Below are 57,671 nucleotides of genomic sequence, written 5' to 3' on the forward strand. Positions count from 1 at the left end.
GATATCCCTACGGATTTCCGGCGGGTCTTACGTCCTGTGAGCGGGCTGTGCAGACTCCTGCGCGTCGAGCCCCCGCGCCCGGCCGGCCGCCACCACCCCGGCGCCGGACGGCGCCGACCCTCGGCCGTCGTATCGGTCCGTCCCCCCACCCCGAGAGGATCCGATGAGCCGATGAGAAACCGACTCCTTTCCCTGCTCGCCGCAGCGGGCGTCGTCGTCGCGGGAGGCGCGGTCGCCGCGGCGCCCGCCTCGGCCGCGCCCGCCACCCCATCGGCACCCGCCTCTCACGCCGCACCCGCCGCGTGCGCCCCCACCCAGGTCGTCGCCAACGGCGGCTTCGAGTCGGGGACTTCGCCCTGGACGGGCACCACCGGCGCGATCACCAGCGGCGGCGGGCAGAGCGCCCACACCGGCACCCGTTTCGCCTGGCTCGACGGCTACGGCTCGACCCACACCGAGAGCCTCGCCCAGACCGTGACCATCCCGTCCGGCTGCTCCTCGGCGAGCCTGACCTTCTGGCTGCACATCGACACCGCCGAGACGACGCGGACGACCGCCTACGACAAGCTGACCGCGAAGATCGGGAGCACGACCGTCGCGACATACTCCAACCTCGACGCGGCGAGCGGCTATGTGCAGCGGACGGTCGACGTGTCCGCGTACATCGGGCAGAGCGTGAGCCTCGGCTTCACCGGCACCGAGGACTCCGGCCTCCAGACCAGCTTCGTCCTCGACGACGTGGCGCTGACCACCTCCGGTGACAGCACGACGCCGCCGCCCGCCGACGACCCGACGCGTACGCCGGCCGCGCCCGCGTACACCGTCAGCCTGACCAGCGACGCGACGGGCGGCACCTGGAACGGCCACGAGAGCGTGAACTTCACCAACGCCTCGGCCACCCCGCTCACCGAGGTGTACCTGCGGCTGTGGGACAACTACCACGGCAGCTGCCCGAGCACCCCGATCACCGTCACCAATGTCACCGGCGGCACCGCGTCCGCGCTGACCGTGAACTGCACCGCGCTGAAGGTGACGCTGCCGGCCGCGCTCGCGCAGGGGCAGAGCGGCACCGTCGGCTTCGACCTGAAGATCGTGGTGCCGTCCGGCGCCGACCGCTTCGGCAAGGACGGTTCCTTCAGCTTCATCGGCAACGCGCTGCCGGTGCTGGCGATCCGGGACGCGGCCGGCTGGCACCTGGACCCGTACACCAACAACGGTGAGGCGTTCTACTCACTGGCCGCCGACTTCTCGGTGACACTCGACCACCCGACCTCCATCTCCGTTCCCGCGACCGGGACTTCGGTGGACACCCCCGGGACCTCGGGCCGTACGGTCACCAAGGCGACCGCGACCAAGGTCCGTGACTTCGCCTGGGCCGCGGGCCCGTTCAGCAAGGTGTCGGGGACGTCCCCGGCCGGGGTGAAGATCAACGTCTACGCGGTGAGCGGGATCTCCACCGCCAACTCCAACTCCATGCTCACGGTGTCGGAGAACGCGGTGGACGCGCACGCGGGCCGCTTCGGGGCGTACCCGTACGGCGAGTTGGACGCGGTGCTGGACAACAACTTCTGGTTCGGCGGGATGGAGTACCCGGGCTTCGTGCTCGACCTGGTGGACACCACCGCGCTGACCCATGAGATCGGGCACCAGTGGTGGTACGGGATCGTCGGCGACGACGAGTACAACAGCCCGTGGCTGGACGAGTCCTTCGCCGACTACTCCACCGACCTGGCGCTGGGCAAGACCGGCGCCAGTTGCTGGAACAGCGTGTCGTGGGCGTCCTCCGCCGAGAAGATCACCAACTCGATGGCGTACTGGGACGCGCACTCCTCGCGCTACGGCACGGTCGTCTACAACTACGGCAAGTGCGCACTGCACGACCTGCGGCGGCTGATCGGCGACTCCGCGATGACGACGCTGCTGCACGACTACGCGCAGGCGCACTGGTACGGCGTCTCCACGACCGCGGAGTTCAAGGCCGCGGCGCAGGCGGCGACGACGGTGGATCTGACGTCCTTCTGGACGCAGCACAGGATCGACGGCTAGCCGTCCTTCCCGGGACCTTCGCGGGTCCTCCTGATCGCCCCCGCCCGGGGCCGCGGCGGTGCCGGGCGGGGTGCCACCAGCGTGTCGATTCCGGTACGCACCGCTGTCACGCCTTCTTGACAGGTGCACGATCGGACCTGATGATCGGGGCCCACGCCGTGTCGGGAGGGTCCCGGGCATGACAGAGACGACGCGCTCCGCCGGCCGGGCCGCGGCCCGCCCCACCCCCACGGGGCGGGCCGCGGTCCACGGCCGCGCCGCGCTGCTCGCCGCCGCCCGCTCGGCGCTCGCCGCGGGCACCGGCGTCCACCTCACCGGCCCGGCCGGCATCGGCCGCAGCACCCTGCTGGCCGCGCTCGCCGACGAACAGGCCGCCGCCGGCCGCCGCGTCCTGCGCTGCGCCCCCTCCCCCGACGAGCACCACCTCCCCCACCTCGGCCTCATCGACCTCCTGTCCGCCGTCCCCTCCTCCGCCCCGGCCTTCGCCGGTCTGCCGCCGCCAGAACGGTCCGCGCTGCTCGCTGCGCTGCACCGCCCGGAACCGGACGCCGGGGCTGCCAACCCCCTTGCCACGGAGGGCGATCCGCTCGCGCTGCCCCTCGCCGTGCTCCATCTGCTCACCGCGCTGTGCGACGACGGGCCGGTCGTGCTGGTGGTGGACGACGTGGACCAGCTCGACACCGGGACGGCGGCGCTGCTCGCGTTCGCGCTGCGGCGGGCGGGCGGACGGCCGTTGCTGACGGCGACGGCGGCGCGGACGGGTGCGGGTGCCGGAGCGGGGCGGGGCGCGTGGGCCACCGGGGGCGCGGTGGCCCTGGACGTGCCCGTGATGGGCGAGCGGGAACTGGCCGGGCTGGTGGGCCCCTTGCTCGGCGGCGAGCGGTCCGCCGTGGCCCGCGTCCATGCCGAGAGCGGCGGAAACCCTTATGTGGCCCTGGAGTTGGCGCGCGCCGCCGGCGAGCCGGGAGTGCCGGCCGGCCTGCGGGACGTACTGCTCGGGCGGGCGGCCGCGCTGCCGGCGGGCCCGTGGATGACGCTGCTCGCCGCGAGCGCCGCCGAGCGGCCGACACCACGGCTGCTGCGCCGGGCCGGCCGAGACGAGGCCGCGGCCGATCTCGCCGAAGCGGCCCGGCTCGGCCTCGTGGAACCGGTGCCGGACGACGGCGGCCCGGTCCGCTTCGTACCGCCGCTGCTGGCCCGGGTGGTGTACGACGACGCCGATCCGGCGACCCGCCGCCGGGTGCACACCGCGCTCGCCGCCGCGGCCGGCGACCCCGTCGAACGCGCCCACCACCTGGCCTCGTTGACCCCCGGCTGGGACGCCGACGTGGCCGCGGAACTGTCCGCGGCGGCCGGCGCCGCCCGCCGCGGGGGCGCGCCCGCCGTCGCGGCCCGGCTCGGCCGGCTGGCCGCCGACCGCACCCCGCCGGACGACCCGGCGGCCGAGACCGACCGGCGGCTGACGGCGGCGGAGGACGCGGTCGCCGCGGGCGACTACCCGCTGGCCCGCCGGATCGCGCACGAGGTGCTGCACGAGTCGCTGACCGGTTCGGGCCGCCCGGCCGACCGGGTCCGCGCCTGGATCGTCATCGTGGATTCGTGCGGCCAGGCGATGGCCGAGGTCGCCGATGTCTTCCCGCAGGCCCTGGAGGACGCGCGCGACGACCCGCGGCTGCTGGCCCAGTTGCACCACCGGATGAGCTGGCGGGCCTGGATGGTGGAGGGCACCGCCGTCAAGGCCCGTACGCACGCGGCGCGTTCGGCCGTGCTGGCGGCGAGCGCGGGCGACCGCCGTACCGAACTGGCCGCGCTCAGCCAGCAGGCGGCCGTCGAGTTCTACCTCGGCCTGCCCGAGGCCGAGCGGACGCTGGCCGCCGCGCTGGCCGCGCCGCAGGACCCGCGGGTGCTCTTCGACCACAACGGCCCGGTCTTCCTCAAGCACCGCCGCCACCTGCTGCACGACCGGCTGGACGACGCGCGCACCGAACTGCGCGCGCTGATCTACACCGTGCGCCAGCGCGGTTCCGCCGAGAGCCTGTGCCAGTGCCTGTCGGGCCTGGCGCAGGTGGAGATCCTGCGCGGGCGCTGCGAACGCGCCCTCGACCTGGCGCACCAGAGCCTGCGCGTGGCCGAACAGGCCGGGCTCAGCCAGGGACCGGCCTGGTACGCGGTCGCGCTCGCCGAGGCCGCGGGCGGCCGGACCGATGTGGCGCTGGCCGCCGCCGACCGGGCCAGGCGGCACAGCGAGGACGACGACGACCAGCTCTTCCTGCCCAGGGCGCTGCACGCCGAGGGCCATGTCCGGCTGCTGCGCGGCGAGACGACCGCGGCGGTGCACGCGTTGCAGCGCGCGCGGCTGCTGGAGACCGGGCAGGGCCAGGGCGATCCGGCGATGCGCCGCTGGCAGGCCGACCTCGCGGAGGCGCTGGTGCGGGCGGGCGCGACGGACGAGGCCGCGGATCTGGTGGCGGCGACCCGGGCGCAGGCGGCCAGGCTCGGCCGCCGCGGGATGCTGGCCGTACTGGACCGGGCCGCCGCCCTGGTCACCGAGGCGCGCGGCGACCTCGACACCGCGGTGGGCCAACTCGACGCGGCCGTCGGCCGGTTGGCGGAGCTGCCGTATCCGCTGGAGGAGGGCAGGGGGCGGCTGGCGCTCGGCCGGCTGCACGCGCGGCGCGGCGACCCGCGGGCCGCCCGTACCGCGCTGGGCGCCGCGGCCAGGATCTTCCGCACCGCCCGCGCCCACCCCTGGCTGGCGCTGGCCGACGCCGAGGCGGACCGGGTGGAGCGGCCGGACGGGCCGTATGCCGCGGGCCGTCCGCGGGACCCGGCGGCGCCCCGGCTGACGGCGCTCAGCGACACCGAGCGGCGGATCGCGGCGCTGGCCGCGCGCGGCGCCAGCAACCGGGAGATCGCCGCGGCCCTGGTGATCAGCGTCAAGACGGTGGAGGCCGCGCTCACCCGCGCCTATCGCAAGCTGAGCGTGCGGTCGCGGGTGGACCTGGCCCGGGTGACGCTGGACCAGCCGGCGGCCGGGCGGCCGGAGGGGTGAACCAGCGGGGGGCGCCCCGCCGTTCGGCGGAACGCCCCCCGCGGCTCGGCCGCCCCCGTGAGCGGCTGCATCAGTGACGGTGTGTCAGTTCGACGACTGACGATCCGTCAGTTCGTGTGCTGACGGTACGTCAGTGCATCCAGAGCAGGTACAGATTGTTGGTGCCCAGCTCACAGATGTAGACGGGGCCGTGGATCGGGGCGTTGGCCTGGGCCTGGGCGACGCACGAGGCGTACGTCGGGAAGTAGCCCATGAACATGAAGCCGCTGCCGGGCGGCGGCGACGCCTGGGCGGCGGTGGCACCGAAGAGGCCGAGTCCGCCGAGCAGGGCGGTGGCCGCCACGGTGCCGACGCGGGCGATCAGTCGCTTGGTCATGTGCACAACTCCTTTCCGGGCAGGCGGAAGCGCCTGCGGGGGGAGGGAAGGGGCCTTGCGTGTGTACAGATGCGTACAGATCGGAGCAGGTGTGGCCGCGCGCGCCGTGATCGAACGTTAGCCGCTGACTACAGCCCGCAGCAATAGGTCTAGGCCAATGTGTGACAGCAGTCGGCATAAAGGCCCTGCTGGGGCGGCTGGGACGCGGGCCGTCGCAGGCTCAGCGCAGATTCAGCGCCGCCTCGCGCACCGCGAGGGTGTCCTCGCGGACCTCCGCGAGCCCGGGCAGCGGCAGCGCCCCGGCGTCCCCGCGCACGCTGCGCGCCCACGCCGCCAGCTGCCGGCGGAAGCCGGTGCGCCCCGGCTCCGCGGTGTACGTACGCCGGGTCGCGAGCCCGGACCCCGCGTCCCAGGTGTCGATGTGCAGCGTCGCCGCCTCGTCCCGGGCGTACGGCGAGGGCAGCGCGAGGGTGGCCACCGAGTCCTCGGCCACGAATTCCAGCGTCTCCCGGTAACGGCGGTGTCCCGGCAGCCGCAAATGGGTCAGGTCGACCAGCAGGTCGTCGTCCGGGCGCCAACGGGCACCGACCGCGCTCGTACCGCTCCAGCCGGTCGCGTCCAGCAGGCGCCCGTACAGCCGCCGGCCGCCGCCCGCGGGGTCCGGCCGCAGGATCGCGTGCACCAGATTGACCTGGTGGACCAGCGAGCCGCCGAGGCCGCGCGCGTACGCCTCCGTCTGCTCCGGCGTCGCGGCCGGGCCGAGCGCGCGGGCCAGCGCGGCCCGGGCGGGCGGCGACTGCGGGCCGAAGGGCGGCGGCGGATACGGCAGCAGGTGCTCGACCTGGTGCGGCGCGTTCGGGTCGTGGATGTCGGCGGTGATCCGGCGCGCGCCGGCGAGCCGCTCCCTGCCGTGGTCGAGGAAGCGGGCCACGACCGGGTCGTGCCGTTTCATGTAGCCGGCCGCCACCGGCACCCCCGTACGCCGCTCGGCCGCCGCCAGCTCGTCCAGCTCCGCGAGGTCCAGGGCGACGGGCTTCTCGCAGAGCACCGGCAGCCCGAGCTCCAGGCACTCCAGCACCACGTCGCGGTGCGTCCACCACGGTGTGCACACCAGCGCGGCCCGCGCCCCGGCCCGTACCGCCTCGGCCGGCGTCGTGCAGACGGCCGTCCCGGCCGGGAAGCCGGACCGTACGGCGTCGGTGTGTACGGGGTCCGGGTCGATCACGGCCGCCGGGCGCAGCAGCTCCGGCAGGTCCCGCATCTCCCGCAGGTGCGCGGCGTGCGCCACCTTCCCGGCGCCGATCACCACGACGGGCACCGGCACCGGCCGCCCCGCACCCGCCGCCGTACCCCGTCCCGCGCCCGGCTCCATCCGTTCCCGCCTCCCTGCCGCCACGGCCACGGCTCCCGGAGCGGTCGATTCCGGCCGACTTCGGCCCTCCCGGGGTGCCCTTCCGGCCGTCCCGCGGCCGTCACCCACTGCATCACACCCCGCTGGGCATCCGGTCACTGGCGTCACGCCCGGAGGTGTCCGACGATGTATCCGTGTATCCGTGGAGGTGCGACGATGCGGTGTCCGTCGGCAAAAACAGGTATTGACAGCGTGACGCGGGCCCAAGAGGATGTTTCCCACGTTGGCATACTCTGCCTCCGCACTCATTCGACAGGCTCGACAACACGGTCGGCAAAATGGCGATGTGCAACCGGAACAGCCGCACTTGCGAGCTTCCGGCCGCCGGGCCGCGCCGGAATTACCCCTCACTCCTGGCAGTACGCAGGGAAGCGGCGGCGGAGACTCGCCCGTCGGCATAGGACAGGACCATTGCTAGAGTCGTTTCCGGTGCTGTCGGAACACTGCGGTCCGGTCTGCGTGCCGGGCGCGCCGTGACGAGAGGGGGCAAGCCGTGGCGGGAGTCGTTCGGGGTGGCGGGGCGGATGCGGAAGACATCGGACTCGCCCTCTACCAGACGCTGCGCACCAACGGTTCCATAGCCCCGGAGAAGGCCGCCGCGGGCATCGGGCTGACCGAGGCCGAGGCGCGGGCCGGCTGGGCGGAGCTGGACGAACTGGGCCTCATACGCCCCGGCCGGGTGCCGGAGGAAGTCGATTCGGTCGAGCCCGACACCGCTCTCATCGGTCTGCTGGCACGACAGCGCGAGGCGCTCAGGGCGCAGCGCGACGAGCTCTCGGCGATCGTCAGGGCGGCCGAGTCGCTCATGGAGCGCTATCGCCCCGCGGTGCTGCGCGACGCGGCCGAGATCGAGGTCGAACTGCTCATAGGGGACAACAGGAAAAGGCAGTCCATCGGTGATTTCAACGCGAGGATCACCGAATCGACCGGCTCGATGCATCCGGGCCCGCTGCCACCGGCCGAAGTTCTCGTACATTCCCTGGCGGCGGACAGCGCACTTATCGAACGCGGTATCAAGGTCCGTGCGGTGTACGGACAGAGCATTAATTCGGCACCGCGTCAGCGTAAATACCTGACGGAATTGTCGGCCACCGGCGTCGAAGTGCGACTGGCTCCGCAGGTTCCTTTCGACCTGCTGATCGCGGATTCCCACAGCGCTCTTGTGTCGGCCAATCCCGACAACCCTTCCGGCCCGGCGGTGATTGTCCGCGGCGCGGCCCTCGTACGGTCGTATCTGGCGCTCTACGAGGACTGCTGGCTGCGCGCCGTGCCGTACTCGGCGAAATCCGCGGGCACCTTCGAAGCGGACGGCGAACTGACCGAGCAGCACCGCACGACGATGCGGCTTCTCGCCAACGGGCTGACAGACGAGCGGATAGCCCGCAAACTAGGGGTATCCCTGCGCACTGTGAGTCGCCTGGTGTCGGAGATCATGAGGTATCTCCAGGCGGACAGCCGCTTCCAGGCGGGAGTGCTTGCCGCGGCACACGGGTTGATTTGACCTGCGCGTTCGCGCCATGGCGCACATACGCAGAACCGGAATCTCGCCCACCGCTGTCCGATTTTGACATCATCGGCAGGGCTACGCGTATCTCATTACGCATCTGCGTTTCTGCGTTCGCCCTCCAACGAAGGATCACGATGTCGCGTATCCGGCACACGACCAAGGTTTCTGCCGTCGCCACACTGGTGCTCGCACTGTCGTCGGGTACCGGAACAGCCGTCGCGTTCGCGGACGCGGGCTCGGATTCACAGCCGACGCCCATTGCGACCGTGGACACGCCCGTCACGCCGGACAACTGGTTCCCCGGTGCTCAGCCCGCCAACTGGTTCCCCTCCGTCGCCGCGGACAATTGGTTCCCGGGCACGGAGGCGGTGAACTGGTTCCCCACCAGCACGCCGGACAACTGGTTCCCCGGTGCTCAGCCCGCCAACTGGTTCCCGAGTGTCGCCGCCACCGCCGCAGCACCGTCCGAGGTGTCGGTCTAGTATTCCCGCCCTCCGCGCAGCGCTGTACGGCCCGTGAGCGATATTCACGGGCCGTACAGCGTTTCCTGCATTGTGGGGGGAATCTGTGGGGCTCAGGGGGACGTGGAGTCCCTCTCAAGCCGGCCGCGGCTCTCCAGCCGGTCGCGGCCGAGGGTGTCCAGGACGTCCTCCTGGGCGTAGTAGACCTGGCGGCCGTCGCGGCTGCGCCGCCACTGGTGCTCGTCGGCGAGCCAGTGGACGGTGCCGGCCGGGATGCGCCAGGCGGTGGAGATCTCCCGGGCGCTCAGGCCGGTGGGCCGGGCCGGGAGGTTGCGGTAGAGCGCCCGCCAGCGCTCGGGGGGCCAGGTGTGGGTGGGGTCGGCGTCGCATTCGACGGCCGACGGGAGTGCCGAGCCCGGGTCGCGGGCGACCGCCGTGAGGCGGCCTCGGCAGCCGTTGGCGATGCAGGGGCCGACGGGGATCCGCCGGTCGTGGCGCGGGCGCGCGATCCGCAGGGACCGCTGCACCAGCGCGTCGATCTCCGTCGCCGCGTCCTCGGCTGCCGGATGTACGGCCAGCCAGCCGAGATGGCGGCGGAGGAAGGCTGCGAGGGCCGGCACCGTCCGTAGGGGGAGACGGACGGTGCGGCCCTCGACTATCAGATCGGCCCAGGAGGCGAGTGTGCCTCGTATGGCGGCGCGCGCCTCGACAGCCGGCCCGTTCAGGGGGATGCCGGGCCGGGCAGTGCCGGTCAGTCGGTCGCCGGAGTCCGGCGCCGGTACGAGTGCCACCTCCAACTCGCCGTATACCCGGGGAAGCAAGGCGAGTTGCCGATCCAACCGCTCCTGGCAGGGAACGCACAGCGCAGGATCCGTGTCGACACAAAGGTGTCCGCTACGGAAATCGATCTCCTGCTGCACTGCCGCTGTCCCTTCCTCGCCGGGGCGGTAAGAAGAGCGTTCCAGGAACAGGGTGATCCGGACAATGTCCACCGACCGGCCGGATTCTGCCATGGCGCAATCGCGCATCTACGGCGGTGTCAAGGTCACGAAGGAAGCTGCGCCTCAATCGCCCCAATGACCTCGGCAGCCTCCGGCTCGGTGGCAGGACGGAATCGCCCGACGATCTCTCCCGAGGCGCTGACCAGGAACTTCTCGAAATTCCAGGTGATGTCACCGGCCTCGCCCGCCGCGTCGGGCACCTCGGTGAGCCTGGCGTAGAGCGGATGCCGGTTCACGCCATTGACGTCCGTCTTCTCCAGCAGCGGGAAGCTGACGCCGTAGGTGGTGGAGCAGAAGGTCTGGATCTCCTCGGCGCTGCCGGGCTCCTGGCCGCCGAACTGGTTGCACGGCACGCCCAGCACCGTGAAGCCGCGGTCGGCGTAGCGCTTCTGCAGCCGCTCCAGGCCCTCGTACTGCGGGGTCAGCCCGCACTTGGAGGCCACATTGACCAGCAGCAGGGCCTTGCCGCGGTGCTCGCCGAGGGTGGTGGGCGTGCCGTCGATGGTGTGCAGCGGAATGTCGTAGAGGGTGCTCATGGGTAAGGGGTCTCCTTCATCGAGTGCCTGAGTAATCGAGTGCCTGAGTCGAACGATCGGGACAGGGCGCGCTCAGCGGTCCTTGACCGTGATGCCCAGGGTCCGGGCGAGCGCGGGGGCCAGGTCGAGCAGCTGCGCGGAGTCGATGACGGCGCCGCGCAGCGATTCGTACCCGTCGGCGAGGTCGATGGCGAGCGCGCCGCGCAGGTCGGCGTTCTTCAGCGTGGCACGGCCGAGGCGGGCGCGCTCCAGCCGGCTGCCGGCGAAGGTCACCCCGTTCAGCCTGGCCTCGCCGAAGTCGACGTCGCGCAGCACGCAGTCCTCGAAGGCCACGTCGTGCAGCGCGGTGCCGCGCAGATTCACCGAGTCCAGCTTGCAGCGGCGGAAGACCACCCGGCGCAGCACGGCGCCGTACGCCTCCACGCCGGCCAGTGAGCAGGCGGTGAGCGCGGAGTCCAGCCAGTCGCTCTCGGCGAGCGAGACGCCGGTGAGGCGGCTGCCGGCCGCCCACAGGTCGTTGATCCTGGCGCGGCGCAGGGTGGTGCCGGTGAAGGTGCAGTCGGTGACCGCGCACTCCAGGAAGCGGGCGCCGTTCGCCGCGTCCTCCCCGACCGTGAGCCGGTCGAAGTGGACGGTGTCGTAGTCCCCCTCGACGGCCAGCGGGCCGGTGTGGGGGCGCAGCAGATCGGCGTACGGGAGGTCGGCGAGTTCGTCCGGGGGCGTCACCCGGCCAGCGTACGCGCGGGGTGCGACAGGCCGGGGCGGGGCTCGGGGCTGGGCTCGGGTCGGGGCCTGGGAGCGTCCGCCGGGCCGCCCGCGCCCCACCGGCGGCCCGACTTAACGGACATACACCCCACCCCTTGCTAGGTTGCAGCCCATGAGCGCAACCAGCGCCGCGTCGGCGGACGCTCCCCCGGCCGCCGCCCGCCCGGCCAGGCGCCGCGGTGTGGAACTGTCGCTGATCGTCGCCGCGGTGCTGATCTCGGTGTACGGCTACGCGGAGGTCGGGCTCGCCAAGGACGGCGCGGTGCCGCCGGGCGCGGCCGGTTACGGCGCCGGGCTCGGGGTGCTGGCGCTGCTGGCGCACGGCGCGGTACGGGCCCGCGCGCCGTACGCCGATCCGCTGCTGCTGCCGATCGCGGTGCTGCTCAACGGCTTCGGGCTGGTGCTGATCTACCGCCTGGACCTGGAGCCGTCGCTCGGCGGCCGGGCCGCGCCGGCCCAGCTCATCTGGTCCACGCTCGGCGTCGCGCTGTTCATCGCGGTGGTGCTGGTGCTGCGCGACCACCGGGGTCCGGCGCGTTACGCGTACATCAGCGTGACCGGCGCGCTGCTGCTGATGGTGCTGCCGATCTTCTTCCCGGCCATCAACGGCGCCAAGATCTGGGTGCGGGTCGCCGGATTCTCCTTCCAGCCGGGCGAGTTCGCGAAGGTGCTGCTCGCGGTCTTCTTCGCCGCCTATCTGTCGGCCAACCGCGCGGCGCTGGCGTACGCGGGCCGCCGGGTGTGGCGGCTGCAGCTGCCGACCGGACGGGTGCTCGGCCCGGTGGTGGCGATCTGGCTGATCAGCGTCGGTGTGCTGGTGGTGGAGCGGGACCTGGGCACCTCGCTGCTGTTCTTCGGCCTGTTCGTGATCATGCTGTACGTGGCGACCGGGCGGACCGGCTGGATCGCGGTGGGGCTGCTGCTGGCCGGGGTCGGCGCGGTCGCGGTCGGTCTGCTGGAGCCCCACGTGCACAGCCGGGTGCAGGACTGGCTGCACCCCTTCGCGACGATCGACGCGGGCCTCGGCCCCAATCAGATCGCCCAGTCGCTGTTCGCCTTCGCCGACGGCGGGGTGCTGGGCACCGGGCTCGGCCAGGGGCAGTCGGCGCTGATCGGCTTCGCCGCCAAGTCGGACTTCATCCTGGCGACGGCGGGCGAGGAGCTGGGCCTGGTCGGGCTGACCGCGCTGTTCCTGCTGTACGCGCTGCTGGTGGCGCGCGGCTTCCGGTCCGGGCTGGCGCTGCGCGACCCGTTCGGGCGGCTGCTCGCGGTGGGTCTTGCCTCGATCCTGGCGCTCCAGGTGTTCGTGATCGCCGGCGGGGTGATGGACCTGATCCCGATGACGGGCATGGCGATGCCGTTCCTGGCGCAGGGCGGCTCCTCGGTGGTCACCAACTGGATCATCGTGGCGCTGCTGATCCGGGTCAGCGACAGCGCCCGCCGGCCGGCGCCCGAGGTGTCCGCCGGGCCGCAGGAGCCGCTGACGCCGCTGGAGCGGACCCGGTGATCCGCTGTGTGCGGCACGCCGCCGCCTTCTGCTTCCTGCTGCTGGTCGCGCTGCTGGTCAACGCGGGCCGGGTGCAGGTGGTCCAGGCGGGTTCGTACAACGGCAATCCGGCGAACCGGCGGATCGCGATCGCCCGCTACGACCAGCCGCGCGGCGACATCCTCGTCGGCGGCGCGCGGGTCACCGGGTCGCGGGACGGCGGCGGCCGGCTGCGGTATCTGCGCACCTACGCCAACGGTCCGCTGTACGCGCCGGTGACCGGCTTCGCCTCGCAGCTGTACGGCACGACGCTGCTGGAGGGCACCGAGGACGACGTGCTGTCCGGCCAGGCCGAGGAGTTGGCGTCGGTGCCGCTGTGGAACGAGATCACCCGGGCCCGGCAGCGCGGCGGCGATGTGCACACCACGATCAGCGCGGCGGCGCAGCAGGCCGCCTACCGGGGTCTCGCGGGCCGCAGGGGCGCGGTGGCCGCGGTGGACCCGGCGACCGGGCGCATCCTGGCGCTGGTGTCGTCGCCGTCGTACGACCCGGCACTGCTGTCGGGCACCGGCACGGACACCACCGGCGCCTGGCGGGAGCTGAACGCGGACACCGCGCAGCCGATGCTGGACCGGGCTATCCGGCAGACGTATCCGCCGGGTTCGACCTTCAAGGTCGTCACGGCCGCCGCCGCGCTCCAGTCCGGCGAGGTCACCGACCTGCGGGCGCCGACACGGTCGCCGGACCCGTACCGGCTGCCGGGGACGACGGTCTCGATCGGCAATGAGGCGGGCGGCTGCGCGAACGCCAGTGTCTACGACGCCTTCCGGGTCTCGTGCAACACCGTCTTCGCCAAGTTGGGCGCCGACGTGGGGCTCGCCGGGATGACGGCGCAGGCGCAGGCGTTCGGCTTCAACGACACGCGGCTGCGGATCCCGCCGGCGGTGGCGAAGAGCAATTTCGACACGGCCATGAGCCCGGACCAGGTGGCGCTGTCCTCGATCGGGCAGTTCGACACCACCGCGACCCCGCTCCAGATGGCGATGGTGGCGGCGGCGGTCGGCAACGGCGGGACGCTGATGACGCCGTATCTGGTGGACTCGGTGACCAATCACAGCGGCGCGACCGTCGCCGGCACCCAGCCGCGCACCCTGCACCGGGCGGTCAGCGGCGAGACGGCGCAGAAGCTCCAGCAGTTGATGGAGGCGGTGGTGAGCGAGGGCACCGGGACCAACGCGGCGATCCCCGGTGTCGTCGTCGGCGGCAAGACCGGCACCGCGCAGCACGGGGTGGACAACACCGGGACGCCGTACGCCTGGTTCATCTCCTACGCGAAGCCGCCCGGCGGCTCGTCCGCGTCCGTGGCCGTCGCGGTGGTCGTGGAGGACGCGGAGGCGGACCGGGCGGACATCTCCGGCGGCGGGAACGCGGCGCCGATCGCACGGTCGGTCATGCAGGCGGTGCTGGCGGGCGGCTAGCGGCCGGCGGCGCCGGGAGGGCTCGGGGTCGCTCCGGGAGGGTTCGGGGTCACCTTCGGAGGGGTCACTTCACCTTGGGGAAGCTGAAGGCGTAGCCCTGCTGCTTCAGCCACGGCAGCGCTTCCTTGAGCGCCTCGACGGTCTGCGAGCGGTCGCCACCGCCGTCGTGGAAGAGGATCGTCGGGCCGTTGTGGATCTCGTACTTGATGGTCTGCATGATCGTGGCGACGCCGGGCCGGGAGAAGTCCTTGGTGTCGATGTTCCAGCCGAGCGGGCGCATGCCGTGCTGGGCGGCGAGGGCGCGGCTGGCCGGGGTGAAGGCGCCGCCCGGGGCGCGGTAGTACTGCACGGGCGCGCCGCCCGCCGCGTCCTGGATCATGCCGAGCGCGTCCATGATCTCCTTTTGCTGGTACGCGAACGGCTTGTGGTCCATCGACTCGTCGTGGCTGACGGTGTGGTCGCACAGCCGGTGCCCGGCGGCGACGACCGCGCGGACGAGGTCGGGGTGGGCCTTGGCCTGCGGGCCGATCATGCAGAAGGTGGCGTGCACCCCGTTGTCCTTGAGGACCTGGAGCACCTTGGGCGTCCAGACCGGGTCGGGGCCGTCGTCGATGGTGATGTTGACGGCCTGGCCCGGCGCCTCCGGCTGGTGCTGGATGGAGTCCGGGACCGGCGCCACGGTCGGCTTGTGGGTCGCCGGGTCGGCGCCCTCGCCGGAACTGCCGCCCTTGCCGCCGGTGCCGCCGTCGACGCCCCCGTTGACGCCGGTGGTGGTGCCGCCGTGCGCCGCCGCCCGGCCCGGGTGACGGGCCAGGGTGGCGCTGGCCACCGCCGCGACCACCACGACGAGCACCGCCATGGTGATGGCCAACGCCTGCGGCATCGCCTTGAGTCGTGCCAGCGAGAATCGCCGTCCGGTCATCGTGTGTACCCGCCCGCCCTCGTCGTATCACTCGGCTGTCCGCGCGCCGTCCCGCGCGCGTCCCCCGGGTGCCGGCCGCCCGTACCGGGTTCGCACACCCGTCCGTTCTCCGTGCACCGCGACCGAATAGATGCGGGTCGGGTGGGGCCGGTTCCGCCCGTACCGTCCGGCGGTGCCGCCGTTACAGAATCCGGACGATGTACACGATCGGGGTACGGGACGGGCAGGCGGTCAGCGCGCGGGCGGCGCCGTGAGTCCGGTGCACCGGCGCAGTTGCGCGTACCGGTCGGTGATCCGCCGCCCGGCCGCGCCCTGCTGCGGCTGCGGTACGCCGGCGCCGTCCACCAGGCCCGGTGTGAAGGCGGCGCCGGTGACCTTGCCGCGGCTGACGGTCAGGGTGGTGACGCCGGTCTCGTCGGAGTTCGGGTACGGGGAGGTGCCGTACCAGAGGAAGTTGCCGAAGCCGTACGCCACATAGGTCGGGCCGAGCATGCCGGAGCCGAGCATCACATGGGCGTGGGTGCCGACCACCGCGGTGGCGCCGGCCGCGGACAGGTCGGCGGCGATCGACTTCTGGTCGGCCACCGGGCACTTCTGGCCCTCGACGCCCCAGTGCAGGTAGACCACCACGACGTCGGCGTGCGCCTTGGCGTCCCTGACCGCCTTCAGCAGCCGCGGCCGGTCCAGCGCGGAGGCGATACCGGGGGCGGTGGCGGTGGCCCGGAAGTTCTGGTTGGTGATGTCGTAGACCTGGCTGGCGGCGAGCACGGCGAGGCGGACACCGTTGACCGTGGTGGTGTACGGGCGGTACGCCTCGGCCGCGTCGGCGCCGATGCCGACGACCGGGACGGGCGCGTCGTGCTGGGCCGCGAGGCTGTCGGCCAGGCCCTGGGAGCCGTAGTCGACGGCATGGTTGTTGGCCATGGTGACGGCGTCGACGCCGGAGCGCTGGAGTGCGCTCAGCGCGTCCGGGGTGGTCCTGAAGTGGTACTTCTTGGCCTGCGCGGTGCCGCGGGTGGTGATCGCGGACTCCAGGTTGACCATCGAGAAGTCGGCGGCGGCCAGCGTCCGCGACATCGGGCCGAGCGCCGGGGTGACGCCGAGCCGGCCGGCGGTGCGCTCGGTGAAGTGGACGTCACCGGCGAAGGCGAGGGTCACCGTGCCGGTGGGCTCGGCGGGGCGGGAGGCGGCGTCCACGGTGGGCTTCAGCGAAGGCATCGCGGTCGTGGTCGCGGTCGAATCCGTAGCGGGCCGGGCGCCGCTCTCCGTACGCGGGGCGGAGCCGCTGTCGCGGCCGTAGGCCGCGTACGCCGAGCCGGCGGCGGCGAGCAGCAGGACGGCGCCGCCGACCGCGGTGTTTCTTCGGCGGCGCCGCGCCCTGGCCCGGCGTATTTCGCGCCGCGACCGCGGCCGGTGTCCCTCGCTCATCGGACAAGCGTACGATCCGCTTTTCGCGGGGCGGCTGTCGACCGGGTCACAGCCGGTCGGTCACGGCCACCTGCCGGAACACGTCCGGTCGGATCGCGTCCGGCCAGGTCGCCGCCGGCCGGGGCGTGCCCCCGTTCAGTCCTGGGCGCCCTGCGCGATCATGTCGGTCACCTCCGCCACCCGCTCCCGCTCCTCCGCCGCGAAGCGTTCCGCGTCGAGCTTCTCGGCGATCTCCTCGTCCTGGTCCATCAGCAGGTCGAGATTGGAGTCGCCGAGGTCGAAGACGCCCATGTCGAGGTACGCCTTCTGAAGGCGCGGCCCCCACAGGCCGATGTCCTTCACGCAGGGCACGATCCGGCTGAAGAGCAGCTTGCGGAACAGGTGCAGGAATTCCGAGCGCTCGGTCATCTCCGCGGCCTCGTCGGTCGGGATACCGAAGTTCTCCAGCACCTCCAGGCCGCGCAGCCGGTCCCGCATCAGGTAGCAGCCCTCGATGACGAAGTCCTCGCGCTCGCGCAGTTCGGTGTCGGACAGCTGCTTGTAGTAGTCGCGCAGCGCCATCCGCCCGAAGGCGACGTGCCGGGCCTCGTCCTGCATGACGTACGCCAGGATCTGCTTGGGCAGCGGCTTGGTGGTGGTGTCGCGGATCATGCCGAAGGCGGCCAGCGCCAGGCCCTCGATGAGCACCTGCATGCCGAGGTAGGGCATGTCCCAGCGGGAGTCGCGCAGGGTGTCGCCGAGCAGCGCCTGGAGATTGTCGTTGATCGGGTAGACCATGCCGACCTTGTCCTGGAGGAAGCGGCCGTACACCTCGGCGTGCCGGGCCTCGTCCATGGTCTGGGTGGCGGAGTAGAACTTCGCGTCCAGGTCGGGCACCGACTCCACGATCCGCGCGGCGCAGATCATCGCGCCCTGCTCGCCGTGCAGGAACTGGCTGAACTGCCAGGCGGTGTAGTGCTGGCGCAGCAGCCCGCGGTCGCGCGCGTTCATCGCGTCCCAGTAGCGGCTGCCGTAGATCGACATGGCCTCGTCGGGGGTGCCGAGCGGGTCGTACGGGTCGACCTCCAGGTCCCAGGCGATCCGCTTGGCCGCGTCCCACTGCTTGTCCTTGCCCTTCTGGTAGAGGGCGAGCAGGCGTTCGCGACCGTCGCCGTACTCCCAGGAGAAGCGGGCGGCGCCCTGGGCCGGGACCTGCCAGATCCACTCGGTGGGCGGCTGGGTGTACAGACCTTCCGTCGACATCGGCGGCTCCAATCCCTGTGCGCGAGGTCTTGACGGGCTTGTTGACACAGAGTCTCATAAGACCTGTACCGCTGGTAACCCTCATGCGCCGGAGGCCACTTCACGATGGACACGAGCCTGATCGACCGCGAGAAGACCGCGGAGCGGCTGCTGGCCGCGTCCGCCAAGCACTCGTTCGACCCGGACACCGAGCTGGACTGGGACAAGCCCTTCGACGAGGGCGCCTGGTACTGGCCGCCGGAGCTGGTGTCGCTCTACGACACCCCGCTGTGGAAGGGGATGTCGCAGGAGCAGCGCATCGAGCTGAGCAAGCACGAGGCCGCGTCCCTGTGCGCGATCGGCGTGTGGTTCGAGACGATCCTGATGCAGCTGCTGCTGCGGCACACCTACGACCTGGAGCCGACCAGCGCGCACGTGCGGTACGCGCTGACCGAGATCGCCGACGAGTGCCGGCACTCCAAGATGTTCGCCCGCGCGGTGACGAAGATGGGCACCCCCACCTACCGGCCCAGCCGGCTCGACCACCAGCTCGGCCGGGTGATCAAGACGGTTTCCACCACGCCCGGCGCCTTCACCGGCACCCTGCTGGCCGAGGAGATCCTGGACTGGATGCAGCGGCTGACCTTCCCGGACGAGCGGATCCAGCCGTTCGTGCGGGGCGTGACCCGGATCCACGTGGTCGAGGAGGCCCGGCACATCCGGTACGCGCGCGAGGAGTTGCGCCGGCAGATGGAGACGGCGCCGCGCTGGGAGATCGAATTCACCCGGCTTTCCTCCGCGCAGGCGGCCAGGACCATCGCCCGATCGCTGATCAGCCCGAAGGTGTACGCGTCGGTGGGCCTGGATGTGGCGCAGGCCGTCGAGCAGGCCCGCACCAGCCCGCACCGCCGGGACGTGATGGCCCAGTCCGCCAAGCGCCTGATGGACTTCCTGGACGAGATCGGGCTGATCAAGGGCCCGAGCCGCCGACTGTGGAAGTCCTCGGGGCTGCTCGGGTAGCGCACGTCCGGTGGGGACGTGGCCGCGGACCGGCCCGCTCACCTGTGCGAGCCGTTACGCTGCTGGCATGACCAGCAGCGCGGCGCCCGCATACCGCCGGATGACCGTGGAGCAGCGCCGTACGCAATTGCTGGCGGCGGCCGTCGACCTGTTCGGCCACCGCAGCCCCGAGGACGTGTCGGTGGACGACGTGGCCGCGGCCGCCGGCGTGTCCCGGCCGCTGGTCTACCGCTACTTCCCGGGCGGCAAGCAGCAGTTGTACGAGGCCGCGGTGCTCGGGGCCGCGCAGGAGCTGATCGGCCGCTTCGACGTGCCGTCCGAGGGCCCGCCCACCGAGCGGCTCTCGGACGCCCTGGACCGCTATCTGGCGTATGTGGACGAGCACGACGCCGCGTACGGCGCGCTGCTGCGCGGCGGCAGCGTCGCGGAGACCAGCCGCACCGACGCGATCGTGGACGACGTACGCCGCCGGGCCGCCGAACAGGTGCTGCACCACCTCGGGGTGAGCGCGCCCGGGCCGCGGCTCGCGATGATGGTCCGCTCCTGGATCGCGTCGGTGGAGGCGGTCTCGCTGATCTGGCTGGACGAGGGCAAGCAGCCGCCGGTCGCGGAGCTGCGGGCCTGGCTGGTGGACCACTTCATCGGGCTGCTGCTGGTGACGGCGACCACCGACCCGGAGGCGGCCGAGGCCGCCGCCCGCGCGCTGGCCCAGGAGACGCCGGACAGTCCGGCGGGCGGTCTCGCGCGGCGGGTCGCGCCGCTGGCGGAGGCGGTCGCACATCTGCTCCCAGGGGCTTCCTGAGGGTACGGTCCCGGACCGGGGGGCCGCGGCGGTTCCGCCGTGCCATCCTGGGCGAATGCGACACGAGGACACGGAATTCGTCGGGGGCCCGCTGGACGGGCGGGTGCTCGCGGTGCTCACCGGGACGACCGGGCAGCCGCCGCGGACCTACAGCGTGCCCGTGCCCGCGCCGGAGGGCGGCCCGCCGACGGTGCACCTCTACCACCGCGAGCCGAGCCCCGGGCCGCGCGGCGCCCGCCGTACCCGCTGGGTGTTCGTCTACGACCCGGAGGGCGAGCGGCCCGACGGCCTCAAGTGGCCGTGGAGCAGGAGCGCGCACGGAAAGGCGTGACCGCGCGTGCCGTGACCTCCGGTGACGTGAACGTCGGTGAAACGTGAACGATCCGGGAGCGATCATCCTCCTTACTGGTCCGGACCATTGACATGATTGGTCTGGACCTGTTTGCTGCCCGGTGACATGCGCCGTCCTTCACCGAAGGAGCATCCCCCCATGCTCTCCACCGCACTGCGCACCAGACCCAGAACCTTCATCGCCGCCTCCGCCACGCTCGCCGCCGCGACCGCGCTCGGCGGACTCGTGGCACTGGCCCCGTCCGCCAGCGCGGGCGAATTCCTCACCAACGGCGGCTTCGAGACCGGTGGCCTGTCCGGCTGGAGCTGCGACGCGGGCACCGCCACCGTCGTCAGCGGCCAGGCGCACAGCGGCAGTTACGCGCTCCAGGGCACGCCGAGCGCGAGCGGCACCGCCCAGTGCAAGCAGACCGTCTCCGTCGCGCCCAGCACCACGTACACCCTGACCGCCCAGGTCAAGGGCTCCTACGTCTACCTCGGCGTGGACGGCGGCGCGAGCACCTGGACGCCCGGAACGGGCAGCGGCTACGCCCAGTTGAGCGTCTCCTTCACCACCGGCGCGAGCCAGACCAGCGCCGCGGTCTTCGTGCACGGCTGGTACGGGCAGCCCGCGTACCTCGCCGACGACATCTCGCTCCAGGGACCGGGCAGCGGCACCACGACGCCGCCGACCACACCTCCCACCACTCCCCCGACGACCCCGCCCACCACTCCTCCGACCACGCCGCCCACGACCCCGCCGACGACTCCCCCGACCTCGCCGCCGCCGTCCGGCGACCTGCCCACGCACGCGCTGGTCGGCTATCTGCACGAGACCTTCGCCAACGGCTCGGGCTACACCAAGCTGGCGGACGTGCCGGACAGTTGGGACATCATCGACCTGGCCTTCGGCGAGACCAGCTCGCCGACCTCCGGGCAGATCCACTTCAACCGCTGCTCGGTCAGCGAGTGCCCGTCGGTGGAGTCCGACGCCGATTTCAAGGCCGCGATCAAGGCCAAGCAGGCCAAGGGCAAGAAGGTGCTGCTGTCCATCGGCGGCGCCAACGGCGAGGTCCAGCTCACCACCACGGCGGCGCGTGACGCCTTTGTCTCCTCGGTGAGTTCGATCATCGACCAGTGGGGCCTCAACGGCATCGACATCGACTTCGAGGGCCACTCGCTGTCCCTGAACACCGGTGACACCGACTTCAAGAACCCGACCACCCCGGTGATCGTGAACCTGATCTCGGCGGTGAAGTCGCTCAAGGCCAGGTACGGCAGCGGCTTCGTGCTGACGATGGCGCCGGAGACCTTCTTCGTGCAGAACGGCTACCAGTTCTACGGCTCGGGCCCCTGGAACGGCCAGGACCCGCGCTGCGGCGCCTACCTGCCGGTGATCTACGCGCTGCGCGGCGACCTGACGCTGCTGCACGTCCAGGACTACAACTCCGGCCCGATCATGGGCCTGGACAACCAGTACCACACCATGGGCGGCGCGGACTTCCACATCGCGATGACCGACATGCTGCTCACCGGCTTCCCGGTGGCCGGCAACACCGCCAACATGTTCCCGGCGCTGGCCCCCTCCCAGGTGGCCATCGGCATGCCCGCCTCGGTCAACGCGGGCAACGGCTACGTCGCCCCGTCCCAGGTCGACCAGGCACTGGACTGCCTGACCAAGAAGACCAACTGCGGCGGCTACACCACCCACGGCACCTGGCCCTCGCTGCGCGGCCTGATGACGTGGTCGATCAACTGGGACCGCTTCAACAACGGCGAGTTCCAGAACAACTTCGACAGCTACTTCGGCTGACCGCCGAGTAGTTCCCCGCCGGGGGACCCATACGCGTACGGCCCGGCCGCCGAGGGCGGTGACCGGGCCGTACGCTTTTTGCTGCCCGCGCACGCGAGTTCAGCTCGTCGTGTCCGAAGGTCCGACCTCGTCCTCGGGTCGCCCAACACCGACCCGATCACCTCGATGCCGCTGGGCAACGGCTCGCCGGGCGTGGCCGCCTGGGCGGCCGGCGGCTTCACCGCCCCGCGCCCGCCGAGGGCGCGACCGTCACCGCGACGCCGGAGGTCACCGGTACGGCGGAGCCCGGTGCGACGGTGGCCGTGACGGACGGCGGCGCGCCGGTCTGCTCGGCCACGGCGGCCGACGCCCCCGGCCGGGGCACTGCGGCCGGAGACGGGTTACGGACAGGTGATCGGGGGGCAAAGGTCACCTTGGCGGGTGACCGGGTTGGGCGGAATCGCCCATTCCCCCTGTCGAACATATGACAGTTCGTGGCAGGATGCGGAACGCGTAGCGTGTTACCCGCCGGTTACGGGAGATGAGGGGTAGTCAGTGACCCGAGGTGCCAGGAGGTGGCTGCGCTCCGCCGCGGTCTGCGGAACCCTGCTCGCGGCGGCGGCCCTCGCCCTGCCGGCCCAGCAGGCGGCGGCCCGGCCGTACGACCCGCCGCCCGCCGCGCCCGCGGTCTCCCTGCCCGATCTGCTGACCACCCTCCAGACGCTCTACGCGCAGACGGAGAGCGCCACCGAGTCGTACAACAAGGCCAAGGAGGCCGCGGACCAGCAGAAGGCCAAGGCCGACACGATCGACGCGCAACTGGCCGACCAGCGGGTCTCGGTCGCCGACAAGCGCGACGAGGTCGGTCTGATGGCCCGGCAGATGTACAAGGACGGCAGCGTCTCGCCGTACCTGTCGATGCTCACCGGCCAGACCCCACAGGACTTCTTCGGCCAGCGGCACGTCCTGGACCGGGCCGCCGACCACCAGCAGGACGTGCTCGACGAGCTGACCAGCGGCGAGCGGAAGCTGTCCGAGCTGAACACCCAGGCCCAGCAGGCGCTCGACAAGGCGCAGAGCGCGCTCGCCGTCCAGCAGGCCAGGAAGACCACCGTCGAGCGGCACCTCAAGCAGGTCGAGTCGATACTGGCCGGCCTGTCCGGCGTGCAGATCGACCAGCTGCAGACGCTGGAGGAGAAGGGCGTCAACAAGGCGCAGCAGGACTTCCTGGACTCCAAGGCGCTCGGTGACAACGCCGACAGCCGGCTGCCGTCCGACGCCGGCAAGCGGGCCATCGCCTACGCCTTCATGCAGCTCGGCAAGCCGTACGTGTGGGGCGCGCAGGGCCCGGACTCCTTCGACTGCTCGGGGCTGACCTCGCAGTCCTGGCTGCACGCCGGGGTGCCGATCCCGCGCACCAGCCAGGAGCAGTGGGCGCAGCTCCCGCACGTGCCGCTGGAGCTGCTGCGCCCCGGCGACCTGGTGATCTACTTCTCCGGCGCCACCCATGTGGCGATCTACATCGGCAACGGCCTGGTCATCCAGGCGCCGCGCCCCGGCTCGGTGGTGAAGGTCTCGCCGATCGCCGCCAACCCGATACTGGGCGCCGTCCGCCCCGACCTCGGCAAGGCCCCGGCCAAGGACTACACGCTGCCGAAGATCCCCGAGCAGGCGGAGCAGCCGACGCCCTTCCGCCCGCAGGTGACACCGCCGGCGCCGCGCAGTACGTCCAAGGGGACCGGCGCCGGCAAGGCCAAGGGCGGCACGGGCAGCACCCCGCCCGCGCACCCGGTGACGCCGACGCCGGGCGAGAGCACCCCGCCGGTGAAGACGACCCCGACGCCGACGCCCACGCCGACCGGCACTCCGACCGACCCGGCGACCCCGCCGCCCGGCGACCCGGCCTCGCCCACGCCGACCGCCACCGACGGCGGCTGACGGCACCTGCCCGGGGCCGGGTCCCGGCGGCCGGCGACTGGTGGCCGGCGACTGGTGGCCGACTGCTACGCGGCGGGACCGGCCGCGGCCTGCACCTCGGCCAGATACGCCCCGGCCAGCTCCGGGTCGAAGAACCACCGCTCGTAGTCGGCCGGGTCGTCGAAGCCGTTGGCGAACCGGTCGGCGACCGGCTGGAGGCCGCCCGCGGCGCCGATCAGCCCGAGCACATGCTCCGGCGGCGGCGCCAGCATCGCGTTGGTCCACTTGGTGACCGGCGCCGCGTGGTTCCAGTAGCGGTCGAAGGCGCTCTGCATCCAGTCCCGGTCGAAGGGCTCGGCGCCGCGCTCCACGATGCTCGCCAGGTACGAGGCCGCACATTTGGCGGCGTTGTTGGAACCCTGGCCGGTGATCGGGTCATTGGCCACCACGACGTCCGCGACGCCCAACACCAGCCCGCCGGAGGGCAGTTCACCGATCGGCCGGCGCACGGTGGGGGCGTAGCGGCCGGCCAGCGTGCCGCCCGCGTCGGTCAGCTCCACCGAGCGGGCCCGGTCGTACTCCCACGGGACGAACCGCCGCATCAGCTCCAGCGTCAGCCGCAGGTGCTCGGCCGGGTCCTTGATGCCCTGGAAGACGTCGACCGGGCCGCCGGGCACGCCCTCCCAGAACAGGATGTCGGCGGGGCCCGAGGTGGTCAGGGTCGGCATCACGAAGAGTTCGCCGACGCCCGGCACGAGATTGCACCGCACGGCCAGGAAGTCGGGGTGCTCGGGCCGCGGCCCGAGGCCGTGCACATAGGAGACGGCGAGGGCCCGCTGCGGGGCGTCGTAGGGCGAACGCGCCGCGTCCCTGCGGAACATGGAGACGATCTCGCCCTTGCCGGCCGCGACCAGCACCAGGTCGTAGGCGCGGGCGAAGTAGTCCAGGTCGGAGACGGCCACGCCGTGGATGACCAGCTTGCCGCCGCGTTCGGTGAAGGTCTCCATCCAGCCGGCCATCTTCACCCGCTGGTCGACGGACTGGGCGTGACCGCGCAGCCTGCCGACCCAGTCGATGGCGCGGCCGGCGTCGGGCGCGGACACCGAGACGCCGAGGCCCTCGATCCGCGGCGCCTGGTCCTCCCAGAAGTTCAGGCCGAGGTCGCGCTCGTGCTGCAGCGCGGTGGCGAACATGCACTGGGTGGACATCACCCGGCCGGTGCGTATCTCGTCGGCCGTGCGGTTGGACATCACGGTGACGTCGTAGCCGTGGGACTGGAGTCCCAGGGCGAGTTGGAGCCCGGCCTGACCGGCTCCGACGATGAGTATCTTGCGCAAGGCGGCTCGCTTCGGGTCGACGGACATTCGTACGGTGTGCTGTGCACTGCGTGCTGTGCGCTGCGTGCTGCCTGCCGCGTGCTGTGAGAGGGCGGCAACAACGGCCGCTACAGGGGCTGTTCCGACAGGGCGTGTCCGACCAGCGCCAGCAGTGCCTCCACCACTGAATACCGCTTGCGAGCGTCTATCACCAATACGGGGATGTGGGTGGGTACGGCCAGCGCCTCGCAGACGTCGTCCGGGGTGTACTCGGCCGTGCCCTCGAACTGGTTGACCGCGACCGTGTACGGCAGGCCCGTGCCCTCGAAGTAGTCCAGCGCGGGGAAGCAGTCGGCCAGCCGCCGGGTGTCGGCGAGCACGACCGCGCCGATCGCGCCGCGCACCAAGTCGTCCCACATGAACCAGAAGCGCTGCTGGCCCGGCGTGCCGAACACATAGAGCACCAGGTCCTGGTCGAGGGTGATCCGGCCGAAGTCCATGGCCACCGTGGTGGTGGTCTTGTCCGGGGTGGCCGCGAGGTCGTCGACGGCCTCGCTGGCCTGCGTCATCACCGCCTCGGTGGTGAGCGGGGCGATCTCGGAGACGGCACCGACGAAGGTGGTCTTGCCCACGCCGAAGCCGCCCGCCACCACGATCTTGGTGGAGACCGGCGCCCGGCCGCGTTCCTTCTGCCAGTCCTGCAGGCCGTCCTGCTGGTCAGAGCCGGCGAAGTCCACTGAGCACCCTTTCGAGCAGCGCGCGGTCGGGACCGCCGGGCCCGTGCCCGGTTCCGTACACGCGAATCCTTCCCTGGTCGGCCAGGTCGCTGATCAGTACGCGGACGACGCCGAGCGGCATCCGCAGGAGCGCGGAGATCTCGGCCACCGACCGCATCCTGCGGCACAGTTCGACGATCGCCCGCAACTCCGGCATCACGCGTTCCGCCCAGTCGCCCCTGGTGAGGGCGAGCTGTTCACCCGGTCCGTCGACGGTGGCCACGAACGTCTCGACCATGAGCACATGGCCGAAGCGGGTGCGACCTCCGGTCAAAGCGTACGGGCGAACGCGCGCGGTGCGCCGGTCGGCTCCGCGTCGGGGCAGCGACGGCATCAGCGGGCACTCTCCAGGGCGTGGCGCAATTCGGTGCGCAGTGCGGGGGTCAGGACATGTCCGGCGCGACCGACGAACAGGGCCATGTGGTACGCGATGACGCTCATGTCGCAGTCGGGGCCGCCGTGCACGCCCAGCAGCGAGCCGTCGCTGATCGACATCACGAACAGGGCGCCGTCGGCCATCGCGACGGTGGTCTGCCGGACCCGGCCGCCGTCCATCAGCTTGGCGGCGCCGACGGTCAGCGAGGCGAGTCCCGAGACGACGGCGGCGAGGTCGCCGCGGTGGGCACCGGCCGCCTTGCCGGGGGCTCTGCGGGGGGCCGGCAGGGCGGGGTCGGCGCCGGAAGGGTCCTGTCCGGCCGCCGAGGCGGCGGAGTGCGAACTGATCAGCGGCAGGCCGTCGGAGGAGACCACGGCGACCGAGCGGACCCCGGGCACCTCCTCGACGAAGCTCTGCAGCAGCCATTGGAGATTGCGCGCCTCATGACTCAAGTCCTTCGTTTGCGTGCCGACCGCGTTCAACGGGTCGCCTCCTCAACGGTTTCGGCTGGGCCTGCGTCCCCCTGGTCGTCCCCCCGCACGTCCGGCACGTCCTGCGTGTCGCGCACGTCCTGCGTGTCCGTCGTCGTGGTCGTGGCCGCGGCGCCCTCCACCGCTGGTCCCCGTGCTCCTGTCGCCGTGCGTCCGGTCAGCTCCGCCGACAGCGGGAACGAACCGGTGCTGATCTCCTCCTCGACATCCCTGCGGCCGGCCCGCAGTCCCCGCTGCAGTCCGCCCAGTCGCTGCCGCAGTGCCTCGGCGTCGACCGGTCCCCCGTGCTGCGGCTCGCGCACCGCGGGCTCACCGGTCAGACCGCTGCTGCGCGGCGTCCGCTGCGGCAGCCCCTTGGCCGTGAGGCTGCCCCCGGCCGGCGCGACGGGCGGGTCGGCCGGGACGGGTGAGGACACCCTACGGTGCCGGGGCCGGGTAGGAACCGGTTGCTGCGTCACATCATCGCCGTCGGGCGCCGGTCGCGCGTGCTCGGCGACCGGCGCGGGCGCGAACGCGGCCGCGGCCGCGGGCGCGGGCGCGGCTGCCGGTGCTTCCCCGGCGGGCAACTCCGCCTCCACGGGCAGCGGTTCGCCCGCGAGCGCCGCCTCCACCGGGGTGGCGGGCGGCTCGTCGGGCTCCGCGGCCGGCAGCAGGACGCGGGGCAGCACGACGACGGCCGCGGTGCCGCCGAGCTTCTGCGGCCGCAACTGCACCCGGATGCCGTGCCGGTGGGCGAGCCGGGAGACCACGTACAGGCCCATGCCGGAGACGGTGCCGGGCGGCGCCGGATCGGGGTCGGCCAGGACCGCGTTCAGCTCGGCCAGCCGCTCGGGCGGTACGCCGATGCCCGCGTCCTCGACGGAGAGCATCACCTCGCCGCCCTCCAGCAGCCAGCCGGACACATGGACCTCGGCGTGCGGGGCGGAGAACGAGGTGGCGTTGTCCAGCAGTTCGGCCAGCAGGTGGCTGAGGTCGTCGGCGGCGCGGCCCGCGACCCGGGCGACGGCGAGCACCTGGATCCGGATCCGCTCGTAGCGCTCCACCTCGGATATGGCGGCGCGGGCCACGTCGACCAGCGGGACCGGGCGGGCGGCGGCGCCGTGGCTGTGCTCGGTGCCGGTGAGGACCAGCAGATTCTCGCTGTTGCGGCGTATCCGGGTGGCGAGGTGGTCCAGCTTGAAGATCGTCTCCAGCCGTTCCGGGTCCTGCTCGTTGTCCTCCATGCCCTCGATGAGGGCGAGTTGACGCTCGACCAGGCCCAGGGTGCGCAGGCCGAGATTGACGTGGGTGAGCTGGGCGGCGCCCTCGGCGGATGCGGCGGCCAGCCGCCGGGTCAGGTCGTCCTGGGCGCGCAGCAGTTCGTCCTGGCGGCGCAGCAGCGCGTCCCGCTCGGCGGAGAGCGCGCCGTGCACGCCGAGGGAGCGGGTGCGGTCGGCGGTGAGGTCGGCGGCGCGGGCGCGCAGCGCGTGCGCCTCCTGGGTCAGCGCGTTGGCGCGGCGGGCGACCGCGGCGAATTCGTCGGAGCCGATCACCTCCACGCCCTGGCCGCTGTCGGGTTCGGCGCGCGACCAGCGGTGCAGGGCGGCCAGCGGCCGGGTGACCCCACGGAAGGCGGTGACCAGGACGGCCACCAGGAGCAGCAGGCACAACGCGGTGAGTCCGGCGCGCAGTTCGAGCGAGGTGACGTGGTCGTCGCGGTCGTGGGCGGCGGCCGCGGCCTCGTCGGTGGCGGCGGACGCCTCGACCGTACGCATCAGGCCGATCCGGGCGGTCAGCGCCGCGTTGACCGGCTTGGCGCCCAGGTCCCGGTCGGCGCGGGTGAGTTCGGGGCCGTCGAGGAGGGCGGCGAGGTCGCGGTCGGCCTGCGCGGTGTCGGCGCCGGTGACGGTGCTGTCGTACCGGCCGCGCAGGCCGGCCGGGGCGGTGGCGCGGAATTCGGTGAGCGCCGCCTGCTCCTGGACGTGCGCGACCTGGGCGGCGGCGGTCAGATCCGGCTGGCCGCCGCCCGCGGTGAGCGCGGAGACCAGCAGTCCGCGCTGGACGGCGGCGGCGTCCACAGCCCGGCCGAGCGGCGAGGTGACCGGGCCCGCGGTCCTGCCGAGGGCGTCGATCAGCGGCTGGTAGGCGGTGACGACGCTCTGCGGGCCGCCCGTGCCGCCGAGCGCCCGCTGCCGGATGCCGGGCAGCGCGGCGAGCGCGGTGCGCAAGTCCGCCGGGGCGTCGGCGGTGACGTCCGCGACCTGGCGGTCCACCCGGGAGCGGCTGGATTCGGGGAGCCCGCCGCCCTTTTCGCCCTGCCGGCCGTCGGCGGCGAAGTAGGCGAGGTCGTCGCGCTCGTCGGCGAGGAAGTGGGCGAGCACGGTGGCGCGGGTGGTGAGCTGTGCGGCGTCCGCCCGGTCCTGGGCCCGGGACAGGTCGCGGACCGCCAGGGCGACGCCGGGGACGGCGGCGGCCAGGACGGTGACGGCGCAGACGAGCAGGGCGGCGAGCAGGCGCTGCCGGACCCTCCGCTGACGCGGTTGACGTCGTTCACGCAACTTCGGTGCTCGCAATCACGTATCGCCGGCGGGGCCCGGGGGTCTCCCCCCAGGGAATATGCAGAAGCTCTCCGACCCTTGCAGCCCCGCCCGGAGGGGTGCCACGCGTCGTCCCCCCGGACACTCGAACGAGTGAATCGCAACGATGAGTTGACCGACAAGTCCGGCGGCCGGGGGGACACTTCGCCCCTCCGGGACGGCACTGGCGCGGTGCGGTGAGCTTTGGCAGGATGCCCGCCCGCAGCCGATGATCAGTGCGGTCCGTACCAATTCCCGTGGTCGTGGGGGGTGCGGGTTTTCGAACGCCGACGGGCGCTCCTGCACACTGGCCGCATGCGCATCGAGACGGCCACCGCGCCCGGCACCCCCGACCGTCCGAACGAGGACTTCGTTTCCGTGGCCCTGCCCGCTTCCGGGCGGGGCGGCGCGCTGGTGCTGCTGGACGGGGTGACACCGCCGCCGGACAACGGGGACTGTGTGCACTCGGTGCCGTGGTTCACCGCGCGGCTCGGCGGGGCGCTGCTCGAACTGTCCGTTTCCCGGCCGGAGTCGGCGCTCGCCGACGTCCTGTCCGCCGCGATCGCCCGCACCGCGGCGGCGCACAGCGACACCTGTGATCTTTCTCACCCGCTGACTCCGCAGGCCACGGTGGTGCTGGCCCGCTGGGACGAGGAGCGGGTCGAGCACTTGGTGCTGTCGGATTCCGCGCTGCTGCTCCGGGCGCCGGACGGCGTGGTCACCCCGGTGCTCGACGACCGGATCGACCGGCTGCGGGCGACGGGCGTACGGGTGGGGCCGCTGCGCAATCTGGAGGGCGGTTTCTTCACCGCCGCCGCCGATCCGGCCGTGGCCGCGCGGGCGGTGACCGGCCGCACACCGCGCACCGCCGTAGGGGCGCTGGCCGCGCTCACCGACGGAGCCGCCCGTACCGTCGAGGTGTTCGGCGACGACGGCTGGACGGATGTGTTCGACCTCCTCCGCAAGGCGGGCCCCGACGCCCTGATCGCCCGCGTACGGTCCCGCGAGGACGCCGAGGAATTCCCGTCCGGGAAGCGGCACGACGACGCAACCGTCGCCCTTGTGGAGCTGTGACGTCAGGACGCCGTCCCCATCGCGGCCCGTTTTCACAGCTCGCCGCCGCGACGGCTGCGCGCGCAGTTCCTCGCGCCCCTGACAGGGCGCACCACCGGCGCAGAGCGACAGCTCTCGGGGCAGAAGCGAGCCGCAGGCTATTCCTCGTTGTTGAGGCGCTGGAGGAGGCGGGCGAGTTCGGCGACGTCGGAGCGGTCCCAGGCGGTGAGCTGGCGCAGATAGCGTTCGCGACGGGCGGTGCGGACCCGGGCGAAGCGCTCGCGGCCCTCGGCGGTGAGCCGCATCAGGAAAGCGCGGCCGTCGGCGGGGTCGGGCTCGCGGGTGACCAGGCCCAGCTCCTCCATGGCACGCAGCTGGCGGCTCATGGTGGCCTTGCCGACGCCGAAGTACGCGGCCAGTTCGGTGGCCCGCTCCGGCTCGGTCTCCTCCAGCCGGACCAGCAGACCGTACGCGGCCGGCTCCAGCTCCGGGTGGACGGCGCGGGCGAGTTCGCCCGAGGCGGCCCGGGCGCGCCGGAAGAGCACGGTCAGTTCACGCTCCAGGGCGTCCATGGCGGTGCCGGGCCCGTCCGTCCGCCCGCATCCCCCGGCCACTTCCGCCGCACGTCCCGCCTCGTTCACACCGCTCCCGCTTTCAACGCCTGAAAATTTCCTTCACTCACGGTTGTTCCCGCAGCACGTCAAGTATTTCGCAGGCGTAGACCAACGGCGGTTCCCTGGCCCTCTTTCACGCGGGGTCATCGGCCCCTTACCTTCTGCCTGTCATGGCCACTCCAAGGCCATGCCGAGTCCCCACCCTGGAGGCACGCATGTCCCACGGAGATCTCTCCGTCGTGCACGGCCCGGACTCTCTCCGGAAGAGGCTCGGCCTGCTGGCCGGTCTGTTCGTCACGATGCTCGCGATGGTGATGGTGCTGCCCGGTACCGCCCACGCGGCGGGCAAGGGCCACCTGACCCACCCCGAACTCGACTGGATGGGCTCCACCGTCCGGGCCCACGAGGGCTCCGGCGCCTCCGCGGCCCCGGCCGGTACGGTCACCCCGATGGCCGCCCAGACGCCCGGCATGGACGTCTCCGGCTACCAGGGCAACGTCAACTGGGCCTCGGCGTGGGCCAACGGCGGCAAGTTCGTCTACATCAAGGCGACCGAGAGCACGTCGTACACCAACCCGTACTTCACCCAGCAGTACAACGGCTCCTACAACGTCGGCATGATCCGCGGCTCCTACCACTTCGCCACCCCGGACACCTCGGGCGGCGCCACGCAGGCGGACTACTTCATCGCCCACGGCGGCGGCTGGTCGGCGGACGGCAAGACGCTGCCGGGCGCGCTGGACATCGAGTACAACCCGTACGGCGCGACCTGCTACGGCTTGAGCCAGGCCAGCATGGTCAGCTGGATCCACGCCTTCGCCAACGAGTACCACGCCCGTGAGGGCGTGTACCCGGTGATCTACTCCACCTACGACTGGTGGGCGACCTGCACGGGCAACAACGGCGGCTTCGCCACCACCAGCCCGTTCTGGATCGCGAAGTACTCCAGCACTCCGGGCACGCTTCCGGCGGGCTACGGCTTCCAGACCTTCTGGCAGTTCGCCGACTCCGGCACCTTCCCGGGCGACCAGGACCGCTTCAACGGCGACCTCTCCCGCCTCCAGGCCCTCGCCCTGGGGTAGCCCCGGACACGACGGTTCCCCGCACCCCTCCTTTGGGGTGCGGGGAACCGTCGTACCCAACCGTCACGCGGCCAGCGGCACCTCGGCGGCGGCGGACTCCAGGGCCAGCGCCAGCACTTGGCGGACGTCGCTGACCGGGTGGACGTCGAGGGCCGAGAGGATCTCGGCGGGGACGTCGTCCAGATCCGCCTCGTTCCGCTTCGGGATCACGATGGTGGTGATCCCGGCCCGGTGCGCGGCCAGCAGCTTCTGCTTCACCCCGCCGATCGGCAGCACCCGCCCGGTCAGGGACACCTCACCGGTCATGGCGACGTCGGTACGGACCCGGCGCCCGCTGAGCAGCGAGGCCAGCGCGGTGGTCATGGTGACACCGGCGCTCGGCCCGTCCTTCGGCACCGCGCCCGCGGGCACGTGCAGATGGACACCGCGCTCCTTCAGGTCGCCGACCGGCAGCTCCAGTTCCGCGCCGTGCGACCGCAGGAAGGAGAGCGCGATCTGCGCGGACTCCTTCATCACGTCGCCGAGCTGCCCGGTGAGCTGGAGCCCGGAACCGCCGGTCTCCGGGTCGGCCAGCGACGCCTCGATGTAGAGCACGTCACCGCCCGCGCCGGTGACCGCCAGCCCGGTGGCCACGCCCGGCACCGCCGTACGCCGCTCCTGCGGGTCCTGCGCGGACTCCGGTACGTGGTGCGGCCGGCCGATCAGCGCCCGCAGGTCGTCCGCGCCGACCGTGAACGGCAGTTCCTGGTCGCCCAGTTCGTGCCGGGCCGCGATCTTCCGCAGGATCCGGGCGACGGTGCGCTCCAGATTGCGGACGCCCGCCTCGCGGGTGTACTCGCCCGCCAGCCTGCGCAACGCGTCCTCGTCCAGGGCCACTTCGTCCGTGTCCAGGCCGGCCCGCTCCAACTGGCGCGGCAGCAGGTGGTCGCGGGCGATGACGACCTTCTCGTCCTCGGTGTAGCCGTCCAGCCGCACCAGCTCCATCCGGTCGAGCAGCGGCTCGGGGATGGCCTCCAGGACGTTGGCGGTGGCCAGGAACACCACGTCGGACAGGTCGAGTTCGACCTCCAGGTAGTGGTCGCGGAAGGTGTGGTTCTGCGCCGGGTCCAGGACTTCGAGCAGCGCCGCCGACGGGTCGCCCCGGTAGTCGGAGCCGACCTTGTCGATCTCGTCCAGCAGCACCACCGGGTTCATCGACCCGGCCTCCTTGATGGCCCGCACGATCCGGCCGGGCAGCGCGCCGACGTACGTACGCCGGTGGCCGCGGATCTCCGCCTCGTCGCGGACGCCGCCGAGCGCCACGCGGACGAACGTGCGGCCCATCGCGCGCGCCACGGACTCACCCAGCGAGGTCTTGCCGACCCCGGGCGGCCCGACGAGCGCCAGCACCGCTCCGCCGCGGCGTCCGCCGACCAGGCCGAGGCCGCGGTCGGCGCGCCGCTTGCGGACCGCCAGGTACTCGGTGATGCGCTCCTTGACGTCCTCCAGGCCGGAGTGGTCGGCGTCCAGCACGGCGCGGGCGCCGGCGACGTCGTAGGTGTCCTCGGTCGTGGTGCTCCACGGCAGTTCCAGGACGGTGTCCAGCCAGGTGCGGATCCAGGAGCCCTCGGGAGAGGCGTCCGAGGAGCGCTCCAGCTTCTCGACCTCCTTCAGGGCCGCCTCGCGGACCTTGTCCGGCAGGTCGGCGGCCTCGACGCGGGCCCGGTAGTCCTCGGACTCGTTCTCCGGGTCGCCGTTCAGCTCGGCCAGTTCCTTGCGGACGGCCTCCATCTGCTGGCGGAGCAGGAATTCGCGCTGCTGCTTCTCCATCCCCTCCTGGACGTCCTTGCGGATGGTCTCCGCCACGTCCTGCTCGGCGAGGTGGTCGCGCAGCCACTGGGTGGCCAGCTTCAGCCGGGCCACCGGGTCGATCGTCTCCAGCAGCTCGACGCGCTGCTCGGAGGTGAGATACGGGGAGTAGCCGGAATTGTCGGCGAGCTGGGACAGGTCGTCGATCTGCTGGACCCGGTCCACCACCTGCCAGGCGCCGCGCTTGCGCAGCCAGCTGGTGGCCAGCGCCTTGTACTCCTTCATCAGCTCGGCGACCGTGCCGGGCGACTCGGCGGGCACCGGCTCCTCGACGGTCGTGCCCTCCACCCACAGCGCGGCGCCGGGGCCGGTCGTGCCGGACCCGATCCGCACCCGTGAACGGCCCCGGATCACGGCCCCGGGGTCGCCGTCGGACAGCCGGCCGACCTGCTCGACCGTACCGAGCACGCCGATCCCGGCGTAGCTGCCGTCCACGCGGGGAACGAGCAGCACCCTCGGCTTGTTGTCACCCTCGCCGGCTCCCGAGCCGGCGGCGGCCTGCGCGGCTTCCACCGCGGCCCGCGCCTCCGCGTCCGACAGATCGACCGGCACGACCATGCCCGGCAGAACGACCTCGTCGGACAGGGGCAGCACGGGCAGAGTGAGCGTAGTGGGCGTCGAAGCCATGATCTCCCCTTCGGCAATCAAGTTGAGCTATGCCGACTCAATGCTCGGGAGACTCCGAATGTTCCCCACGCCGCGTTCGCTCTGAGCGATCCCGGGATCCCCCCAAGGTCCCGGTCCGCTCCGGTGGCTCCGGTGGCTCCGGTGGAAGCCCCGCCGCCCGCGGCGGTGCCGCGGACCAGCGCGCGGCGCGGATCAGCGCGTGGCGCGGATCAGCGCGTGGCGCGCAGGAAGGCCGACGTGGACACCCGGCCCAGCAGCTCGAACCGGGACTCCCCGGTCGACAGGTACTTGTCGGCCGCCTCCTGGACGCCCGGCCAGGCCGCGTCGCCGTAGTCGTCGAGCACGACGATGCCGCCGGGCGCGGCGATCTTCTCCGCCCATTCCAGGTCGGCCATGACGCCCTCGGCCGAGTGGTCGCCGTCGACGATGATCACGCCGTACTCCCGGTCGGACACCGCGGCCTGCACCTCGGGGTCGCCGGAGAAGCCCTGCTCTATCCGCGCCCGCTCGCCGGCCTTGCCGCCGAGCGCCAGATTGGCCCGGACCACGTCCATCCGCACCGGCGTGCCGGTGGGCTCGCCGATCGGCTGGGCGCCGGGCTGCAGCTGGGTGCCGGCCAGCGGGTCGACGATGGTCAGCCGGGCCTCGACGCCGGCGCGGTGCAGCATCCGCATCAGGGCGGCGGAGAAGAGGCCGTGCAGGGTGCCGATCTCCAGCACGTCCTCGTTGGGCGGGTCGAGCAGCGGCACCGTGGCGAGCTTGCCGCAGATGTTGTAGGTGGAGCCGGCGAGCCGGCCGACCGCGAGCGCCTCCAGCGCGATGACGTTGCGGAAGGCGATCGTCACATTGCGCCGGGCGTCGGCGGGGGTACGGCCACTGACCTGCACCATTTCCCGCACCAGGGTGTCGATCCTGGCAGGGGTGGGCAGCCGGCTGCCGCTGCGGCCGGTCTTGTCGAAGAGCAGTCCCATGGCGAACTGCTGATCGCCCAGCTCGGTGACGCGCTGCCGCACCGCGGCGAATTCGGCGAGCTGGGCCTTGCGGTCCTTCTCGAACTCTTTGCGGAGTTTGGAGGCGGAGCTCTGCACGCGCCGGTCCACCAGCGCGGCAGCGGGAGCGAGGACCCGCCTGGCCAGTCGGTTCTTCAATAGGGAGGACATGCGCGGAACTTACGCCGCTGTCCGGCCCACCGGACCATCCCCTGATGCAAAGAAGGTGAAGTTCTGCGGGCGCGCATATGAACGGGCCATGGCGAAGTCGCCGTTTTAAGGTCACGTCAGGGTGCCGGGTCCGCCAAACTGACCGTATGACCCTCCAATACTCCACCCTCGACGGGAGTGCCGGCGACCACCCTCCCGTCGTGCTCGACCGGCGGGAAGGCCCGTACGGCGAGGTGGTGCTGCGGCGGCACGGCGGGCTCCTCCAGATCATCGCGAACGGATGTTTCCTGATGGACACCTCCGACGGGAGGTCGGAGCGGCTCCTCGTTGACGCGGCCCTGGAATCGCTCGACGGCGACGGCGACAGCAACGACGGCGGCGACGGCGCCGGCCGCTCGGTGCTGATCGGCGGCCTCGGCGTCGGCTTCTCCCTCGCGCACGCCGCCGCGCAGCCGCGCTGGGAGCGGATCACCGTGGTGGAGCGGGAGCCGGCCGTCGTCGAGTGGCACCGCGACGGGCGGCTGGCGCCGTTCTCGGCGGGCGCGCTGGACGACCCGCGGGTGTCGGTGGTGGAGCGCGACCTGCTGGCGTACCTGGCCGAGCCGGGCGAGCGCCACGACGCGCTGTGCCTGGACATCGACAACGGCCCGGACTGGACGGTCACCGACGACAACAGCGGTCTGTACGGTCCCGCCGGTCTCGCGGCCTGCCGGAACCGGCTGGCTCCGGGCGGCGTCCTTGCGGTGTGGTCGGCGCGACCGTCGGCCGGTTTCGAGGACGCGCTGCGGTCCGCGGGCTTCTCCGGAGTACGCACTCTGGAGGTGGAAGTGACGCGTGGGGTTCCCGATGTCGTGCACCTGGCAACCAAGGCCGCATAGTCAGGGCCGCCACCTGCCCCGTAGGCTCCCCCGTAACCAGGACGACCTTGTGGGGCGGAATTGGACAGCACGCAGACGACGGGCACGCAGCGCCGGGTGCTGGTGGTCGAGGACGACCAGACCATCACGGAGGCCATCGCGGCCAGGCTGCAGGCCGAGGGTTTCCAGGTACGGACGGCGGGCGACGGCCCGTCCGCGGTGGAGGCCGCCCACTCCTGGCAGCCCGACCTGCTGGTTCTCGACGTGATGCTGCCCGGTTACGACGGTCTCGAGGTGTGCCGCCGGGTGCAGGCCGACCGGCCGGTCCCGGTGCTGATGCTCACCGCGCGCGACGACGAGACCGACATGCTGGTCGGGCTGGGCGTCGGCGCCGACGACTACATGACCAAACCGTTCTCCATGCGCGAGCTGGCGGCCCGGGTGCACGTCCTGCTGCGCCGGATGGAGCGCGCCTCCATCGCCGCCCACGACCCGCGCGGCGCCAGCATGCAGCTCGGCGACCTGGAGATCGACCACGCGCAGCGCCGGGTCCGGGTCAGGGGCGCCGATGTGCATCTGACGCCGACCGAGTTCGAGCTGCTGGTCTGCCTGGCGCAGCAGCCGCGCGCGGTGCTCTCGCGGGAGCAGCTGCTCGCCGAGGTGTGGGACTGGGCGGACGCCTCCGGCACCCGCACCGTCGACAGCCACGTCAAGGCGCTGCGCCGCAAGATCGGCGCCGAGCGGATCCGTACCGTGCACGGCGTGGGCTACGCGCTGGAGACCCCGGCGCCATGACCACGCGCGACGCCGTACGCGGCGGCCCCGTACGGCGGGCGACGGTCCGCCGGTGGTCCGCGCGGCGGTGGCGGCGGCGCTGGCGCGCGCTGTGGAACCGGGTGTGGGAGGGGCTGCGGCCCTGGGACCCGCTGCGCTCCATCAAGGCCGCGCTCCAGCTGCTGGTGATCGTCTCGGTGCTCATCACCACCCTGCTGGTGATCGTGGCCATCCACTCCGAGACCGAGCTGCGGGTCATCACGATCTTCTCGATCATCGCCTCGCTGCTGCTCACCCAGATCGTCGCCAACGGGCTGACCGCGCCGCTGCGCGAGATGACGGCCGTCGCCAAGGCGATGGCCGGCGGCGACTACAGCCGCCGGGTGGCGCGCCGCCGCAGGGACGAGGTCGGGGAGCTGGCCGAGACCTTCAACCAGATGGCCGCCGACCTGGCGGCGGTCGACCGGCACCGCAAGGAGCTGGTGGCGAATGTCTCGCACGAGCTGCGCACCCCGATCGCCGCGCTGCGGGCCGTGCTGGAGAACGTGGTGGACGGCGTCTCGGCCGCCGACCCGGACACGATGCGGCTGGCACTCCAGCAGACCGAGCGGCTCGGCAAGCTGGTGACCCAGCTGCTGGACCTGTCCCGGCTGGACAGCGGCGCGGTACGGCTGGACGCCAAGCCCTTTGAGGTGTGGCCGTATCTGTCGGCGGTGCTGCGCACCGCGAGCCTGGGTATGGAGGGCACCCGCGCCACCGGCTCGCGCTCCCGGCCGCGCGCCGACGTCCATCTGCACCTGGACGTGTCGCCCCCGGAGCTGACGGCGTACGCCGACGGCGAGCGGCTGCACCAAGTGGTGGCCAATCTGGTCGACAACGCGGTCAAGCACAGCCCGCCCGGCGGCCGGGTGACCGTACGGGCCCGGCGCGGCGGGGCGCCCGGCAGCCTCGATCTGGACGTGCGCGACGAGGGTCCCGGCATCCCCGAGGCCGACCGCACCCGGGTCTTCGACCGCTTCCACCGCGGCGCCCACCCGGGCGGCGACGGCGGTACGGGTCTGGGCCTGGCGATCGCGCGCTGGGCGGTGGACCTGCACGGCGGCCGGATCGAAGTGGCCGAATCCCCGGTGGGCTGCCGTATTCACGTCAGCCTTCCGGGTGTCTCCGCGGCGCAACCTTGACCTACGCTTGACCGGGGTCCGCACCACGTGTCCGGCGGGCCGTCCGCACAGCCGTTCGCCCACCATGCGCGCGGCTGACCGAACGACCCCCAAGAGGGATCAATTTCCCGCCAGGATCACCTCCGAAACCAGTCTTCGGGTGTGACATGCGCGACGTAAGGGCCCCAGACCTGCATCGACCCCTCCGGTAGGCGTAGCCTTTATTTCCGCTGTCCACCATCTTGTGAAGCGGAAGAGGGCGGTTGCCGCCGTGTCGCCACAGTCCCCCAATAGCTCTAGTGTCTCGACCGACCACCAAGCGCAGGGCGAAGGCCCCGCAGCGGGTTTCGGCCCGAACGAGTGGCTCGTCGATGAGATCTACCAGCAGTACCTCCAGGATCGGGACTCGGTAGACCGAGCCTGGTGGGACTTCTTCGCCGACTACAAGCCGGACGGCTCGGCCGAGCCGTCGGCCGCCCCCGGCGAGGGCGGCGCCTCCGGCGCCGCAGCCCGGGCGAAGGCTCCCGCCGAGCCCACGGCGAGCACCGCCGCCCCCGTACAGCCCGGCGCCAACGGCGCCCCCGTGGCGGCCCCCGCGCCGGCACCGGCCGCTCCCGCCGCCAAGCCCGCTCAGGTCCCGGCGCCCGCCCCGGCCGCCGCCGCGCCCGCAGCTCCCGCGAAGCCGGCCGCCCCGGCGAAGCCCGCCGCGGCCAAGCCGGCCGCAGCGGCCGAGCCGGAGACCGAGTACGTGACACTGCGCGGCCCGGCCGCCGCCGTCGCGAAGAACATGAACGCCTCGCTGGAACTGCCGACCGCCACCTCGGTCCGCGCCATCCCGGTGAAGCTGCTGTTCGACAACCGCATCGTCATCAACAACCACCTCAAGCGCGCCCGCGGCGGCAAGGTCTCCTTCACGCACCTCATCGGCTACGCGATGGTGCAGGCGCTCAAGGCGATGCCGTCGATGAACCACCACTTCGCGGAGAAGGACGGCAAGCCGACGCTGGTCAAGCCCGACCACGTCAACCTGGGCCTGGCCATCGACCTGGTGAAGCCCAACGGCGACCGCCAGCTGGTCGTCGCGGCCATCAAGAAGGCCGAGACGCTGAACTTCTTCGAGTTCTGGCAGGCCTACGAGGACATCGTCCGCCGCGCCCGCAACGGCAAGCTGACGATGGACGACTTCTCCGGCGTCACCGCCTCGCTGACCAACCCCGGGGGCCTGGGCACCGTGCACTCGGTGCCGCGCCTGATGCCCGGGCAGTCGATGATCCTCGGCGTCGGCTCGATGGACTACCCGGCCGAGTTCCAGGGCACCTCGCAGGACACCCTGAACAAGCTGGGCATCTCCAAGGTCATGACGCTGACCAGCACCTACGACCACCGGGTGATCCAGGGCGCCGCCTCCGGCGAATTCCTGCGGATCATGAACCAGCTGCTGCTCGGCGAGAACGACTTCTTCGACGACATCTTCGCCGCGCTGCGCATCCCGTACGAGCCGGTCCGCTGGCGCACCGACATCGACACCGCGCACGACGACGACGTCACCAAGGCCGCGCGGGTCTTCGAGCTGATCCACTCCTACCGGGTCCGCGGCCACGTCATGGCCGACACCGACCCGCTGGAGTACCGCCAGCGCAAGCACCCCGACCTGGACGTGCTGGAGCACGGCCTGACGCTGTGGGACCTGGAGCGCGAGTTCGCGGTCGGTGGCTTCGCGGGGAAGTCACTGATGAAGCTGCGGGACATCCTCGGTGTGCTGCGCGACTCGTACTGCCGCACCGTCGGCATCGAGTTCATGCACATCCAGGACCCCAAGCAGCGCAAGTGGATCCAGGACCGGATCGAGCGCCCACACGCCAAGCCCGAGCGCGAGGAGCAGCTGCGCATCCTGCGCCGGCTGAACGCGGCCGAGGCGTTCGAGACCTTCCTGCAGACGAAGTACGTCGGCCAGAAGCGCTTCTCGCTGGAGGGCGGCGAGTCCGTCATCCCGCTGCTGGACGCGGTCATCGACGCGGCGGCCGAGTCGCGGCTCGACGAGGCCGTGATCGGCATGGCGCACCGCGGCCGGCTGAACGTGCTGGCGAACATCGTCGGCAAGTCGTACGCGCAGATCTTCCGCGAGTTCGAGGGCAACCTCGACCCGAAGTCGATGCACGGCTCCGGCGACGTGAAGTACCACCTGGGCGCCGAGGGCACCTTCACCGGTCTGGACGGCGAGCAGATCACCGTCTCGCTGGCCGCCAACCCCTCGCACCTGGAGACGGTCGACCCGGTCATCGAGGGCATCGCCCGCGCCAAGCAGGACATCATCAACAAGGCGGGCACCGACTTCACGGTGCTGCCGATCGCACTGCACGGCGACGCGGCCTTCGCGGGCCAGGGCGTGGTCGCGGAGACGCTCAACATGTCGCAGCTGCGCGGCTACCGCACCGGCGGCACCGTGCACGTGGTGATCAACAACCAGGTCGGCTTCACCGCCGCCCCGGAGTCCGCGCGCTCGTCGATGTACTGCACCGACGTGGCCCGGATGATCGAGGCGCCGATCTTCCACGTCAACGGCGACGACCCGGAGGCCGTGGTCCGCGTGGCGCGGCTGGCCTTCGAATTCCGGCAGGCGTTCAACAAGGACGTCGTGATCGACCTGATCTGCTACCGCCGCCGCGGGCACAACGAGTCGGACAACCCGGCGTTCACCCAGCCGCTGATGTACGACCTGATCGACAAGAAGCGCTCGGTGCGCAAGCTCTACACCGAGTCGCTGATCGGGCGCGGCGACATCACGCTGGAAGAGGCCGAGCAGGCCCTTCAGGACTACCAGGGTCAGCTGGAGAAGGTCTTCACCGAGGTCCGCGAGGCGGCGTCCGCGCCGGCCGCGAGCCACGAGGCCCCCGCCCAGCAGGAGTTCCCGGTGGCCGTGCCGACCGCGGTCTCCGCCGAGGTCGTCAAGCGGATCGCCGAGTCGCAGGTCAACATCCCCGAGCACGTCACCGTCCACCCGCGGCTGCTGCCGCAGCTCCAGCGCCGCGCGGCGATGGTCGAGGACGGCACGATCGACTGGGGCATGGGCGAGACGCTGGCGATCGGTTCGCTGCTGCTGGAGGGCACCCCGGTCCGGCTCGCGGGCCAGGACTCGCGGCGCGGCACCTTCGGCCAGCGGCACGCGGTGCTGATCGACCGGGAGACCGGCGAGGACTACACCCCGCTGCTGTACCTGTCCGAGGACCAGGCCCGGTACAACGTCTACGACTCGCTGCTCAGCGAGTACGCGGCGATGGGCTTCGAGTACGGCTACTCGCTGGCCAGGCCCGAGGCGCTGGTGCTGTGGGAGGCGCAGTTCGGCGACTTCGTCAACGGCGCGCAGACCGTGGTGGACGAGTACATCACCGCGGCCGAGCAGAAGTGGGGCCAGACCTCCGGCGTCACGCTGCTGCTGCCGCACGGCTACGAGGGCCAGGGCCCGGACCACTCCTCGGCCCGGATCGAGCGCTTCCTCCAGCTGTGCGCGCAGAACAACATGACGGTCGCCACCCCGACCACCCCGGCCAACTACTTCCACCTGCTGCGCTGGCAGGTGCACAACCCGCACCACAAGCCGCTGATCGTCTTCACCCCGAAGTCGATGCTCCGGCTCAAGGCGGCGGCGTCGAAGGCCGAGGACTTCACCTCGGGCCAGTTCCAGCCGGTGATCGGCGACAGCGCGGTGGAGCCGGAGGCGGTCCGCAAGGTCGTCTTCTGCTCCGGCAAGGTCTACTACGACCTGATCGCCGAGCGGGAGCGGCGTGGCGCCGACGACGTGGCGTTCATCCGCATCGAGCGGCTGTACCCGCTGCCGGGTGTGGAGATCCAGTCGGCGATCGCGCCGTACAGCAAGGCGCAGAAGTTCGTGTGGGCGCAGGACGAGCCCGCCAACCAGGGTGCCTGGCCGTTCATCGCGCTCAACCTGATCGACCACCTGGACCTGCTGCTCGGCGCGGCCCCCGACAACGCGGACCGGCTGCGCCGGGTGTCCCGCCCGTCGTCGTCCTCGCCGGCGGTCGGCTCCGCCAAGCGGCACCAGGAGCAGCAGGCGCAGCTCATCGAGGACGTCTTCGCGATCTGAGCGATCCGACGGCCTCTGCACGGTCAACGGCCGGTGGCCCCGTACTCCAACGAGTACGGGGCCACCGGCCGTTGATGGCCGTGCCGCCGGTGCGGGCCGCTACGAGCTGAAGGGCTCGAAGTCCCAGTACGGGCGGGTACGGGAGCGGGCGGCGACCGTGTGCGGGTGCTGTGCGCCCAGGGTGCCGGCCAGCGCCGCGAGCGCCTCCTCCTCGATCTTGTCGGCCTCCTGCCGCTTGCGCAGATTGCGCAGGTCGGTGGCGAGCGCGATCCGGCAGGACAGCGTCAGCGGGTGGTGCGGGCCGAGCTGCGCGGCGGCCAGCTCCGCGGTGTCGCGGCTGAGTGCCGCCGCGCTCTCCGGGTCGCCGGAGAAATTGCGGGCGCCGCTGGCGTTGAGCGCGCAGCCCAGCGTCCACGGGTGGTCGGCGCCGACCGCCCGGGTCATGGCCGCCAGCGCGTCCTCGACGGCGATCTGCGACTGCTGCCGCTCCCCCGCCGCGCGCAGCACCAGGCCGTGGTTGCCGAGCGCGCCCGCCGAGAACGGGTGCTTGTCGCCGAGTTGGCCACGGTATTGCGCCAGCACGAATTCGCTGAGGTCCCTGGCCCGGTCGAGGTCGCCGTGCTCCCGCTCGAAGCTGGAGTAGGTGACCGCGACCCGCAGCGTCTGCGGGTCGGTGCCACCGAGCACCCGCTCGCAGCGCTCCAGCAGCCGGCCCATCAGGGCGGCGGCCCGCTGCCGGTCGCCGCCGCGGTAGTAGCACTGCGCGAGATTGTGCTCGGCGCGCAGCGTCTGCGGATTGTCGGCGCCCAGGACGGTGCGGTGGATCTCGGCGTTGCGCTCCTGCACCGAGGTGGCCTCGTCGTAGCGGCCCAGCAGCCGCAGGTCGTGCGCGAAGGAGTTCTCCGAGGAGAGCGTCGAGATGTTGCGGGCACGCAGCAGTTCGCGCCGGATCTCCAGGTTCTGGCCGTCGAGGTCGAGCGCGTCCTGGTAGCGGCCGAGCAGCCGGTAGGTGACGGCGGTGTTGTTCTTGGCGACCAGGGTGAGCGGAGCCTGCTCGCCGACCAGTCGCGTGTAGCCGTCCTGGACGAAGCGGGCCATCTCCAGGCCCTCGTCGTACCGGCCGAGGTTGCGCAGGTCGGCGGCGAGGCCGTTGGCGGCGCGCAGCGTCAGCAGGTCCTGGTCGCCGCGGTCGGCGCGCAGCCTTTCGAAGGCGTCCCGGTCGTACGCCTCGGTGGCGGCGAAGTCGCCCATGGCGCGCATCATGTTGGACCGGTTGTGCACCAGGTCCCACAGCCGCGAGTGGCCGGGCTCCATGAAGCGCGACCATTCCTCGGCCGCCGCGGCGGCGACCCGCAGACCCGCCCGGTACTCGCCCGACAGATACAGGTAGTTGAGGCAGTTGACCACCGTGAGCTGGATGTCGGGGTTGGTGCTGCGCAGCGCGCCGGACGACTCCAGGTGCGGCACGATCTCGGCGTAGCGCGGCCACAGCCGGGTGTCGGTGGGACGGCCGGGGTCGGCGGCGGCCAGGATCTTGCGGACCACCTGGGAGTACGTGTTCTGCTCGGCGGCGGGCATGTCGGCGCGCACCGCCTGGTAGACCAGCCGGTGCATCTGGAGGATCTCGGAGGCGCCGGTCGCCTCGTCGTCCTCGCTCTCCGGCGGGTCGGACTGCACGACCGCCCACTGGGCGAGCTTGCTGATCGCCGCGTTCCACAGCAGCGGGTCGTCCATCAGGCCGGTGAGCTGCTCGGGCAGGTCGCGGATCGGCAGGTCGCGCAGCAGCCGGACCGGGATCGGGCCCGGCGCGAAGAACACGCACAGCCGCAGCAGGTCGACCGCTTCCGGCCGGTCCTCGCGCAGCCGGTTCAGCAGTATCGAGAAGGCGGTGTAGTACGTCATCTGGAAGTCGGCGGCGACCTTGAGGCCGGATTCGACGTCGGCGCCGTGCCGCAGCAGCTCGATGTAGTCGTCGACCGGCATCGAGGAGTCGTTGAGCGCGCCCGCGTTCTGGTCCAGGGCCAGCGCGAGGTCGCCGAGTGCGTCGGCCAGCTTGTCGGCGTCGGCGTCGTCCAGCCGCGGCGCGCGCCGCCGTACGAAGGCGACGCTCTCCATCCGGCTGTAGACCGGGACTTCGATCAGGGCGCTGTTGTGCTCGGCCCATTCGCGGTTCTGCGAGGTGATCAGGACGTGGCCGGGTCCGGTGGGCACCAGGTCGTGCACGTCCTCCGGCTGGTCGGCGCCGTCGAGGACGACCAGCCAGCGGAAGTAGGGGTCGCCGCGGCGCAGCGCGTCGCGCACCGCGCGCAGCCGTTCGCCGTACTCGCGGCCGGTGACCAGGCCGAGGGCGGGGGCCAGGCCCGCCAGCTTCTCGCGCAGGGTGCCGCGCTCGCTGGCCCGCACCCACCACACCGCGTCGTACTCGGGGCCGAAGCGGTAGACGTACTCGGTGGCGATGTGGGTCTTGCCGACGCCGGACAGGCCGTGCAGGGTGGCCACGCCCGCGCCGGGCTCGGCCTGGCTGAGCTGGTTGTGCAGGTCGCCGAGGAGCTGTTCGCGGCCGGTGAAGCGGGTGTTGCGGCGCGGGACGCCGCCCCAGACGGCGGGCTGCTCCAGCGGGAAGCGGGGGCCCGCGGTGCCGCCGAGGGTGTCGGCGGAGGAGGAGCGGGCCGGGGTGATACCGAGCCGGCCGAGCAGCCGGCGTTCTGCCTCGGCGCTGCCCAGGCCCCACAGGTCGGCGGCGCCGAGCGAGGCGACGGCGCTGGGGAGCGCGGCCGGGGTGACCGAAACGGCGGCGAAGCGGTCGCTGTTGGGGGGAACGACCTCGCGCAGCGCGGTGTTCCACTCCTCGTTGGTGCGCGGGCCGAGCCGGAAGTACCACTCGCTGAGCACGATCAGCACACGGCCCTCGGCGAGCAGCAGGTCGCGTAACATCCGGGTGATGTCGTCCCCGGGGTTGCCGTCCCAGCGCTGCAGCGAGACCTGCTGACCGTGGCGTTCGAGTCTCCCGGCGATCCAGGCCGCCCAGGCCCTGTTGTACCCGGCGTAGCTGATCGTGACGATTCCCGGCCCCCGTGCTGCTGCGGCGGCGTTGCGCCCTCCGGCCATGCGAGCGACTCCCTCGTGATACGCGCGTAGTGCCCTGGCGGTCGACGGATCGACGGCTGCGTCAGGTGCGTCAGGTACGACAGGTGACTGCGCCAGAAAACTACACTGCTTTACTCCCCCATTGACGGACAGTCATGCCGTTTCGCACGCTGCGTCATGTCCGTGCTCCCCCCGTCCGACCTGCGGGTCAGGCGCCCTCGCGGCCGCCGGTGACGTCACAGGTGCCGGCGCCGCCAGATCACCCGGGCCGTCTCCACGTAGGCGGTGGCGCGCGCGAGGTGGCCCTCCGGCGGTGTGTGCCGTCCCAGCCGAGTGTGGTACGTCGCCATGGAGTTGACCAGGGTGCGGCCCTGCGGGGTCAGCCGGTTGGAGCCGAGCAGTTGCGGCAGCACCGCCTCGACCTGGAGGCGGCAGCGGCAGTGCGCGGCCCAGGCGGTCTCGCGCTGCGCGGGCACGGTCGCGGCGAGCGCCACGTCCAGGTGGAAGCCGGCCAGCGCGAGGTGCGCGTACGCGCCCTGGAAGACGCCGTCGAAGGGGCGCGGGTCCTGCCGCCAGGGCGCCCAGTAGCGGGCGGTGTCGTCGGCGGTGTGCAGCGCGGTGACCTCGGCGAGGGCGAGGAGTTTGGTGTGCTGGAGTTCGTGGACGAGGGCGGCGGCCATCTTCAGGCCGCCCATCGGGGTGCTGCTGAGCAGGGCGCCGAAGGCGTCGCCGAGGGTGGCGCTGTACTGCGCGGAGCCGGCGCCGGCCAGCGGCACGAAACAGTCGAGCAGCGCGGCCACTTCACGGGCCCGGTTGCCGTCGCCGAGCCGCAGCCAGGGCTGGGCCTCGCGCCAGGCCGTACGCCACCTGACGCGGTCCTCGTCGGTGAGGCGGCCGGCCGCGGCGAGGCCGTACGGATTGCCGGCCCGGCCGCCCTCGCCGCCCTCCTCGCGGTACGGGTCGGCGTCGTCGATCAGCACCGGCCGGCCGCCGGGGCGGTCCTCGTCCGGCCACAGCGCCTGGATCGGGCGCCAGCCGGGCGCGGCGGAGCGCCACACCCCGTCGGCGCCGCGCCGCACCTCGACGGCCCGGCGCGGCTGGTCGGCGTCGGGGCGCAGCCACAGGCGGTTGCCGTCGCCGTCGACCCGGAGCGTGCCCGAGGGCTTGGGGGTGCGGTAGCCGCCGAGTGTCGGCAGTGTCAACAGGCCGTCGCGCACCGGGACTTCGGAGCTGAAGCGCAGGCCCGCGCGGGCGGCGGCCGAGGCGGCGAGGGCGCCCAGGTGCGGCAGTGCCCGTGCCGCGCGCGGCGCACCGCCCGCCAGCGCGAGCGACCGCAGGCTGCGTTCGGCCCACGCCCCGGTCAGCGGGTAGTGCACCACCCGCCGCGCGGCGGCCGGGTCGGCCCGCTCGGCCCGCTCCAGCAGCCGCCAGTCGCCGAGCACCCGCTCGGCGGTGCCCTCCGGCAGCGCCCCGGCCGGCGCGGTCCGCACCGCGTCCAGCAGGGCCCGCAGCACCAGCAGCCGCCGCCCGCGCTGATGCCCCACCAGCAGTTCCAACGCCTGCGCCCCGCTGCCGGTGCTCCCGAGGACGGGCAGTACGGCGCCCACGTCCGCGAGGGGTCCCGCGGGGGTCATGAGGCTCTCCGCGGGGGGCCAATGGCCGTGCGGGACCCGGCCGTTGACCCGGCCGTTGACGTGACCGTTGCCGCGGCGGCACGGGTGAGGCGGGCGGCGATGTGGCGGATGAGGTGGGTGAGGTCGGCGCAGTAGACGGAAGGGTTGCGGAAGCCGGTGGCGGCGCGGTAGCGGTGGGCGTAGTGGCCGCCGCCGCAGACGGTGACCAGGGAGCAGGAGCGGCAGCCGGCGGCGAGGGCCGCGAGTCCGGCCTGGCGGGCGGCGATGCCCGGGTGCGCGAGGGCGTCGTCGAAGCTGTGCCGGAAGACGTCGAGCCCGGTGGCGGCGGCGCCGTCGTAGGCGGACTTCAGCGCGTCGACCTGCTCGATGCTGCCGTCGGTCTCGACCACGACGGCGGTGAACGGCTGGAGGCCGAGCCGTTCGATGCCCGAGCCCACCCCGAGCAGCAGCGCCACGCACTCCTCGAAGAGCCGGATCCTGGTCTCCCGCCGGTCCGCGTCCCACCAGCGGTCGAAGACGGCGGTCAGCCAACGCCCGTACGGCGCCGGGTCGTCGGGCGGCGCGGGCAGGCCGGGCGGCAGCGCCGTCCAGTTGCCGTGCGGCAGCAGCAGGTCCATCCGGGGCGGTCGGAAGGCGAGCAGTGATTCGTAGACCTCGACCGGGTCGTGGCGCAGATCGGCCACGCACAGCAGTCCCGCGTACGCCTCGGGCGCGGTCCCGGCGAGCAGCCGCACCCCGGCGGAGGCGGCGGGCCAGGAGGGGCGGCCGGCGTGGTCGACGCGCGCGCCGTTGTGCGCGGCCAGGCCGCCGTCGAGGCTGACGCCGATCTGTATACGCGCGTCACGCAGGACCCGGATGCGTTCCCGGGTGAGCAGGGTGCCGTTGGTCTGCACGCTGGCGTGCACGGTGCAGCCGGCCGGCACCGTCTGCCGGATCAGCGCGACGTCCGCGGCGAGCGCCTCGGCCCCGTTCAGCAGTGGTTCGCCGCCGTGCAGCACCACGGCGACATCGCGCAGGCCGTGCGCGGCGGCGTGTTCCGCGATCCGCTCGGCGGCCTTGCGGGTGACCGCGTCGGACGCGGCCCGCGGCCGGTCCCGCCAGCCGTGGTCGGGCCCCGCGTAGAGATAGCAGTACGTACAGGCCAGATTGCACCGACTGTGCGTCTTGAGGATGAACTGCCGTAAGGGAAAGGCACGTTCGGCCGCACGGCCGCCGCTGGGCGGCCCGTCCCCGGGCGGATGCCGCAGCACCACCTCACCTCCCCCGTGACATCGAAGCCGCCCCGTCGGCCCCAGCGGTAATTCCCGCCGGACGGCCGGAAGTAAACGCAACCGGACTGATCCGGGAGGGATTTGGCCGTATCCGCCCAGGTCCGCGGCCAAAAGCGGGGCGGCGCCGGTACGGGCACGGCGCGTACGGTTCAGCGGGTGGGCTCCGGCGCCGCCGGGTCGCTCTCGAAGCCCCACAGCGCTTCCCCGCCCGCGCCGGCCGCGCGCTCCCGCAGATCGCTCACCAGCGCCGCCAGGACAGGGTGTTCGACGGTGCGCAACGACTCCAGGTCCATACCGAGCAGGTCGATGCCGGGGTCGGCCGGCGCCTGTTCGGCCTGCCTCTGTTTTGCCTGCTCCCGTTCCGCCGGGGCCTGTTCGGCGGGAGCCCGCTCAGCGACGGCCCCGTCCCCTTCGGCCGGCCCGGACACCGCCTGACTTCGCGTCAATTCCCGCTCGTCGGCGGTCGGTTCGTCGGCGGCCCGCTCGGCCCCGCCGCCGTGCGGCTGCTCGTCCATCGTCGGCCTCAGCTCTCGTCGTGCCCGTGTCCCGTTCGTGCCGTGCTCTCGTCCGTACCCTTTCAGTACCCTTTTCCTGACCCTTTCCGGCGGGCGGCCCGCGCCCCGTCCCGCCCGTACGCCCCGTACGGGTCAGGACGCCCGGGTCAGCGCCGCCAGCCGTTCGGCCGTACGGAGCCGCGCCTCGTCGTCGGCCGCGTCGACGGGCTCCGGCAGCCGCCGCCACCGGGTCTGCGCCGCCCGGTACGCCTCGGCGGCGGCCCGCGGCCGGCCGGCGAATTCGTAGACCACTCCCCGCCAATGATGCGCCAGCGCCGACAGCCGCACCATGGGGCCCGGGTCGGCGGCGCTCTCCGCCGCGGTGTCGGCGGCCTCGGCGGCGCGGCGGTAAGCGTCGGCGGCCGGGTCGAGCCGGTCACCGCGCTGCGAGTGCGCGTGCCCGAGCCGGTGCGCCTCGCCCAACTCGAAGCAGACCCGGGCCAGTTGGCCGGGCTCGTCGGCGGACTGGGCGGCCAGGCCCAGCACATGCTCGGCCTCGCGGAGGTCGACCAGATCCTGTTCTGCCCGGTAGCGCAGCACCAGCGCGCGGCCGAGCATCAACAGCCGCCCGGACAGCCGTGGATCGCTCTCCGGGGTCTCCATCCGGCAGTCCCGCAGCACCTGCACGGCGCGGTTGACGAAGAGTTCACCGCCGGGCAGCGCGGACCTGCCGAGCAGCGAGTCGCCCCATTCGGCGACGATGCCGCTGTATTCGGGCCGGTCGCGCGGGGTGAGGCGACACGCCTCCGCGAACCGCCCGGCCGCCGCCTCCAGTTCACCGGCCGGACCGCCCTCGCGATGCCTGCCGACCCTGATCCGCCCGGCCCGTACCAGGATCGCGGCCCGCAGCAGCCGGTCGCGGGTCTCGCCGAGCGCCCGGTCGACCAGCCGCTGCGCCTCCACCAGCCGCCCGCCGACCAGCAGATGGGCGTCGACCAGGGACAGCAGCGCGGCGATCCGCGCCTCGGGCCCGGCCTCCTCGTGCTCCAGCGCGTCCAGGCCCGCCGCGAAGTGCTCGGCGGCCTGGAGCGCGTAGACCTGTTCGCGGTCGCGTTCGGCCGCGGTGCCGGCCAGCCGCAGCAGCGCGCGGCCGTGCGCGAGCGCGAGGCCGCTGGGCCTTGCCTCGTCCGGCGGCCAGGAGTCGGCGAACGCCTCCAGCATCCCGACCGTCTCCTGGAGCAGCCCGGCGTCGCCGCCGAGCTGCCACTGGTCCTCCAGCACCCGAACCCGTTCCAGGGTCGCGCCGAGCACGTCCTGGGGACTGAGTCCCGGCGCGGCGCACACCGCGCTGAACTCCCGGTCGGCGCGCCGCAGCAGTTCGAGCGCCCCCCGGGTGTCGCCCTCGGCGGCCCGCTCGTCGGCGGCGGCCTGGAAGACCCGGGCGCGCACCGCGCGGGCCGGCACCGAACCGGGGTGCGCCGCGGCCGTCGCCGCCGCCTCCTGGGCCTCGCGCAGCAGGGCCGCACCGCCGCGCAGCCGCCACAGCGTGATCAGATTCTGCGCCAGCTCGCTCCACAGGTCGGGGTCGGCGCCGCGGACCCGTTCCTCGTCGGCGGCGCGCCTGAGCACCTGCACGGCGTCCAGCAGATTCTGCACCATGCCCTCTTCGGTGAAGCGGGCCACGAGCTGCCGGGCGCGCTGCACCGCCGAGGACGGCTGGCCCGCGCCCACCGCGCCGCCCTGCCGGTGGTCCTGCCCGGTGCTGCCGGGCAGCGGCATGAAGCGTTCCAGCACCCGGGCGGCGACCTCGGCGAAGGGCTGCGGCGACTCCACCACGACGGCCGTGGCCTGTTCGGCGAGCGCGGTGGCGCGGGCGGCGGTGGCGACGGCGGCGTCCGCGAGCCGGTCCTCGGGTCCCTCGGTGAGCTGGGTGATGGCGAGCGCGGGGAAGTTGGGGCCGCTCTTGCCGAAGCGCTGCTCGACGTATTCGGAGCAGTGCTTGAGCACCAGCAGCGCCTCGTCCCTGCCGAGCGGGCCGAGCAGCACGTCCCGTACGCCGTCGGCGAATTCGTACCAGCGGTGGTCCTGCGTGTCCCCGCCGGACATCCGCTTGAGCAGGCCGCTGAGCAGCACCTCGGACAGCTCCGCGGGCCCGGAGTCGGGCAGCATCGTGCGCTGCACGAGCTGCATCACGGGCAGGAAGAGCGGGGCGGCGGCCAGATAGACGGCGAGCTGGGCGGCGGCGGGCGAGGCGGCCGAGCGGAAGCGGCCGACCAGGGCGGCGGGCGGCACCGGCGACCGCCTCGCGGGCGGCGGTGTCGCGGGCTGGTCGGGGCGGACCCAGCCGACGGCGGCGGGCACCCGGGCCGCGCCGGTGCCGGCCAGCAGCCGCGCCCAGGCGCCCAACGCCTCGGCGGTGGGCGGCAGTACGGGCACCGGCAGCGCGTCGGGGGTGGGCCCGACGGCGGGCCGGCCCGTGGTCCCGGAGGAGAAGCGCGGCGGCGCGGCGCGCACCAGTCCCTCGCCGCGGTGCAGCACTCCGTAGGAGACGGGCAGCCGGGTGCGGGCCCACAGCCGGGCGGGCAGCGGCTGGAGGACGGCGACCGGGCCGTGCCGGGCGAGCCGGTGCAGCAGCCGGTGCGCCTGGCCGGTCCGCCACAGCGGCCCGGCGCAGTCGCTGACCAGCAGCGTGACGCGGCGTCCTGTGGGGTCGCTGAGCTGCTCGGCGGAGCGCAGTCCCGCGGCCTCGGGGTCGAAGCGCCCGCTGACGGCGGGGGCGCCGTCGGGGGTGGCGTGCAGATAGCGGACCTGCACCTCGTGGAAGGCGCCGAGCCGTTCGAAGACCTGGCCCAGCTCGCGGAGCATCCGCTCCCACACGTACATCGAGGAGGAGGCATCCATCAGCAGCTGCATCGAGGCGTCGCCGCGCAGCACCGGCCGGAAGACCGGCAGCAGCAGTCCGGCGGCGCGGGCACTGTGTTCCGCGGTCGCGGACTCGTCCAGCTCCTGGCGCAGCGGCCGGGCGGGGCTGCGGTAGCGCTGCAACGGCCGCAGCGACGACTGGAGTTCGAGCAGCCGGGGCAGCGAGGCCGCCTCCGGCACGGCGACGGTCAGCGCGGCGGCGGCCGGTCCGCCGCGGGCCCGGCCGGGGGCGCTGACGCCCGGGTAGAGCTGGACCACGCGGTCGTCGGCCGGTGCGGTGAGGCCGGGCGGCAGGACGGTGCCGCCGGGCGGGGTGGCGTCGCCGAAGCCGGGCAGGCCGGCGCCGTGCGTACCGTCACCGGCGCCGGGTATGCCGCCGCCGCCCTCGGCCGGTTCGGCGGCGGGCGCGGTGGGGTGGGACCAGCGGGCCAGCCACAGGGCGTCGGCCAGTTCGGTGGGGCCGGGGTCGAGCCCGGCATCGGTCAGCGCGCCGACGACCGCCGCGAGCGGATCGGCGCGCTGCTCGTCGGGGTCGGCCGCAGTCGCGTCGGCCGGAGGTTCGTCGTTCGGAGTCGCGTCATGCGGACTCCCGTCGTTCGGGGTCGCGTCGTGCGGACTCGCGTACGGGTGCGGGTCGTTCGGGGTTCCGTCGTGGGGGGTGCCGGTGGGGAACTCGGGCTGCGGACCACGGTCCTGCTCGGCCATGACCGTCCCCTCACCTGGGCCGGTCGAGTCGCTGGATGAGCATGTCCGCCAGCCGGCTGCGGGTGGGGGGCGCGGCGTGGTGGGTGAGGAAGATGGCGTTCAACAGCTGGTCGGTGGCGAGCAGTTCGCTGCGCGACCGCTCCAGGAAGCGGGTCACCAGATCGTCGCCGACGGTCGCCGCCTCGTCGCCGAGGTGCGCCCGTACCACCGTGGACAGCCGCTGGTGGTCGGGGCGGCCCAGCTCCAGGTGGATGCAGCGGCGCAGCAGCGGCGGCGGGAAGTCGCGTTCGCCGTTGCTGGTGAGGATCACGAACGGGAAGGCCCGGCAGCGGATCCGGCCCTCGCGCAGCGTCACCTTGGCGCCGTCGTCGGTCAACACCTCGACCTGCGGCTCGCGTTCGGCCAGCCGCTCCAGCTCCGGTATGCCGAACTCGCCCTCCTCCATCACGTTCAGCAGGTCGTTGGGCAGGTCGATGTCGCTCTTGTCCAGCTCGTCGATGAGCAGCACGCGCGGCTTGGCCGTGGGCAGCAGCGCGGTGCCCAGCGGGCCGAGCCGGATGTAGCTGCCGATGCCGCCGGGCGGAGCGGTGCCGGAATTCGCGGCGATCTGGGTGTCCTGGAGCCGGGCGATGGCGTCGTAGCGGTACAGGCCGTCCTGGAGCGCGCTGCGGCTGACGATCGGCCAGTGCAGCACCCGGCCGAGGCCCAGCTCGTACGCGACGGCGTGCGCGAGGGTGCTCTTGCCGGTGCCGGGGCTGCCGGTGACCAGCAGCGGACGGCGCAGGTAGAGGGCCGCGTTGACCATTTCCAGCTCTTCCGGGCTCGGCCGGTGCATCTCGGCCATGTGCCGGTACGCGCCGAGCCTGCGCGCCGAGGAGCTGTCCGCGCCCGGGCCCTGCTGGACCAGCGGGCCGCCGTCGAAGTCCCGCCAGGGCGGCGGTTCGGGGAGTCCGTCGATGCCGGTGTGCGGTTCTCCCGTGCCTCGGTAGATGAGCCACTCGCCGGCCGGGCTGGCGTCGGTCATGTCACTCACCTCGATACCTCGTCCTCATGGAGTCTCCAGCAGCTCGTCGGTTCCGGGTAGGGGTCGGCGGGTGGGGTCGTCGTAGAACAGCGTCACGCCCCGGGACCAGTACGCCTCGGGCACGCCGGCGGCCACCGCGGCGCGCAGCGCGGCCAGCGCACGGGGCAGCCGGGCGGCCGAGCGCGCGGCGTGCACCGTACGGATCACCCCGCGGTGGAAGTCGCCGCACGCCGTCTCCGGTTCGACCGGTTCCCTGCGCCACACCGCGACCGGATAGCCGCAGCCGACCAGGCGGTGCAGCTCCTCAGGGGCGGTCGCGGCACTGCGGCAGAGCACGGGCAGCGTGTCGCGCGGCCGGGCGCTCAGCTCGTCGTCGGACGGGAGCTGCCCCGGGGTGCCGCCGTCGCAGTCGAGCACCGCGGTGCGCGGCGGCTGCTGGTGCAGGGTGTGCCAGCGGGCCTGCCGGGCCTCGGCGCGCGCCGGGTCGTCGTCCGGCGGCGGGTCGGTGCGGCGGATGACGACCGGGCGGACCGAGCCGAGGGCGCGGCCGCCGGGGCCGAGCGGCCAGGTGTCGGCGGCGAAGGCCACCAGGGCGCCGGGGACGGCCAGTTGCAGCGGCGCGGGGTAACCGGGCTGGTCGCAGCGGCGGAACGCCTCGTCGAGGGAGGCGCGCAGCCGGGCCGGCAGGTCGTCCAGCGGGGTGCCGCGGAAGTCCTCCTCGACGCACTCCACTTCGCCGTTCTCCGGGACGACGCAGACACGCCAGTCCAGCCGGCCGGGCTCCCAGCCGCGCGGGATCAGCTCCAGCAGGGCCTCGGGCCGGATCCGGCCGGCCGGCGACTCCTCGCCCGCACCGCCCGGGCTCCCGCCGCCGTCCGCGGAGCCGGCCGTAGCGGCGACGTACGGGTCCGGGTCGAGGACGGCGCCGAATTCGGTGCCGAGGCCGATGGCCGGGTCGGCGCGCAGGCCCGCGCCGATCCCGGTGTGCGCGGCGGCCGCCGCCCCGGTGAGCGGATTGCCGCGGGCGCGGAGCCTCGCCTTGCGCTCGGTGACCAGGGTGTTGCGGAACAGCCGGGTCAGGCCGAACGCCCCCGCCGCGGTGTCCTGCGCCCAGTGCCACAGCACGCGTTCGGCCGCCTCGTCCACCGGGCGGGTGCGGTCGGCGGTCGCGGCGTGCACCGCGTAGCGCAGCACCGCCTCCAGTTCACCGGTGCCGCGCCGCAGGTCGTACAGCAGGCCGAGGCCGTCCCGCCAGGCGCGCGGCGCGGTCGGCAGGCCCAGCGCGGGGGTGCCGCGCACCGCGCCGACGATGTCCTGCAGGCTCCTGGTGCTGGCCGGCGGCGGCAACTGGGCGAGCATGCCGAGCAGTACGGTGCGCTGGCCGGGGGTGAGGGCGCGGCCGGCGGCGGCGCCGATCTCGGCGTGCGCGTCGGTCCAGGTCGGTTCCTGGCCGCCGACGAAGGCGTAGCGGTCGGCGTGGTGCAGGTCGTGCGCGGTCATCACCCGGTGGTAGAGGTCGTCGCCGCCGGTGCCGTGCCCGCTGGTCGGGATCCTGCGCAACTCCTGTATGCCGATGGCGAGTCCGCCGTCCTGGCCGGTGCGGCGGGCCTTGAGCACACCGATCACCTCGCCGCGCACCAGGTCCACGACCGGGCCGCCGGACACCCCGTTGGGCATCTCGTCCTCATTGCCGAGCTTGAGCAGCCCGCCGCCGCCGAGCTGGCCGCTGATGGAGCAGCGGCCGTTGTACGCGACGACCTCGCCGTCCATCGGGATGTGCCCGAAGTAGGCGACGCGATTGGTGGTGTAGCCCTTGGCGGTGCGCTCGGTGAGCCAGACGCACGGGTGGTCGACGCCGTCCAACAGCCGGATCAGCGCGAGGTCGGGCGCCGGCCAGCGGCCGCCGCCGGCGTGGCCCGCCGGGTCCGCCCACTCCACGACGCCGCTGAGCATCCGGTCGCCGTAGCCGATCGACACCTTGCGGCCGGGCCCGCCCGGCGCGGGCTCCTGCCCCGCCAGGGCGACGTGGGCGGCGGTCAGCACCCAGTTCGGCGCCACGAAGAAGCCGGAGCCGCGCAGCGGGTAGCCGGGCTCACGGCCGTGCACCCGTACGGTGGCCGCGCTGACGAGAGGGGTCAGGATCTCGGCGGGGTCGGCCGCTTCGCCCGGGCCGCCGAAGTCGCTCATGCCGCGCTCCGCGAGCCCGTGGCCCTCCCCGGTGGAAGGCGTAAGCCGGACGCCGCCGCGGCAGCGGTGCGCTCCCCCATCCCACCCCCAGTGACTGATCGTCTCCGAAGGCTAGCCCGCGGCCAGGACCGGCGCGAGGCCCTTCGGACATACTGCCTATCCTTGCCGTGTACGTCCCGTCTCGTCCCTCCCGTTCTTCCCCGCCCACCGCCCGTCCCACCCTCGTTCCGGAGCAGATCTTGTACTTCACCGACCGCGGCATCGAAGAGTTGGCCTCCCGGCGGGGGGAGGAGGACGTCACGTTCGAGTGGCTCGCCGAGCGGCTGCGGGAATTCGTCGACCTCAACCCCGAGTTCGAGATTCCGGTTGAGCGTCTGGCCACGTGGCTCGCGCGCCTCGACGACGAGGACTAGCCTCCGGCTCGGTCCCCACGACCCGCACTCCTCGGAGTACGTCCGCCCTCCCACGGCGTGGGGTGCCCGATGTCTCCCGCGGAGGACGGTGCCCTTCTCGCCTGACGGCGAGCGAGGTCTTTCAGGGGCGCGGCCCCTGTACCCGCACCTCTGCGGAAAGGGATGCCCCTTCAGGGGCGCGGGGACGCGGCGCTGCGCTGACGGAAGTGGGTGCCCGACAGGGGCGCGGGGAACTGCGCGACCAGCCCCCACCGGCCCGGTGGTCGCAAAAACAACAGCGTCTGCCCCGCTGGGGGCGGTTTTTCGCCTGAAGGCGCGCCGCGGCTGAGCGCACAGTTCCCCGCGCCCCTGATGGCTACCGTCCTCCGCAGGAGATCGAGCACCGCACTCCGCGGGAGACATCAGGCACCCCACTCCCCCGGAGGGGGACCCACTTCCGCGGGTGCGGGTAGGGGTGGGTTGAGCTTGAGCGGCACGCGATATATCGTGAGTAGCGGGAGACGCGATATGTTGCGTCAAGCTGCGCGCAGCGCATGAGGCGAAGGAGGGGCACCGTGACGTCGGAACGAACCGTGGCCGAACCGGAGAAGTTCGTGTTCGAGGAGCCCGTGGACACGCTGTGCGTCCGCATCGTGAACGGCGCGGTGAACGTCGTCGGCACGGACGACGGCGGCCCCGCCCGGGTCGAGGTCAGCGAGATCGACGGACCGCCCCTGAAGGTGTACCGCAAGGGCGGCACGCTGACGGTGACGTACGACGACCTGCCCTGGAAGGGCCTGCTGAAGTGGCTGGACCGCAAAGGCTGGCAGCGCCACGCGGTGGTCTCGCTCGCGGTGCCGCAGCACACGAAGGTCGAGGTCGGCGTGGTCGGCGCGGGAGCGGTGATCTCCGGGATCAGCGGGGACACCACGGTGCAGGGCGTGAACGGCGACACCACGCTGGTGGGCCTGACAGGACCGGTGAAGGCGAACACCGTGGCGGGCAGCGTCGAGGCCCAGTCCGTCTTGGGCAGCCTGCGGATCAACACCGTCTCGGGCGACCTGACGGTGGTCGAGGGCAGCGGCTCCGAGGTCAGGGCCGACTCGGTGAGCGGCAACATGGTGCTCGACCTCGACCCGTCGGCGGGCGCCGACGTCCGCCTCACCACCGTCTCCGGCGAGATCGCGATCCGTATCCCGGAGCCGGGCGACGCCGAGGTCGACGCCAACACCACCAGCGGCCATGTCTCCTGCGCCTTCGACGAACTGCACGTCACGGGCCAGTGGGGCGCCAAGCGCATTACCGGGCGGATCGGTACGGGGGGCGCCCGCCTGAAGGCCACCACGGTCTCCGGCGCCATCGCCCTGCTGCGCAGGCCGCCGCTGGAGGACGCGCCCTCGTTCCGGAAGGACATCTGACATGGCGCCCGTCTTCGCGCACGGCCGGCTGCGGCTGTACCTGCTCAAGCTGCTCGACGAGTCGCCCCGGCACGGCTACGAGGTGATCCGGCTGCTGGAGGAGCGCTTCCAGGGCCTGTACGCGCCGTCCGCCGGCACCGTCTACCCGCGCCTGGCCAAGCTGGAGAAGGAGGGCCTGGTCACCCACTCCACCGA

At 72.8% G+C, this 57,671-nt stretch carries 43 protein-coding genes (1 of these 43 only partly in view); 20 read left to right on the forward strand and 23 right to left on the reverse strand.

The genetic code is table 11. The features are described from left to right. The first annotated feature begins 171 nt into the window (after positions 1 to 171). Complete coding sequence (locus BM076_RS20825; protein WP_093715154.1) at positions 172 to 2,046, forward strand: M1 family aminopeptidase; 1,875 nt, start codon at positions 172 to 174, stop codon at positions 2,044 to 2,046. Between the two features lie 178 nt (positions 2,047 to 2,224). After that, entirely contained in the window at positions 2,225 to 5,098 is a 2,874-nt protein-coding gene (locus BM076_RS38045) for a LuxR family transcriptional regulator (protein WP_093715155.1), read from the forward strand. A 130-nt stretch (positions 5,099 to 5,228) separates the two neighbouring features. Here BM076_RS38045 and BM076_RS20835 read toward each other — a convergent pair whose 3' ends face one another. Further along, positions 5,229 to 5,474: a hypothetical protein gene (locus BM076_RS20835; protein WP_093715156.1), complete on the reverse strand. Its 246-nt coding sequence runs from the start codon at positions 5,472 to 5,474 to the stop codon at positions 5,229 to 5,231. A gap of 220 nt (positions 5,475 to 5,694) precedes the next feature. Then, the gene (locus BM076_RS20840) at positions 5,695 to 6,846 is read right to left on the reverse strand and encodes a Gfo/Idh/MocA family protein (protein WP_177246530.1); all 1,152 of its coding nucleotides are present in this window, start codon (positions 6,844 to 6,846) and stop codon (positions 5,695 to 5,697) included. 532 nt (positions 6,847 to 7,378) lie between these two features. Here BM076_RS20840 and BM076_RS20845 point away from each other — a divergent pair. Both BM076_RS20845 and BM076_RS20850 read left to right on the forward strand, forming a co-directional pair. Next, on the forward strand, positions 7,379 to 8,386 hold the full coding sequence (locus tag BM076_RS20845) for a helix-turn-helix transcriptional regulator (RefSeq protein WP_093715158.1): 1,008 nt from the start codon (positions 7,379 to 7,381) through the stop codon (positions 8,384 to 8,386). A gap of 140 nt (positions 8,387 to 8,526) precedes the next feature. Continuing rightward, on the forward strand, positions 8,527 to 8,874 hold the full coding sequence (locus BM076_RS20850; RefSeq protein ID WP_093715159.1) for a hypothetical protein: 348 nt from the start codon (positions 8,527 to 8,529) through the stop codon (positions 8,872 to 8,874). Positions 8,875 to 8,966: 92 nt separating this feature from the next. Here the strand turns inward: BM076_RS20850 and BM076_RS20855 are convergent, their stop codons facing one another. The 3 genes from BM076_RS20855 to BM076_RS20865 all read right to left on the reverse strand — a co-directional run bounded on the left by BM076_RS20855 (position 8,967) and on the right by BM076_RS20865 (position 11,116). Beyond that, complete coding sequence (locus BM076_RS20855; protein WP_143120602.1) at positions 8,967 to 9,473, reverse strand: hypothetical protein; 507 nt, start codon at positions 9,471 to 9,473, stop codon at positions 8,967 to 8,969. 425 nt (positions 9,474 to 9,898) lie between these two features. Next, the gene (locus BM076_RS20860) at positions 9,899 to 10,390 is read right to left on the reverse strand and encodes a glutathione peroxidase (RefSeq protein WP_093715161.1); all 492 of its coding nucleotides are present in this window, start codon (positions 10,388 to 10,390) and stop codon (positions 9,899 to 9,901) included. Between the two features lie 72 nt (positions 10,391 to 10,462). After that, a complete protein-coding gene (locus BM076_RS20865; protein ID WP_093715162.1) occupies positions 10,463 to 11,116 on the reverse strand; it encodes a pentapeptide repeat-containing protein in 654 nt (217 codons plus the stop codon). Positions 11,117 to 11,267: 151 nt separating this feature from the next. Between BM076_RS20865 and BM076_RS20870 the strand changes: the two genes are divergently transcribed. Together BM076_RS20870 and BM076_RS20875 are read left to right on the forward strand one after the other, a co-directional pair. Then, positions 11,268 to 12,662 (forward strand): FtsW/RodA/SpoVE family cell cycle protein, encoded by a 1,395-nt coding sequence (locus tag BM076_RS20870; RefSeq protein WP_093715163.1) that lies wholly within the window; start codon positions 11,268 to 11,270, stop codon positions 12,660 to 12,662. Next, entirely contained in the window at positions 12,659 to 14,119 is a 1,461-nt protein-coding gene (locus tag BM076_RS20875; protein ID WP_093715164.1) for a penicillin-binding transpeptidase domain-containing protein, read from the forward strand. Before BM076_RS20870 ends, BM076_RS20875 begins: the two co-directional genes overlap by 4 nt. Before the next feature lie 64 nt (positions 14,120 to 14,183). Here BM076_RS20875 and BM076_RS20880 read toward each other — a convergent pair whose 3' ends face one another. The 3 genes from BM076_RS20880 to BM076_RS20890 all read right to left on the reverse strand — a co-directional run bounded on the left by BM076_RS20880 (position 14,184) and on the right by BM076_RS20890 (position 17,711). Further along, entirely contained in the window at positions 14,184 to 14,933 is a 750-nt protein-coding gene (locus BM076_RS20880; protein WP_456151210.1) for a polysaccharide deacetylase family protein, read from the reverse strand. A gap of 339 nt (positions 14,934 to 15,272) precedes the next feature. Continuing rightward, positions 15,273 to 16,469, reverse strand: a complete 1,197-nt coding sequence (locus BM076_RS20885; RefSeq protein WP_093715165.1) for a CapA family protein — start codon at positions 16,467 to 16,469, stop codon at positions 15,273 to 15,275. 135 nt (positions 16,470 to 16,604) lie between these two features. Further along, complete coding sequence (locus tag BM076_RS20890) at positions 16,605 to 17,711, reverse strand: ferritin-like domain-containing protein (RefSeq protein ID WP_093715166.1); 1,107 nt, start codon at positions 17,709 to 17,711, stop codon at positions 16,605 to 16,607. A gap of 105 nt (positions 17,712 to 17,816) precedes the next feature. On the opposite strand from BM076_RS20890, the gene BM076_RS20895 reads away from it, so the two are divergent. From BM076_RS20895 to BM076_RS20915, 5 genes are all read left to right on the forward strand, one after another. Next, positions 17,817 to 18,710 (forward strand): AurF N-oxygenase family protein, encoded by an 894-nt coding sequence (locus BM076_RS20895; protein WP_093715167.1) that lies wholly within the window; start codon positions 17,817 to 17,819, stop codon positions 18,708 to 18,710. A 67-nt stretch (positions 18,711 to 18,777) separates the two neighbouring features. Beyond that, the gene (locus BM076_RS20900) at positions 18,778 to 19,512 is read left to right on the forward strand and encodes a TetR/AcrR family transcriptional regulator (RefSeq protein ID WP_093715168.1); all 735 of its coding nucleotides are present in this window, start codon (positions 18,778 to 18,780) and stop codon (positions 19,510 to 19,512) included. A 55-nt stretch (positions 19,513 to 19,567) separates the two neighbouring features. Further along, a complete protein-coding gene (locus tag BM076_RS20905) occupies positions 19,568 to 19,843 on the forward strand; it encodes a hypothetical protein (protein ID WP_093715169.1) in 276 nt (91 codons plus the stop codon). Positions 19,844 to 20,002: 159 nt separating this feature from the next. After that, positions 20,003 to 21,655: a chitinase gene (locus BM076_RS20910; protein ID WP_093715170.1), complete on the forward strand. Its 1,653-nt coding sequence runs from the start codon at positions 20,003 to 20,005 to the stop codon at positions 21,653 to 21,655. A gap of 534 nt (positions 21,656 to 22,189) precedes the next feature. Then, the gene (locus BM076_RS20915; protein ID WP_093715171.1) at positions 22,190 to 23,572 is read left to right on the forward strand and encodes a C40 family peptidase; all 1,383 of its coding nucleotides are present in this window, start codon (positions 22,190 to 22,192) and stop codon (positions 23,570 to 23,572) included. A gap of 65 nt (positions 23,573 to 23,637) precedes the next feature. Here the strand turns inward: BM076_RS20915 and BM076_RS20920 are convergent, their stop codons facing one another. The 5 genes from BM076_RS20920 to BM076_RS20940 all read right to left on the reverse strand — a co-directional run bounded on the left by BM076_RS20920 (position 23,638) and on the right by BM076_RS20940 (position 29,047). Beyond that, on the reverse strand, positions 23,638 to 24,888 hold the full coding sequence (locus BM076_RS20920; RefSeq protein WP_093715255.1) for a styrene monooxygenase/indole monooxygenase family protein: 1,251 nt from the start codon (positions 24,886 to 24,888) through the stop codon (positions 23,638 to 23,640). A 107-nt stretch (positions 24,889 to 24,995) separates the two neighbouring features. Next, the gene (locus BM076_RS20925) at positions 24,996 to 25,604 is read right to left on the reverse strand and encodes a GTP-binding protein (protein ID WP_093715172.1); all 609 of its coding nucleotides are present in this window, start codon (positions 25,602 to 25,604) and stop codon (positions 24,996 to 24,998) included. Further along, entirely contained in the window at positions 25,585 to 25,977 is a 393-nt protein-coding gene (locus BM076_RS20930) for a DUF742 domain-containing protein (protein ID WP_093715173.1), read from the reverse strand. Before BM076_RS20930 ends, BM076_RS20925 begins: the two co-directional genes overlap by 20 nt. Then, positions 25,977 to 26,471, reverse strand: a complete 495-nt coding sequence (locus BM076_RS20935) for a roadblock/LC7 domain-containing protein (protein WP_245796180.1) — start codon at positions 26,469 to 26,471, stop codon at positions 25,977 to 25,979. The genes BM076_RS20930 and BM076_RS20935 overlap by 1 nt, the downstream gene beginning before the upstream one ends. Positions 26,472 to 26,497: 26 nt before the next feature. Continuing rightward, positions 26,498 to 29,047, reverse strand: coding sequence for a sensor histidine kinase (locus BM076_RS20940; RefSeq protein ID WP_245796181.1), 2,550 nt, complete (start codon positions 29,045 to 29,047; stop codon positions 26,498 to 26,500). A 333-nt stretch (positions 29,048 to 29,380) separates the two neighbouring features. On the opposite strand from BM076_RS20940, the gene BM076_RS20945 reads away from it, so the two are divergent. After that, on the forward strand, positions 29,381 to 30,139 hold the full coding sequence (locus BM076_RS20945) for a beta/alpha barrel domain-containing protein (RefSeq protein WP_093715175.1): 759 nt from the start codon (positions 29,381 to 29,383) through the stop codon (positions 30,137 to 30,139). Positions 30,140 to 30,276: 137 nt separating this feature from the next. Here BM076_RS20945 and BM076_RS20950 read toward each other — a convergent pair whose 3' ends face one another. After that, a complete protein-coding gene (locus BM076_RS20950; protein ID WP_093715176.1) occupies positions 30,277 to 30,690 on the reverse strand; it encodes a MarR family winged helix-turn-helix transcriptional regulator in 414 nt (137 codons plus the stop codon). A 257-nt stretch (positions 30,691 to 30,947) separates the two neighbouring features. Between BM076_RS20950 and BM076_RS20955 the strand changes: the two genes are divergently transcribed. Further along, positions 30,948 to 31,814 carry a lysozyme gene (locus BM076_RS20955; RefSeq protein ID WP_093715177.1) on the forward strand — a complete coding sequence of 289 codons (867 nt, stop codon included), beginning with the start codon at positions 30,948 to 30,950 and terminating at the stop codon, positions 31,812 to 31,814. A 63-nt stretch (positions 31,815 to 31,877) separates the two neighbouring features. Here the strand turns inward: BM076_RS20955 and lon are convergent, their stop codons facing one another. Further along, the gene (lon, locus tag BM076_RS20960) at positions 31,878 to 34,289 is read right to left on the reverse strand and encodes an endopeptidase La (protein ID WP_093715178.1); all 2,412 of its coding nucleotides are present in this window, start codon (positions 34,287 to 34,289) and stop codon (positions 31,878 to 31,880) included. 209 nt (positions 34,290 to 34,498) lie between these two features. Next, positions 34,499 to 35,449 carry a class I SAM-dependent methyltransferase gene (locus BM076_RS20965; protein WP_093715179.1) on the reverse strand — a complete coding sequence of 317 codons (951 nt, stop codon included), beginning with the start codon at positions 35,447 to 35,449 and terminating at the stop codon, positions 34,499 to 34,501. Between the two features lie 146 nt (positions 35,450 to 35,595). On the opposite strand from BM076_RS20965, the gene BM076_RS20970 reads away from it, so the two are divergent. The 4 genes from BM076_RS20970 (at position 35,596) to BM076_RS20985 (ending at position 42,342) form a co-directional block, all read left to right on the forward strand. Further along, entirely contained in the window at positions 35,596 to 36,327 is a 732-nt protein-coding gene (locus tag BM076_RS20970) for a spermidine synthase family protein (RefSeq protein ID WP_093715180.1), read from the forward strand. A 60-nt stretch (positions 36,328 to 36,387) separates the two neighbouring features. Next, positions 36,388 to 37,101, forward strand: coding sequence for a response regulator transcription factor (locus BM076_RS20975; protein WP_093715181.1), 714 nt, complete (start codon positions 36,388 to 36,390; stop codon positions 37,099 to 37,101). Then, positions 37,098 to 38,261 carry a HAMP domain-containing sensor histidine kinase gene (locus tag BM076_RS20980; RefSeq protein WP_093715182.1) on the forward strand — a complete coding sequence of 388 codons (1,164 nt, stop codon included), beginning with the start codon at positions 37,098 to 37,100 and terminating at the stop codon, positions 38,259 to 38,261. Before BM076_RS20975 ends, BM076_RS20980 begins: the two co-directional genes overlap by 4 nt. A gap of 250 nt (positions 38,262 to 38,511) precedes the next feature. Further along, positions 38,512 to 42,342: a multifunctional oxoglutarate decarboxylase/oxoglutarate dehydrogenase thiamine pyrophosphate-binding subunit/dihydrolipoyllysine-residue succinyltransferase subunit gene (locus tag BM076_RS20985; protein WP_093715183.1), complete on the forward strand. Its 3,831-nt coding sequence runs from the start codon at positions 38,512 to 38,514 to the stop codon at positions 42,340 to 42,342. A gap of 99 nt (positions 42,343 to 42,441) precedes the next feature. Here BM076_RS20985 and fxsT read toward each other — a convergent pair whose 3' ends face one another. The 7 genes from fxsT to BM076_RS21020 form a co-directional block, all read right to left on the reverse strand. Beyond that, entirely contained in the window at positions 42,442 to 45,450 is a 3,009-nt protein-coding gene (gene fxsT / locus BM076_RS20990; protein ID WP_093715184.1) for an FxSxx-COOH system tetratricopeptide repeat protein, read from the reverse strand. Positions 45,451 to 45,665: 215 nt separating this feature from the next. Continuing rightward, positions 45,666 to 47,063, reverse strand: a complete 1,398-nt coding sequence (locus BM076_RS38050; protein ID WP_093715185.1) for an aKG-HExxH-type peptide beta-hydroxylase — start codon at positions 47,061 to 47,063, stop codon at positions 45,666 to 45,668. Continuing rightward, positions 47,060 to 48,310: an FxsB family cyclophane-forming radical SAM/SPASM peptide maturase gene (locus BM076_RS21000; RefSeq protein ID WP_093715256.1), complete on the reverse strand. Its 1,251-nt coding sequence runs from the start codon at positions 48,308 to 48,310 to the stop codon at positions 47,060 to 47,062. Before BM076_RS21000 ends, BM076_RS38050 begins: the two co-directional genes overlap by 4 nt. 173 nt (positions 48,311 to 48,483) lie before the next feature. Next, positions 48,484 to 48,849, reverse strand: a complete 366-nt coding sequence (gene fxsA, locus BM076_RS37615) for an FxSxx-COOH cyclophane-containing RiPP peptide (protein WP_245796182.1) — start codon at positions 48,847 to 48,849, stop codon at positions 48,484 to 48,486. Between the two features lie 132 nt (positions 48,850 to 48,981). Continuing rightward, entirely contained in the window at positions 48,982 to 52,455 is a 3,474-nt protein-coding gene (locus tag BM076_RS21010) for an SAV_2336 N-terminal domain-related protein (RefSeq protein WP_245796183.1), read from the reverse strand. Positions 52,456 to 52,465: 10 nt separating this feature from the next. Beyond that, positions 52,466 to 53,479: an AAA family ATPase gene (locus BM076_RS21015; RefSeq protein ID WP_093715186.1), complete on the reverse strand. Its 1,014-nt coding sequence runs from the start codon at positions 53,477 to 53,479 to the stop codon at positions 52,466 to 52,468. Positions 53,480 to 53,503: 24 nt separating this feature from the next. After that, positions 53,504 to 55,666 (reverse strand): VMAP-C domain-containing protein, encoded by a 2,163-nt coding sequence (locus BM076_RS21020; RefSeq protein ID WP_093715187.1) that lies wholly within the window; start codon positions 55,664 to 55,666, stop codon positions 53,504 to 53,506. A gap of 239 nt (positions 55,667 to 55,905) precedes the next feature. Between BM076_RS21020 and BM076_RS36710 the strand changes: the two genes are divergently transcribed. The 3 genes from BM076_RS36710 to BM076_RS21035 form a co-directional block, all read left to right on the forward strand. Next, on the forward strand, positions 55,906 to 56,079 hold the full coding sequence (locus tag BM076_RS36710; RefSeq protein ID WP_093715188.1) for a DUF6104 family protein: 174 nt from the start codon (positions 55,906 to 55,908) through the stop codon (positions 56,077 to 56,079). 533 nt (positions 56,080 to 56,612) lie between these two features. Further along, positions 56,613 to 57,476: a DUF4097 family beta strand repeat-containing protein gene (locus BM076_RS21030; RefSeq protein ID WP_093715189.1), complete on the forward strand. Its 864-nt coding sequence runs from the start codon at positions 56,613 to 56,615 to the stop codon at positions 57,474 to 57,476. Between the two features lies 1 nt (position 57,477). Beyond that, positions 57,478 to 57,671, forward strand: the start of a protein-coding gene (locus tag BM076_RS21035; protein WP_093715190.1) for a PadR family transcriptional regulator. 796 nt of this gene lie beyond the right edge of the window; 194 of the gene's 990 nt are visible here — the first part of the coding sequence; its start codon is at positions 57,478 to 57,480; its stop codon lies beyond the right edge, outside the window.

The sequence above is a fragment of the Actinacidiphila alni genome, assembly GCF_900112845.1.
In the GTDB taxonomy this organism is placed as follows: Bacteria; Actinomycetota; Actinomycetes; order Streptomycetales; family Streptomycetaceae; genus Actinacidiphila; species Actinacidiphila alni.

Excerpts from the sequence above, each read along its gene's own strand:
- BM076_RS20825 (WP_093715154.1), top strand. The coding sequence starts at position 172 with ATGAGAAACCGACTCCTTTCCCTGCTCGCCGCAGCGGGCGTCGTCGTC.
- BM076_RS38045 (WP_093715155.1), top strand. The coding sequence starts at position 2,225 with ATGACAGAGACGACGCGCTCCGCCGGCCGGGCCGCGGCCCGCCCCACC.
- BM076_RS20835 (WP_093715156.1), bottom strand. The coding sequence starts at position 5,474 with ATGACCAAGCGACTGATCGCCCGCGTCGGCACCGTGGCGGCCACCGCC.
- BM076_RS20840 (WP_177246530.1), bottom strand. The coding sequence starts at position 6,846 with ATGGAGCCGGGCGCGGGACGGGGTACGGCGGCGGGTGCGGGGCGGCCG.
- BM076_RS20850 (WP_093715159.1), top strand. The coding sequence starts at position 8,527 with ATGTCGCGTATCCGGCACACGACCAAGGTTTCTGCCGTCGCCACACTG.
- BM076_RS20860 (WP_093715161.1), bottom strand. The coding sequence starts at position 10,390 with ATGAGCACCCTCTACGACATTCCGCTGCACACCATCGACGGCACGCCC.
- BM076_RS20870 (WP_093715163.1), top strand. The coding sequence starts at position 11,268 with ATGAGCGCAACCAGCGCCGCGTCGGCGGACGCTCCCCCGGCCGCCGCC.
- BM076_RS20885 (WP_093715165.1), bottom strand. The coding sequence starts at position 16,469 with ATGAGCGAGGGACACCGGCCGCGGTCGCGGCGCGAAATACGCCGGGCC.
- BM076_RS20890 (WP_093715166.1), bottom strand. The coding sequence starts at position 17,711 with ATGTCGACGGAAGGTCTGTACACCCAGCCGCCCACCGAGTGGATCTGG.
- BM076_RS20895 (WP_093715167.1), top strand. The coding sequence starts at position 17,817 with ATGGACACGAGCCTGATCGACCGCGAGAAGACCGCGGAGCGGCTGCTG.
- BM076_RS20900 (WP_093715168.1), top strand. The coding sequence starts at position 18,778 with ATGACCAGCAGCGCGGCGCCCGCATACCGCCGGATGACCGTGGAGCAG.
- BM076_RS20905 (WP_093715169.1), top strand. The coding sequence starts at position 19,568 with ATGCGACACGAGGACACGGAATTCGTCGGGGGCCCGCTGGACGGGCGG.
- BM076_RS20910 (WP_093715170.1), top strand. The coding sequence starts at position 20,003 with ATGCTCTCCACCGCACTGCGCACCAGACCCAGAACCTTCATCGCCGCC.
- BM076_RS20930 (WP_093715173.1), bottom strand. The coding sequence starts at position 25,977 with ATGCCGTCGCTGCCCCGACGCGGAGCCGACCGGCGCACCGCGCGCGTT.
- BM076_RS20945 (WP_093715175.1), top strand. The coding sequence starts at position 29,381 with ATGCGCATCGAGACGGCCACCGCGCCCGGCACCCCCGACCGTCCGAAC.
- BM076_RS20950 (WP_093715176.1), bottom strand. The coding sequence starts at position 30,690 with ATGGACGCCCTGGAGCGTGAACTGACCGTGCTCTTCCGGCGCGCCCGG.
- BM076_RS20955 (WP_093715177.1), top strand. The coding sequence starts at position 30,948 with ATGTCCCACGGAGATCTCTCCGTCGTGCACGGCCCGGACTCTCTCCGG.
- lon (WP_093715178.1), bottom strand. The coding sequence starts at position 34,289 with ATGGCTTCGACGCCCACTACGCTCACTCTGCCCGTGCTGCCCCTGTCC.
- BM076_RS20965 (WP_093715179.1), bottom strand. The coding sequence starts at position 35,449 with ATGTCCTCCCTATTGAAGAACCGACTGGCCAGGCGGGTCCTCGCTCCC.
- BM076_RS20970 (WP_093715180.1), top strand. The coding sequence starts at position 35,596 with ATGACCCTCCAATACTCCACCCTCGACGGGAGTGCCGGCGACCACCCT.
- BM076_RS20980 (WP_093715182.1), top strand. The coding sequence starts at position 37,098 with ATGACCACGCGCGACGCCGTACGCGGCGGCCCCGTACGGCGGGCGACG.
- fxsT (WP_093715184.1), bottom strand. The coding sequence starts at position 45,450 with ATGGCCGGAGGGCGCAACGCCGCCGCAGCAGCACGGGGGCCGGGAATC.
- BM076_RS38050 (WP_093715185.1), bottom strand. The coding sequence starts at position 47,063 with ATGACCCCCGCGGGACCCCTCGCGGACGTGGGCGCCGTACTGCCCGTC.
- fxsA (WP_245796182.1), bottom strand. The coding sequence starts at position 48,849 with ATGGACGAGCAGCCGCACGGCGGCGGGGCCGAGCGGGCCGCCGACGAA.
- BM076_RS21010 (WP_245796183.1), bottom strand. The coding sequence starts at position 52,455 with ATGGCCGAGCAGGACCGTGGTCCGCAGCCCGAGTTCCCCACCGGCACC.
- BM076_RS21015 (WP_093715186.1), bottom strand. The coding sequence starts at position 53,479 with ATGACCGACGCCAGCCCGGCCGGCGAGTGGCTCATCTACCGAGGCACG.
- BM076_RS21020 (WP_093715187.1), bottom strand. The coding sequence starts at position 55,666 with ATGAGCGACTTCGGCGGCCCGGGCGAAGCGGCCGACCCCGCCGAGATC.
- BM076_RS21030 (WP_093715189.1), top strand. The coding sequence starts at position 56,613 with ATGAGGCGAAGGAGGGGCACCGTGACGTCGGAACGAACCGTGGCCGAA.